At 49.7% G+C, this 55340-nt stretch carries 45 protein-coding genes and 4 pseudogenes (1 of these 49 only partly in view); 12 read left to right on the top strand and 37 right to left on the bottom strand.

Annotation, left to right across the window (positions count from 1 at the left end; genetic code table 11):
* Positions 1 to 406: 406 nt before the first annotated feature.
* Both BLS62_RS32795 and BLS62_RS32790 read left to right on the top strand, forming a co-directional pair.
* Entirely contained in the window at positions 407 to 901 is a 495-nt protein-coding gene (locus BLS62_RS32795; protein ID WP_200798469.1) for a DNA adenine methylase, read from the top strand.
* Complete coding sequence (locus BLS62_RS32790; RefSeq protein WP_348271862.1) at positions 898 to 1206, top strand: DNA adenine methylase; 309 nt, start codon at positions 898 to 900, stop codon at positions 1204 to 1206. Before BLS62_RS32795 ends, BLS62_RS32790 begins: the two co-directional genes overlap by 4 nt.
* Before the next feature lie 503 nt (positions 1207 to 1709).
* Here BLS62_RS32790 and BLS62_RS05065 read toward each other — a convergent pair.
* The 4 genes from BLS62_RS05065 to BLS62_RS05050 all read right to left on the bottom strand — a co-directional run bounded on the left by BLS62_RS05065 (position 1710) and on the right by BLS62_RS05050 (position 4143).
* On the bottom strand, positions 1710 to 2927 hold the full coding sequence (locus BLS62_RS05065) for a type II toxin-antitoxin system HipA family toxin (RefSeq protein WP_093189951.1): 1218 nt from the start codon (positions 2925 to 2927) through the stop codon (positions 1710 to 1712).
* A 3-nt stretch (positions 2928 to 2930) separates the two neighbouring features.
* On the bottom strand, positions 2931 to 3221 hold the full coding sequence (locus BLS62_RS31300; RefSeq protein WP_200798468.1) for a helix-turn-helix transcriptional regulator: 291 nt from the start codon (positions 3219 to 3221) through the stop codon (positions 2931 to 2933).
* A gap of 383 nt (positions 3222 to 3604) precedes the next feature.
* The gene (locus BLS62_RS05055; RefSeq protein ID WP_093177776.1) at positions 3605 to 3898 is read right to left on the bottom strand and encodes a helix-turn-helix domain-containing protein; all 294 of its coding nucleotides are present in this window, start codon (positions 3896 to 3898) and stop codon (positions 3605 to 3607) included.
* On the bottom strand, positions 3895 to 4143 hold the full coding sequence (locus tag BLS62_RS05050; protein ID WP_200798471.1) for a type II toxin-antitoxin system RelE/ParE family toxin: 249 nt from the start codon (positions 4141 to 4143) through the stop codon (positions 3895 to 3897). The genes BLS62_RS05055 and BLS62_RS05050 overlap by 4 nt, the downstream gene beginning before the upstream one ends.
* A 577-nt stretch (positions 4144 to 4720) precedes the next feature.
* Between BLS62_RS05050 and BLS62_RS05045 the strand changes: the two genes are divergently transcribed.
* From BLS62_RS05045 to BLS62_RS05020, 5 genes are all read left to right on the top strand, one after another.
* Positions 4721 to 5476, top strand: a complete 756-nt coding sequence (locus tag BLS62_RS05045) for an SWIM zinc finger family protein (protein WP_159436501.1) — start codon at positions 4721 to 4723, stop codon at positions 5474 to 5476.
* Positions 5443 to 5883: a hypothetical protein gene (locus tag BLS62_RS05040; RefSeq protein ID WP_093177772.1), complete on the top strand. Its 441-nt coding sequence runs from the start codon at positions 5443 to 5445 to the stop codon at positions 5881 to 5883. Before BLS62_RS05045 ends, BLS62_RS05040 begins: the two co-directional genes overlap by 34 nt.
* Positions 5850 to 7196 carry a DEAD/DEAH box helicase gene (locus tag BLS62_RS05035; protein ID WP_143521521.1) on the top strand — a complete coding sequence of 449 codons (1347 nt, stop codon included), beginning with the start codon at positions 5850 to 5852 and terminating at the stop codon, positions 7194 to 7196. The genes BLS62_RS05040 and BLS62_RS05035 overlap by 34 nt, the downstream gene beginning before the upstream one ends.
* A 333-nt stretch (positions 7197 to 7529) precedes the next feature.
* Positions 7530 to 7778, top strand: coding sequence for a C-terminal helicase domain-containing protein (locus BLS62_RS05025; protein WP_348271863.1), 249 nt, complete (start codon positions 7530 to 7532; stop codon positions 7776 to 7778).
* 10 nt (positions 7779 to 7788) lie between these two features.
* Positions 7789 to 7989, top strand: a complete 201-nt coding sequence (locus tag BLS62_RS05020; protein ID WP_093177765.1) for a DEAD/DEAH box helicase — start codon at positions 7789 to 7791, stop codon at positions 7987 to 7989.
* 429 nt (positions 7990 to 8418) lie between these two features.
* On the opposite strand, the gene BLS62_RS32115 is transcribed toward BLS62_RS05020, so the two are convergent.
* The 10 genes and pseudogenes from BLS62_RS32115 to BLS62_RS04980 form a co-directional block, all read right to left on the bottom strand.
* A complete protein-coding gene (locus BLS62_RS32115; protein WP_244283516.1) occupies positions 8419 to 8604 on the bottom strand; it encodes a helix-turn-helix domain-containing protein in 186 nt (61 codons plus the stop codon).
* 59 nt (positions 8605 to 8663) lie between these two features.
* Positions 8664 to 8837, bottom strand: a complete 174-nt coding sequence (locus tag BLS62_RS32550; protein WP_280141826.1) for a recombinase family protein — start codon at positions 8835 to 8837, stop codon at positions 8664 to 8666.
* Positions 8779 to 9078, bottom strand: coding sequence for a recombinase family protein (locus tag BLS62_RS32110; RefSeq protein WP_280141825.1), 300 nt, complete (start codon positions 9076 to 9078; stop codon positions 8779 to 8781). Before BLS62_RS32110 ends, BLS62_RS32550 begins: the two co-directional genes overlap by 59 nt.
* Positions 9079 to 9453: 375 nt before the next feature.
* A complete protein-coding gene (locus BLS62_RS05010) occupies positions 9454 to 10560 on the bottom strand; it encodes an HlyD family type I secretion periplasmic adaptor subunit (protein ID WP_208990687.1) in 1107 nt (368 codons plus the stop codon).
* A 42-nt stretch (positions 10561 to 10602) separates the two neighbouring features.
* A pseudogene (locus tag BLS62_RS05005) lies at positions 10603 to 12346 on the bottom strand (type I secretion system permease/ATPase).
* A gap of 8 nt (positions 12347 to 12354) precedes the next feature.
* Positions 12355 to 12897 (bottom strand): calcium-binding protein, encoded by a 543-nt coding sequence (locus tag BLS62_RS05000; protein WP_093177762.1) that lies wholly within the window; start codon positions 12895 to 12897, stop codon positions 12355 to 12357.
* A gap of 168 nt (positions 12898 to 13065) precedes the next feature.
* Entirely contained in the window at positions 13066 to 14034 is a 969-nt protein-coding gene (locus BLS62_RS04995; RefSeq protein ID WP_244283515.1) for a putative Ig domain-containing protein, read from the bottom strand.
* A gap of 212 nt (positions 14035 to 14246) precedes the next feature.
* Positions 14247 to 16052: pseudogene (locus BLS62_RS04990) on the bottom strand (cadherin-like domain-containing protein); the annotation flags it as partial.
* Between the two features lie 188 nt (positions 16053 to 16240).
* Positions 16241 to 21205 carry a calcium-binding protein gene (locus BLS62_RS04985; protein WP_093177753.1) on the bottom strand — a complete coding sequence of 1655 codons (4965 nt, stop codon included), beginning with the start codon at positions 21203 to 21205 and terminating at the stop codon, positions 16241 to 16243.
* Positions 21202 to 21945, bottom strand: coding sequence for a hypothetical protein (locus BLS62_RS04980; protein WP_093177583.1), 744 nt, complete (start codon positions 21943 to 21945; stop codon positions 21202 to 21204). The genes BLS62_RS04985 and BLS62_RS04980 overlap by 4 nt, the downstream gene beginning before the upstream one ends.
* Before the next feature lie 427 nt (positions 21946 to 22372).
* Between BLS62_RS04980 and BLS62_RS32105 the strand changes: the two are divergent.
* Positions 22373 to 22489 (top strand): annotated as a pseudogene (locus BLS62_RS32105) (IS5/IS1182 family transposase); the annotation flags it as partial.
* 65 nt (positions 22490 to 22554) lie between these two features.
* Here BLS62_RS32105 and BLS62_RS04975 read toward each other — a convergent pair.
* The 5 genes and pseudogenes from BLS62_RS04975 to BLS62_RS04955 form a co-directional block, all read right to left on the bottom strand.
* Positions 22555 to 22701 (bottom strand): annotated as a pseudogene (locus BLS62_RS04975) (integrase core domain-containing protein); the annotation flags it as partial.
* Between the two features lie 55 nt (positions 22702 to 22756).
* On the bottom strand, positions 22757 to 23506 hold the full coding sequence (locus tag BLS62_RS04970) for an IS5 family transposase (protein ID WP_280141824.1): 750 nt from the start codon (positions 23504 to 23506) through the stop codon (positions 22757 to 22759).
* 15 nt (positions 23507 to 23521) lie between these two features.
* A complete protein-coding gene (locus tag BLS62_RS04965; protein WP_093177749.1) occupies positions 23522 to 24907 on the bottom strand; it encodes an ISKra4 family transposase in 1386 nt (461 codons plus the stop codon).
* Positions 24908 to 24922: 15 nt separating this feature from the next.
* Entirely contained in the window at positions 24923 to 25501 is a 579-nt protein-coding gene (locus BLS62_RS04960; protein WP_093177747.1) for a recombinase family protein, read from the bottom strand.
* 121 nt (positions 25502 to 25622) lie between these two features.
* Positions 25623 to 26285, bottom strand: coding sequence for a plasmid pRiA4b ORF-3 family protein (locus BLS62_RS04955; RefSeq protein ID WP_093177576.1), 663 nt, complete (start codon positions 26283 to 26285; stop codon positions 25623 to 25625).
* 62 nt (positions 26286 to 26347) lie between these two features.
* Between BLS62_RS04955 and istA the strand changes: the two genes are divergently transcribed.
* The gene (istA, locus tag BLS62_RS04950) at positions 26348 to 27181 is read left to right on the top strand and encodes an IS21 family transposase (protein ID WP_159436500.1); all 834 of its coding nucleotides are present in this window, start codon (positions 26348 to 26350) and stop codon (positions 27179 to 27181) included.
* Between the two features lie 421 nt (positions 27182 to 27602).
* On the opposite strand, the gene BLS62_RS04945 is transcribed toward istA, so the two are convergent.
* Entirely contained in the window at positions 27603 to 28382 is a 780-nt protein-coding gene (locus BLS62_RS04945; protein ID WP_093177742.1) for a transporter substrate-binding domain-containing protein, read from the bottom strand.
* A gap of 613 nt (positions 28383 to 28995) precedes the next feature.
* Here BLS62_RS04945 and BLS62_RS04940 point away from each other — a divergent pair.
* A complete protein-coding gene (locus BLS62_RS04940) occupies positions 28996 to 29646 on the top strand; it encodes a hypothetical protein (RefSeq protein WP_093177739.1) in 651 nt (216 codons plus the stop codon).
* A gap of 1015 nt (positions 29647 to 30661) precedes the next feature.
* Here BLS62_RS04940 and BLS62_RS04935 read toward each other — a convergent pair.
* Entirely contained in the window at positions 30662 to 32863 is a 2202-nt protein-coding gene (locus BLS62_RS04935; protein ID WP_093177737.1) for a TonB-dependent receptor domain-containing protein, read from the bottom strand.
* 187 nt (positions 32864 to 33050) lie between these two features.
* Between BLS62_RS04935 and BLS62_RS04930 the strand changes: the two genes are divergently transcribed.
* The gene (locus tag BLS62_RS04930) at positions 33051 to 33761 is read left to right on the top strand and encodes an IS6 family transposase (protein WP_093177734.1); all 711 of its coding nucleotides are present in this window, start codon (positions 33051 to 33053) and stop codon (positions 33759 to 33761) included.
* Between the two features lie 2059 nt (positions 33762 to 35820).
* Here BLS62_RS04930 and repC (BLS62_RS04915) read toward each other — a convergent pair.
* From repC (BLS62_RS04915) to repC (BLS62_RS04880), 8 genes are all read right to left on the bottom strand, one after another.
* Entirely contained in the window at positions 35821 to 37104 is a 1284-nt protein-coding gene (gene repC / locus BLS62_RS04915) for a plasmid replication protein RepC (RefSeq protein WP_093177725.1), read from the bottom strand.
* A gap of 266 nt (positions 37105 to 37370) precedes the next feature.
* Positions 37371 to 38366, bottom strand: a complete 996-nt coding sequence (gene repB, locus BLS62_RS04910) for a plasmid partitioning protein RepB (protein ID WP_143521517.1) — start codon at positions 38364 to 38366, stop codon at positions 37371 to 37373.
* On the bottom strand, positions 38363 to 39718 hold the full coding sequence (locus tag BLS62_RS04905; protein ID WP_093177719.1) for an AAA family ATPase: 1356 nt from the start codon (positions 39716 to 39718) through the stop codon (positions 38363 to 38365). Before BLS62_RS04905 ends, repB begins: the two co-directional genes overlap by 4 nt.
* 320 nt (positions 39719 to 40038) lie before the next feature.
* Positions 40039 to 40428 carry a helix-turn-helix domain-containing protein gene (locus BLS62_RS04900; protein ID WP_093177716.1) on the bottom strand — a complete coding sequence of 130 codons (390 nt, stop codon included), beginning with the start codon at positions 40426 to 40428 and terminating at the stop codon, positions 40039 to 40041.
* A gap of 28 nt (positions 40429 to 40456) precedes the next feature.
* On the bottom strand, positions 40457 to 41032 hold the full coding sequence (locus BLS62_RS04895) for a hypothetical protein (RefSeq protein WP_093177714.1): 576 nt from the start codon (positions 41030 to 41032) through the stop codon (positions 40457 to 40459).
* Positions 41033 to 41073: 41 nt separating this feature from the next.
* The gene (locus BLS62_RS04890; RefSeq protein WP_093177711.1) at positions 41074 to 41502 is read right to left on the bottom strand and encodes a putative periplasmic lipoprotein; all 429 of its coding nucleotides are present in this window, start codon (positions 41500 to 41502) and stop codon (positions 41074 to 41076) included.
* A 4-nt stretch (positions 41503 to 41506) separates the two neighbouring features.
* Positions 41507 to 41839, bottom strand: coding sequence for a hypothetical protein (locus BLS62_RS04885; RefSeq protein ID WP_143521516.1), 333 nt, complete (start codon positions 41837 to 41839; stop codon positions 41507 to 41509).
* 170 nt (positions 41840 to 42009) lie between these two features.
* Positions 42010 to 43449, bottom strand: a complete 1440-nt coding sequence (repC, locus tag BLS62_RS04880) for a plasmid replication protein RepC (RefSeq protein WP_159436499.1) — start codon at positions 43447 to 43449, stop codon at positions 42010 to 42012.
* Positions 43450 to 44070: 621 nt separating this feature from the next.
* Here repC (BLS62_RS04880) and BLS62_RS04875 point away from each other — a divergent pair.
* The gene (locus tag BLS62_RS04875) at positions 44071 to 44997 is read left to right on the top strand and encodes a M48 family metalloprotease (RefSeq protein WP_093177702.1); all 927 of its coding nucleotides are present in this window, start codon (positions 44071 to 44073) and stop codon (positions 44995 to 44997) included.
* Positions 44998 to 45322: 325 nt separating this feature from the next.
* Here the strand turns inward: BLS62_RS04875 and traI are convergent, their stop codons facing one another.
* The 8 genes from traI to BLS62_RS04835 form a co-directional block, all read right to left on the bottom strand.
* The gene (traI, locus tag BLS62_RS04870) at positions 45323 to 46435 is read right to left on the bottom strand and encodes a TraI/MobA(P) family conjugative relaxase (RefSeq protein WP_093177699.1); all 1113 of its coding nucleotides are present in this window, start codon (positions 46433 to 46435) and stop codon (positions 45323 to 45325) included.
* A gap of 3 nt (positions 46436 to 46438) precedes the next feature.
* Positions 46439 to 46801 (bottom strand): hypothetical protein, encoded by a 363-nt coding sequence (locus tag BLS62_RS04865; protein ID WP_093177696.1) that lies wholly within the window; start codon positions 46799 to 46801, stop codon positions 46439 to 46441.
* Positions 46801 to 48447 (bottom strand): DUF5710 domain-containing protein, encoded by a 1647-nt coding sequence (locus BLS62_RS04860; RefSeq protein WP_093177693.1) that lies wholly within the window; start codon positions 48445 to 48447, stop codon positions 46801 to 46803. The genes BLS62_RS04865 and BLS62_RS04860 overlap by 1 nt, the downstream gene beginning before the upstream one ends.
* Before the next feature lie 93 nt (positions 48448 to 48540).
* Positions 48541 to 50388 (bottom strand): type IV secretory system conjugative DNA transfer family protein, encoded by a 1848-nt coding sequence (locus BLS62_RS04855; RefSeq protein WP_093177690.1) that lies wholly within the window; start codon positions 50386 to 50388, stop codon positions 48541 to 48543.
* Positions 50388 to 51323, bottom strand: a complete 936-nt coding sequence (locus BLS62_RS04850; RefSeq protein WP_093177687.1) for a CpaF/VirB11 family protein — start codon at positions 51321 to 51323, stop codon at positions 50388 to 50390. Before BLS62_RS04850 ends, BLS62_RS04855 begins: the two co-directional genes overlap by 1 nt.
* A 122-nt stretch (positions 51324 to 51445) precedes the next feature.
* Positions 51446 to 53677: a hypothetical protein gene (locus BLS62_RS04845; RefSeq protein WP_093177684.1), complete on the bottom strand. Its 2232-nt coding sequence runs from the start codon at positions 53675 to 53677 to the stop codon at positions 51446 to 51448.
* Between the two features lie 50 nt (positions 53678 to 53727).
* Positions 53728 to 54870 carry a TraB/TrbI/VirB10 family type IV secretion system protein gene (locus tag BLS62_RS04840; RefSeq protein WP_093177681.1) on the bottom strand — a complete coding sequence of 381 codons (1143 nt, stop codon included), beginning with the start codon at positions 54868 to 54870 and terminating at the stop codon, positions 53728 to 53730.
* Between the two features lies 1 nt (position 54871).
* On the bottom strand, positions 54872 to 55340 hold the 3' end of the coding sequence (locus BLS62_RS04835) for a TrbG/VirB9 family P-type conjugative transfer protein (RefSeq protein WP_093177679.1). Its footprint extends 518 nt past the window's final position; the window shows 469 of its 987 coding nt (coding positions 519–987); its start codon lies off the right edge, out of view — the gene reads right to left on this strand; the stop codon is at positions 54872 to 54874.

Genomic DNA, 55340 nt, shown 5'->3' with positions numbered 1-55340 from the left:
GGGATGTCCCTTTATAGGTGCTGTATCCCATGACGGGGACATTTTCCCTTGGGCATCTGCAACAGTGGCCTTGCAAGGTATCAGGACAAGATCACTCTCAATTGTGATCGATGGGACTGCTGGAAGTAGCTACAGACTGACCAATCGTATTAGAACGTCCGAGGGCCGAACTTATGACCAATCAGTCATTTTAAATTGCTACGATTGTTAGAGACGTTTAGGTACTTTTATATCTCTCTGCTGCAGGGAGATAGGCGTGTTAGCTCCACGTCCATCCACGGTCTGTCTGGTTAATCAGTCCGTGAGAGCTTGCAGTTCAGCAAAACGGCTCCTCCCTAATTGACATTATACACCCGTTGTAAATTATGGTTGGGAAATTTGCCAAAGCCTGAAAGCTATCCTCAAAATGAATTTGTTTGGAGAAGTCGCTCCGGTTAAAGCTGAACCGGTGGCACCGTATCTTGGTGGCAAAAGCCAGCTTGCTGGCCGTATCGTTGGCCAGATCAATCAAGTCTCTCACCTGAGTTATGTGGATGTGTTCTGCGGGATGGGTGGGGTGTTTTTTAAGCGAAGCTCTGTGGCTAAATGCGAAGTCATTAATGACATCAACAGTGAGCTTGTCACCTTCTTTCGTGTCTTGCGATCCCACAAGCCTGAGTTTTTGCGAAGCTTGGAATATATGTTTGCATCCCGTGAGGAGTTTGAAGCCTTACACAATGCAGATCTTGACCACCTGACGGATATTCAAAGGGCGGTTCGGTTTTACTATCTGCAACGCCTCGCCTTCGGGGGAAGGCCACGGGGCAGTCTTTCGGGACTGCGGTCGAGCGTCCGTCCCGCTTCAATGTCAAGCGTGTGCTCAACAATATCGAGCTGGTATCTGACAGACTGTCTGCTGTGACGATTGAGAACCTCGACTGGCGAGCCTGCCTTGAGCGCTATGATGCGAGTGCAACTCTGTTTTATCTGGATCCGCCTTACTGGGGCGGGGAAAAGGATTATGGCAAAGGGGTATTTGAACGCTCAGACTTTGCAGAGATGGCAGAACAGCTTTCCAAGATCGCAGGTCGGTTTATCCTCTCGCTCAATAATACAGATGAGACGCGAAAGACCTTTGAGGACTTCCGGCAGGATGAGGTTAACCTGAACTATTCCATCGCGAAGGGGACAGGCAGGCGCGTCAGTGAACTGATTATCTCAAATTGAATTCGGAGTAAGGCAGCGGTCTGCCATTTGGATTTTGCATAGGCGCTCGCAATTGTTGATTGCGGGCGTCAAGTCGTTTGCAGCTTCTTTTGTGTGTTGCTTAGGACTTATCTCCATACACAATCTAATGGTTGCCAATTTCAAGGGAAATCGGATGAATGCATCTTGGGTCTATCCCCGCAAAGGGACAGAATGCGACATGGGTTTAGCTTGTTTGTCCAAAAACATTAATATTGATAAGATTCGACAATAGAAATTGAGATTAACCCACTGTATTTTCTAAATATATTTAGGTTTAAGCATGTACAAAAGTAGACGTACAAAAATAAAAAAATGAATTACTTTTGTACATTCGCAAAAATCAGGCCCAAATACTCTGTATTTTCAAAGCACCATATCCCGTTATGGACACGTACAATAACGGTGGTTAAAAGACACCTTACTGACAATAAAGATAAATTGCTTAGCGTACGCCTACGAGCAAAACTTGTTCTGGTCCCTGATTACCAGACCAAATCCGTTTCCTCATGCTCGAAAGCTGACACCATCTCCTTGATTTCCCGCTCCGGTGCGCCCAAAGCATGGGCGACTTCCTTCCAAGTCTTCGTGGCCTTGGCCACTTCCGAAATGATGTGATCGGCATCTTTAGCCTCGAGGAGGTAATTCTCGTGCTGAGAGCGGTGCAGTTCGATGCTAGCATCCGGATTGTCGTCGTTCACGAAGCTCTTGAGCACGCGCGGTTGGTTCGGGATCGGGTTGATGTCGTACGCAGGTGAGAGGTGCCAGCCGCCCTTCCCGCGAAGAAATCCGTGATTGCGCATGTGGTCATCGAGGTTCGTCACGAGGATGGAAAAGGCGACCCGCCTGTAGAGTTCCTCGCGATCCATGTCCGGGGCTACGCTTTCCGAGGTGATCACGTCTGCTAGGTCTAGGTAGCTGTAGCTTTCCCCGTCCCGCCCGTTAAGCATGGCCATCGCCGAGATGAACGGGATCCTGCCCTCTTCGTTCCGATCAAACCGGTGGGACAAAAAGACAGGTTTGTCGTCAGCCATTTCGAGGGTGTGATCCGCAACCGTAATCCCGGCTCGCCGGGCTATCACCATCGTTATAGCTTCCCAACGCTCGACGCAGTAGTTGTCCGTTTCCTTCGGGAATTTCGCTACAGAAAGGCGTCCGTGCTGATCCAAGATGCTGGCCTTCGGCCGTGCACCGCCCAGAGAGCTTCCTGGAACAAAGAGCATTTTGAGGTCTTCGGCGGTCTCTTCCCCACGAAGAACACGCTGAGAGGCTTGGAGCAGATCCCCGAGACTGAGCAACGCAGGCACACCTATCCCTTCGTGCGCTTGGAACTCGTCATCAACCTTGTACCGTAGCGCGCCCAATCGGGTCTCGTCGTTTACGCCCAACAGATAGTCGGTTTCTTGCAGCGTCCTCGGACGTCGTTCCTCGGCTTCGGCCATCCGCCCCTCATAGCGCCGCATGACGGTTCGACCCCATGTGTCTGGGGAGGAGTCCCCGAGCGGTGCGAGCATGTCCTGCCCTGCTTGTGGCACGAACTGCCCCGGACCCAGCGGCATGTCCGGGGACAAGTCAAAAGCATTTTCGTAAGCGAGCCAGCCCTCATGATAAGTGAAGGACACCCGCTCCCTGCCCCGCCCCGCTGTCCGGTGTAGCGTGCCGACTCGGTGCAAACCCTTCCAATCGATCCAAACCTCAACCATTCTTCAACCTCGCCCGCTGGGAAGCCCATCGAGAGACATCTGATCACCAACTAGGTCGTCGAGTTGCCCCCACCCTTTCAGGAGACCAAGCGCCTGTAACACTGCCGCATAGGTGCCTATCTTGACCGCAGGATCCCCGTCCTCGACCTTGGCCACGGTCTGCCGGGTTGTTCCGGCGCGCTGCGCGATGATCTCGGCCGTCAGCTTTCGACGCAGGCGCGCGACACGAATGTTCTCCCCGAGGGTCATGAGCTCTTTGCGCGCTGCCCGGGGGGTTTTGACTGCAGTAGCCATAATGTTACCTCTAAAGAACGTAAGTCATCATAATGTTATCTTGGAATAACCTTATGGTCAATTCGTCACCTTTGGCGGTATCGAATCTGGCCCCATTGGCGTCATTGCAAGGTCTGTGCGCAGAAAACGCTAAGGGGAACATTTAGTAAACCTTTTCATCTTCATAAGTTTACGCCCACCTTCTCGCATTGCTGAGGTGGCGTTCATTAGAACGCTCTGCTGCGCCAGAATCCCAGACATAATCACCCGTGAGGCTGATATGAACCCAACCCAAGGGTGATACGTGTTTCAGAAGGTTTGGATCTGGCAGATGGCTCTGTCCGTGTATCATCTCCAACTCACTTACAGCGCGTCAGGAGTAACAGCTATTCTATCTAAGACAGCTACTTATCCGTAAGAAGATCCTGAACAACCGTAGGCTTACGAGCAATAAGAGCCAATAGGATTTGCGCTGGACCACTTGGATGTCGTCTACCTTGTTCCCAATTTACAAGCGTACCCTTAGCAACCCCAATGCTCTTGGCAAAATCGCTCTGAGAAAGCCCTGTAGACTTTCTTATCCCGCAAACGTCAACGGCCGGAACTTCCACTTGATGCAGCGTAGCGTTAATGTCTTTGCCCTCTGCATAGGCTAAGGCTTCATTCAATCCCTGTGAGACACTGGAAAATGCGCTCATTTTTTATCTCCATACATTGCGCCAATCTTCTTGGATAAATCAACGGCCGCTGCCTGCTCTGTTTTTGTCAGATTACTTTTTTCATTCTTGCCAAAGACAGTTACAAGAAACAACGGCATGTGACTTCCTCCAAATACAAACATCGTCCGGTAATCTCCACTTTTGCCGCCACCCCTACGCGGGATACGAACCTTTCTAAGTCCCCCACCTAACGGGACACCAGACTCAGGATGTGATTGATTAATGCCTCAAGTTCGGTGTTTGACATTATGGCTTTTGCTCGTCGGACAAATTCAGGCAGCTCTACTACAGTTTGAAGACGTGTCATAAGCCCAGATTATGCGCCAATGACCTATATGTCAATGGCGCACTTATTGATAAAAATGGTGGCCGCTATCACTTACTCGCTGCAGAAGAACTGCGCTAAGAGCTATAATCTTTGTGCAACAAAACATGCAAGGAGCTCCTTCATAAGGACGCAGGCCCTTGCTAGCGGAGCATGTTGCTTTTGAAGTGAGTGTATTTTACACGTATCCTCAACAGACCCCAATTTGGAGCTATAACTGAATCTGGTGTATGAGGCTTTTGAGATGGCGACAACAACCTCAGCCTGATAAAAACTGCTTAAGTAAAAGCTCATGCCCCAGAATTGACAGTAACTCCAATTTTAAGATACCCATCCAAGCCTGTTGTTGCCTCGGTTGGTTTTTTCTTTGCGCATGTATAACCTTCGATTTCGCGGGTACAGGATTTTTTGAGGCGAACCCTATGAATTTTCTGAAGCAATTTGACAGCAGGACTCTAGAAAGAGCTCGTTCATATGTGAACAAGGGCTATGTCGGAGAGCTGATTGGTTCGCCACAAAACAATCTTCTTTCGGAGGTGCGCAATGAGTCCGGAGTTGTTTATCGCCAACGCATACAAGCAGCATCCGGGGACACGATAGACGGGGATTGCACCTGTCCTGTGGCATACAACTGCAAACATGTGGCTGCAGCGTTGATCTCCTGGGCGGGGATGAACGGGTCTGTCTTGCGTGATAAACCCCAAATCTCTCACCGGATGCTAACCTGGATAGCGCGTACCAATGAACTGGCCTTGGATGGAGATCAGACAAACGCAAAGTCAGATGAGGAACGACCAGAGGACTATCCGCCGAAAACCAAAGAACGGCTGCTTTATGTTCTGGAGCGTAGCGGGGGTGGGCTCTCAGTTTCAATCTGGAAGGGGCGGGTAAACGCGCAAGGCACCGGGCTGAATGTATCAATGCAGCGCTACAATATCCTGCAAAACTTACGATCATCCATTCCCAAGTTTATTCGGCCTATTGACCTCGTCCTTGTTTCAGAGCTGGCTCAGGCCAAGTTGATTGTTGGCCAGTACAGTTATGGAAGTTATACGGATATCCCCGAAGTGCTGCGCCATTCACCCACTGTTGGTACGGATTTGATTGAGCGGATCTGCAAAACGGAGCGTTGTTTTTCAAATAATGATATCAGCAGCAAACTGGTTTGGTCCGAGGAAAACCGTCCAGTAGATCTAACATGGAACGTTGGGGCATCGGATCACAGCGCCTAGGTTTTGCTGCGGGCGAAGTTGTGCAGGTCGGGGCTGATATGATCTGGATCGACGCAAATGCTGGTAAGCTAGGATGTTTTGAAGGGCAGGTATCACCCGAAATCGTCCGGTTGGTTGAGCAAAGCCCTGAGCTCAATCCGGATGATCTACCGGTGATCGTCGAGGCGCTCCCCACACATCTTGGAGTATTGCCGTTACCAAAACCAGTTCAAGTTAAACAGGTCACGCGAGCACCTCAAACCCGCGTTGCAAAACTGAAACTTGATGTGGCCAAAACCTGCTCGGCAGGATGGTATCGCAAACCTGTGTCAACTTTGCCAACGCTGACTTTGCTGTTTGATTATGAAGGAATTGACGTTGCTTTTGGCGATTTTTGTCACCCCAGTTTGTCAGCGGCGATGAGGTAATCACATTAAAACGCGATAACGAATGGGAGGAGAATTGTTATCTACGACTGGTAGATACCGGTGCTATTCCTCCTTTTGAAGGAGATTTTACACCCAGCGACAAGATGCTTGATGCAGATCTGGTATTTCCTGCGGCCCCTTCACACGATGCAATGCGCTTTACCTTCGATATCTTGCCACAACTGCGCTCCGAGGGCTGGCAGATTACAGAAAATTCCAAATGGCCATACCGTTTATCCGCCGCTAAAGCGCAGTTGTCCGTGTCGACCCAAGCCGAGCCCGGTGAGGGGTTTCAGGGGCATGATTGGTTTTCTTTTGGCTTTCAGGTCAAAATAAGCGCAAAAAATCACGACATTGCTCCTATGATCGCCGCGTTTTTGGAGCAGATCGCGGTCAATTACGACCCGCAAGCACTACCGGATCTGGATTCATTCACCAAGGATATGGACCGGCATCCGGTTTATGTTGATCTGGGCAAAGAAGGCTATACGCAGGTGTCACTCGCCCCCATTGCGGGTGTTTTACATTTGTTCTTGCGCCAGGAGGCTGAAAGGCATCGCTTGCATCCAACCGACGCGCCTCTCGTTGCCGCGGTACATGACGCGCTGAATGGAAGCGACGTGTGCTTTGCTGATGAAGCCGGGATTTTGCCGCTCGCCAGAGCGCTTCAGGCTCTCAGTGCTCAGGACGACTATACACCGCCTGAAGGTCTCAAAGCCAAACTCAGACCCTATCAGGCCTTTGGTGCCGATTGGATGGAACGGATCACCGAGGCCGGATTTGGCGGCGTGTTGGCCGATGACATGGGGCTAGGGAAAACACTTCAGACCCTAACCACTTTACAAGCGCGCCAAGGCCGTGGACCGTCACTTTTGGTGGCACCTACAAGCCTGCTGCATAACTGGCAAAATCAGGCTGCACAATTCACACCTGAATTGCGTTTGCTGACACTGCACGGACTGAAGCGACGGGAATTGGCTGGACAAATCCCCGATGCGGACCTCGTGATAACTACCTATCCCCTATTGTCACGTGATCAGGATATCCTGTCTGCGCAAAATTGGGACCTCATCATCGTGGATGAGGCGCAGACGTTAAAAAACCCGGCATCGCAAATGGCCAAAGCCCTGCGTTTAATTCCCGGCTCTGGCCGATTGGCGCTGACCGGCACACCGGTTGAGAACTCTTTGCAAGACCTCTGGACGCTCTTTGACTGGGTGGTCCCGGGGTTGCTGGGCAATCGCAAAACTTTTGTGTCTGTGTTTCGCACGCCGATCGAAAAGCACGCAGATGCCCAGCACAGGCACGGCTGAATCGGCGGATCCGACCCTTCTTGTTGCGACGCACCAAAGAAGAGGTCGCATCCGAATTACCGCCTCGCACTGAAATCACTCATTATATCGAATTGCCTAAACCACAGCAGGCGCTTTATGAGACCGTACGTGCATCAATGGATGAGAGGGTTCGTGAAGCGGTTCAAGCTCGCGGACTGAACGGGGCACAAATTACCATTCTTGATGCGCTTTTGAAACTGCGCCAGGTCTGCTGCGATCCCGGCTTGGTCAAATCCGAAGCCGCGCGCTCGGTCACCGACAGCGCCAAACGCGCTCGGCTACTGGAACTTCTGATCGAAACTACCGCGGAACATCGACGCGTTTCTGGTCTTCTCGCAGTTTACGACCATGCTAGATCTGATCGCCACAGATCTCGACGAATTAGGTATCCCCTATGTCATGTTAACAGGCCAAACCAAAGACCGTGGCGCAGTATTGAATGCATTTCAAAGCGGGACAGTTCCTGTCTTTCTGCTAAGCCTCAAAGCAGGTGGTGTTGGCCTGACGCTGACCGAGGCGGATACGGTTTCCTATATGACCCTTGTGGAATCCGGCTGTTGAGCGACAGGCAATGGATCGCGCGCACCGCATCGGACAAGACAAACCCGTTTTTGTGCACCGCCTTGTCGTCAAAGGAACAGTCGAGGAAAAATTATGGCACTACAAGCGAAAAAACAAGCTCTCGCCGAGCACTTCTATCCAGTCCCGAAATATCCACAACACCCTGTTTGACGAGCAAACCCTGAAAGACCTCTTCGCCCCGCTTTGTTGAACAGAGAAAAACTCCGTACTGGCAATCGAAAAACTATGCGAGTTCACCCAGACAAAAATACGAGGAAGTACAAATTTTAAATCCTGCGGGACCCCGCGTACCTTTATGCTGACGGACCCAACATGGAGGCGATCTAACCAGAACCTCCTTAAAAGTTCGCGACAGAGCATAAGCATGGAACGGAAGAAAGAACGCACCCAAAGTCAGAGGGCCATAATGGTTCTAAGTAACCTGTCCGCTAATTAACTGTAGGTACGTGCGTATTACCATCAAGGCCACGGCCGCGCGCCGATAAACAGGTCGGATACATAGTAGCGACTTCAAGGTTCCAAGTTAAAACTCTCTTGCAAAATGCAGGCGGTCCATACATATGGCCCACCAAGTCAGCCCATTGATCATCACTTCGAGATTTTCCATATTCGGTCAAATTCAGTCTCTCAGCATCCAAGCTTGTGGCGTTTTGGTGCTGATGCAAAGATTTTCAGCGTAGACCAATTTTCTTGCTTCAGAGCTTTCAAGAGACTTGGTTCTCGCCAATGTGCGGTACACTGTCGGTCGGGAGACGGTAAACATTTCCGCTAGATCGGAAATGGAGTACTCGCCGGTATCGTACATCCGGCGTAGCTCTTTATGTTGCAGCTCCGAGAGTTTGGGTTTCTTGCCGCGCAGTTTACCTAGCGCTCTTGCCGCTTCATGCCTTCGCGGGTTCGTAGTCTAATGAGGTCGGCTTCAAACTCGGCAAAAGTGGCAAGAATGTTGAAGAACATCTTCCCCATAGGATCAACCGGATCATAAACGCTGGCGCCCAGCTGCAGCTTCACGCCGCGCTCTGTGAGCTGTTCGGCAATCCATCTGGCGTCTGGTACAGATCTGGCAAGCCGATCCAGTTAGCAACAACCAAAGTGTCCCCCTCGCGCACGGCTGCCAATGCTGATCGAGCCCCGGTCGGGTGCGGTTGGTGCCGGTTAATCCGTGATCGCTATAAATTCGGCTGGCATCAACGCCAAGATCCGCGAGCGACGATTTTTGGATTTCAAGGTCCTGCTTGTCGGTCGAGCAGCGGGCGTAGCCAATCAAGATGTTTTTCATAGCCAAAATGTACGTTAGTCACCCCTTCACTGCAAATTATTTCGTACTATCTATTTGATAATATCAAATCCGCGGATTCTGCCAAACAGAGCGACGTGAAACAACGAGGTAAAGGCGTACGCATACCGGCCCTCTTACGGACGCTTATGGGCAGTCGCATTGGTCACACTCCCTGACAAATGGGTGACCCGACAATCTGCAAAGCCTACGACACACCAAATCCCTACTTCTCTTTGAGAGCATGAGCGATCTGATCGCGGGGGTTTGATGAAGTAGGAGAGGACTGTGCGTTCTCGGTTTGGATGAAGCCTTCGACTGGCATACCGGGGACGAGGGTCTGTCCGCCAAGCTTTGGTAGTTCGCTTTCCAGGATCCTCAACCGGGCCAGATAGAACTGTTCGCCAGTGACTGATCGCGTGTCAGGTCTGGCGCGATGTTAAGAACTATCGCTCCCAGTTCCGGTGTGGTGCGCTGGTCAAAGGCAGCAAGGCGCACATAGGCGCTTTGCCCCGGCAACAATTGATCCACATCGGTTGGAACCACTCGGGTTTCCACGATGAGTTTGCCGTTTTCTGGCACCACCAGCATGAGAATGTCACCGGGTGCAATTACGCCGCCAACCGTATGCACGTTAAGTTGATGCACATAGCCCGATTGCGGGCTGCGGATATCAATGCGCTTCAGTCTATCTTCTGCGGTGATTTCTTGTTCTTCTAGCTCGGCAATCTGAGCGCGTATCTCCTGAAGATCAGAGAGTACCTTTTCGAGGAACTCTTCATCCAACTGTAGAACCTGAATGCGCTTCTCGCTAATGGCTTCCTTGGTCTGGGCAACCTGCGAGATTAACCCACCGCGCTGTCCCACAAGCTCAGCTCGTTCACGTTTGATGGCCGTGACTTGCGAGGCGTTGATCAAGCGCTTTTCCAGTAGGATGGAGAAGTCCGAGAGCTGTTGGGTAACCAGATCAATGCTTTCCGCCTTCGCGTCGCGCTGCACCGTTAGCCCGACAATCTGCTGCTCCAGCTGAGAAACCTGTTCGCCAAGCTGCATCTTGCGCCCTTTGATACCTTGGCGGGCGGCAAACAGAGCCTGCTCTCCTTCAAGGGTGGCAGATGTGATGGCATCAGTTTTAGCAAGGATCGTAAGCTTGTTCGGGAAGGTGACTTTGAGTTTACTGCGCCATTCAGCAGATAGCCGCGCTTCCTGCGCCTGCATCTGGTAAAGCCGTTTGCGGGTGATTGACAGATTGGCTTTGACCACCGTCTCATCCAGACGGAATAGGACATCGCCAGCTTTGACCCTATCGCCATCCTTAACGAGGATCTCACCGATGATGCCGCCTTCCTGATGCTGAACCTTTTTTGCCTGCCCTTCGACCACGATGGAGCCGGAGGTGATAATCGCGCTGTTAATTTGCGCAACAGAGGCCCAGCCTCCAAGGCCAACCACCAAAACACCCACAAGGCCAATGCCCCAGCCCATATGTTTACGGCGTGACTTTTGAATGCTGGAAAGTGTTGTTGCTCAGACATGTGGCACCACGCTTAACGGTCCGGATTTGGCAGTAGCGGCAGCTGGCGCACTGATCTTGGGCAAGACTTCTTCTTTCGGGCCAAAGGCGGCTTGTTGACCATCCTTGACCACAAGCAACAGATCCACCGCAGATATGGCACTTGGACGGTGGGCGACCACAATCACGATACTACCGGTTTCGCGCATCAGTTTGATAGCACTGGTGAGCGCTGCTTCCCCTTCTGAATCCAGATTGGAGTTTGGTTCATCCAGCACGATCAGGAACGGGCTGTTGTAAAGTGCACGGGCGAGGCCAATACGTTGGCGCTGTCCGGCAGAAAGCAGCGTACCGCCTTCACCGACTGTGTGTCATAGCCATTTGGCAGGCTGGTCACCAGCTGATGTACATCGGCAAGCTGTGCGGCTTCCAATACCTTGTCGTCACTGCGCTCTGGTGCAAAACGGGAGATGTTTTCCGCATTGGTGCCGTCAAACAATTCAACATCTTGCGGCAGATAACCAACAGTTGTGCCGAGGCGATCCTCGGACCACTGGTTAGGCTCTGCGCCATCCAGAACGCATAGATCCGCGTAGGATTGGCCAGACGCCAACAAGGGCACGGACCAGACTGGTTTTACCTGATCCGGATGGCCCGATGATACCCAAACCATCGCCAGCGTTGAGCGCAAAGTTAACGCCTGTCAACGTCACCGCGCGGGCTCCCGGAGGGGCTGTTGCAATCTGCTGCACATTCAGGGTCTTGGTTGGCAGGGGCAATTCCGTTTCAGTGCTGTCTCGTTCAGACCTTCCAGTGCTTTCTCAAGACGGGCACGAGATTGGCGGGCTGCGATAAAGATACGCCACTGACCGACAGCCTGCTCCACCGGGGACAAAGCTCGCGAGGTGATGATGGAGGCTGCAATCATAACGCCCGGAGAGACTTCCTGGCGGATCGCCAGCCATGCACCCACAGCCAGAACCGCAGAGCCAAGTATGAAACGGAAGGCTTTGATGGCTGTTGCAAACAAGAAGCACGATCGCCAGCCTTGGTTTGTGCATCATAGAACTTGGCGTTGCTCTCATCCCACTTGGCGGTCATCGTGGAGCTCATGCCAAGAGCGCGTACAACTTCTGCATTACGGCGGGCACCGGAGCGGGTGTTGCTGCGCTGCGCATTTTGCATCGACAGCTCGCGTGCTGGTGCACGGCTCATAAACTCATTGGCCAGCACAAGAGCGAGGATAATCACAGCTCCGCCCAAAGCCAGCATGCCTAGCCAGAAATGAAGCACAAACACCAGACCCAGATAGATCGGCATCCACGGAATATCAAAGAGCGCAGCTGGACCCTGACCACCCCAGAACTGGCGCATAGTCTCCAGATCGCGGATTGGGTCCACGTTCTTGCCTGCATTGCCCATGCGCAACGGCACGCGCAGATTGGCAAGGAACGCGGTGCGCGACAGCCGTGCGTCGATCTCCTGCGAGATACGCGAAAGCCCACGGGCGCGGATGCCTTCAAGCAAAGCAAAGAACAGGTACAGGATACCGGCAAAACTGGCGATGATCACCAGCGTCGGCACACTGTGGCTCGCCAACACCCGGTCATAGATCTGCAGCATGAACATTGGGCCGGTCAGCATCAACAGGTTGATGACCAGACTCAAGACCCCGACACCTGCATACCCGGACCGGGACGCAGCAAAAGCCTCGGCGACCAATGGCCGCCGAGGTGTATTATTAGAAATGGATGTCATGTAATTACTCAAACAAACTGGAAGTCATCAACATGAAGATCGGATTTCTGTACGCCGTACAGCGTGATGGAATTGTCATCATCGAGGGTGATATAGGTGGTGCTACCGCCCCAATCCTCTGCCTTGCTCATGACATCGGCAAAATCAGCGAACACATCGCTGTCTAAGATAAATTTATCTTTCGATCCAGCGCCTGCTGTGAAATCATCAACGGAATCATGACCAAAGACACTTCCTTCTATCCGGATAGTATCGTCACCTACTCCGCTGACGATGTAATCGTTGCCGCTATCTCCGTAAAAGGTGTTATTCCCTGCCCCACCATGGAGTTCATCGTTCCCTGCACCGCCGTGGAATTCTTCGTCGGCATCCCCACCCCAAAGGGCATCGTTCCCAGCGCCGGAGAAGACAACTTCGAAGTGCCCTTGATCGAGTGAGTACTCAAAATCGCCAGTTCCCACATACTTTATGGTGTCAGTTCCCACACCGCCTGAATACCAAGTGTCATCTTGGTCCACATGAACGATGTCATCGCCTTCGCCACCAATCATGTAATCTGCTCCGCGCCACCGATTAAGGTATCATTACCACATAACCATGGAGACCATCATCTCCTGCACCTCCGATAAGGATATTGTCCGTTGCACTACTACCCCAGAAAGTATCATTCCCGGCACCCCCAGTCGCATTCTCAAAACCGTTTTGAGCCACGGCATAGCTTACATCACTGGATTGAGTAAAGATGATCGTGTCAGTACCTGCACCACCAGAATAAGAGATGTCATCAGCATCAACATAGAGCGTATCATTGCCTTCACCACCGATAGAGTATCAGCCCCAGCATCTCCATAAATCGTGTCGTCTCCTTCATCTCCGTAAAGATAATCATCACCGGCACCGCCATTGATTTGATCTGCACCACCAAGGCCAGAAATAACATCAACATTGGTAGTTCCGGTCAGGATGTCATCACCCGCTGTCGCTAGTGATTGAGCGGCTATCACCGTGAGTGCAAACTCATCAGAGGCAGTTACCGAGCCATCAGATGCTGTGACCTTGAGGGCAAGCGCGCCGTTGAAGTCCTGCGGCGGTGTACCAGAGAACGTCTGGGTGCTGGCATCAAAGCTGATCCACGCTGGGAGCGCCGATCCATTGGCTAGAGAGGCAGACATGGTCAAAGAATCCCCGTCCACATCGCTAAAAGTTCCAGTCGAAACCGTATAGGTCCAAGTCGTATTTTCAGCAACAGACTGGTCTGCCTGAGCGACTGTCACAACTGGCGCATCGTTGGTGGCTGTTACTGTGAGCACGAACTCGTCGGAGACAGTTATCGCGCCATCAGATGCGGTGACCTTGAGGGTAAGTGCGCCGTTGAAGTCCTGCGGCGGCGTACCGGAGAAAGTCTGGGTGCTAGCATCAAAGCTCAGCCAGAATGGTAAGGCCGAGCCATCAGCTTGCATTGCACTATAAGACAGGACATCTCCATCAGGATCGGTGAAAGTGCTACCCGGTATTGTGTAGGACCAGGCGGTGTCTTCAGAAACAGACTGGTCCTGCTGAGCAACAGCAACTGCCGGAGCATCGTTGGTTGCAGTGATGGATAGTTGGAAAATATCTGCGACTTCAGAGGCCCCGTCTGACGCCGTAAGTTTAATATCAAGTGTTCCGGTGAAGTCTTGTGGCGGCAAACCTGAGAAGGTCTGAGTGGTTGCAAAAAGAGAAGCCAATCTGGTAGGTCTGATCCATCTGCCAATGTTGCAGTTAGCGTCAGGGTATCATCATTCTCATCTGTGAAAGCACCAGTCGGTATCGTGTATGTCCACTCAGTGTCTTCTGCAATACTTTTGTCCTGTTGAGCTACTGCGACCACAGGCGCATCATTGGTCGCTGCGACAGTCAGCTCAAAGGTATCAGAGACTTCCGCCGTTCCATCAGATGCCGTTATTTGGATATCTAGAGTTCCGACAAAATCCTGCGGTGGTGTGCCGAAGAGTGTTTGTGTAACGGCATCAAAGGTGAGCCACGTCGGCAATGGAGTTCCATCCTCCAAAGAGGCTGCCAGTACCAGGCTATCCCCATCTATGTCTGAGAATGTTTCAGCAGGTACTGTATAATTCCACGCTACAGATTCTGGAGTACTTTGATCGACCAACACGGATGCCACCACCGGTTGGTCATTCACAGCTGAGATTGTGAGCTGTACAGAGCCGGTTGCTTCAAGTCCACCTGCATCCCTGATCGTATACTCAAACTGAGCTGTTCCGTAGAAATCTTGCAGTGGCACAAACTTCACAACCCCCGCGTCAATCACAACGCTACCGTTGACTGCATTACTGACAGACACCAATTCGGGGTTTGCTCCATCTGGATCATTAACGTAACTCAGTAAGTCACTGACAAACAAAACGAGATTATGGTCTTCAAGACTTGTGAACTGAGCTGTCGTCGCTTCTGGGGCGATGTTTGCCACAAGAACTGACACTTCCTCGTTGCCGTCATTATCAACGAACACAAGCTTTTCTACATTGATAAGTTTTTTTGTTCCGCTCGGTCCGTCAACAACCGTGTAGGTGCCATCTTGGGTAACCGTATATTCTGCCTTTTTTCCTTTTAGAATAACGGTATCGGTGCCAGCTCCTCCATCAACGGTATCGTTACCTCTGCGAGCTTCAATCTCATCATCGCCATTGCGGGCTTCAATATGGTCATCTCCATTAAACGCAACAATAGTGTCAGCGGTGTCTGTGATTGATTGAGACAGAAGGATGGTTTCGATGTCTTTGTTCGTGAAATAAGTTCCGTTTGCTAACTTAAATAGCTCAACTTCTTTCCCGTTATCTGCAAGCTGGTCTTTGATAAGCATCGAGTTGCGCGCAACACCGGCAAGTTCTATGAGCAGATCGTTGCCGTCATCTCCCGAACGCGAGAAAACGATCTCACCGAAGGATACATCGCCATTAAACTCGATGGTGTCCCAGCCTCCATCGTCGGAAACAACATCGTTGTCATAGCCTTCTCCGAATTTGATGATATCGTTTCCAGTTCCCCCTTCAAGGACGTCCTCCCCGGCACCGCCATCCAGAGTACCCCCGTTTTCGTCCGTAAAAATGAAGCCCTCGGAAGTTTGTTCCGTATATCCCACTTTTGTTGCAAATTCTTGGCGGGTGTACTCGGTACCATCAGCAAAGATAAATCGCTCAATCCCGCTGGAAAAGAGAGCTTCCACACCAAAGCTGCTTGCAAGATTTTTCATCCAGTAAGCTTTTGAGATCTCACCATTCGGGCCAAGTTCATCGGCATTTATGGCGTCGATGTTCACTTCAGATAGACGGCCCCAATTTTCCTGAGGGTTCAACTGGTCTTTAATAGTGATACTGTCAGAGCTGTTCTTAATGTAAATTTTCAGGTCGGTGCTATTCTCACCAACAACCTCAAATTCCAAATCCTCAAAAGATATGTCCGCACCAAACTCCAGCTTGTCAATTTCCCTGTAGGTATCGACAGGAAGCTCTCCAAATTCCACATGACTTGTTTGGTAACGAAGGTTTGCTGAGTTTTCGAGAATGAGATCTTCACCAGCGCCACTATTGAAGTGATAGGTATCATCGCCATGCAAGCCCTGCAGCACATCATTGCCAGCACTTGCTGCAAAGGTATCTGCACCTCCAGAACCGATAAGTGTATCATCGCCATAGCCCGACACCATTAAGTCCGCCTCAACCTCACTTAAGTCGAGCTTAGTTCCATCCGAGAATTTTATCGTGGAGGCATAGCTCTCAGATTGAACTCCGACAAAGTTTGCAATGACCGCATATTGATTGACAATAGTTACAGAGTCAGTCGCGCTATAGGTGATCGTAAGGTTTTGATACTGTTCGCCAGATCTAGAAAAACTCAAATCCGAAGCGGTAATACCATCTCCGAAGGAGATGGTTCCACGACCAGATAAGCCGTAAGTTTCGTTAACTGACACGTCAATAGTGTCGTGTCCATCCCCAGCGTCGAACTTGAATGTATCGGAACCTCCGCCCCCTGCCAGGACATCGTTACCCTTACCGCTAGAAATCTCATCACTACGGAATGACCCACGATGACCTGATCTTCATCGGACGAATTGCGCAACTCCTCAATGATGTCGCGGAAGTAGATCTCATCCGCGCCACTGGCGTTTGAAAAGTTGACAGCTGCAAATACACTGAAGCTATCAAAGCTATCAAGGGCAAAGGTCATGCTCCCTGAACCAGCAACTTCAATCTTCATAGCCCAGTTCGTATCAATAAAACTGTACTTGCCTTTGTACGCAGTACTATCGAACGCGACGAACGAAAATGTAAGATCTTCCGGAAGAATGTTGTCGCCAAGATGTACCGAAACTGAGAAAGTTTGAACCCAGCGTTCCTGGAGAATTACATCATCTCCGTCGCCAATATCGTAGAAGAAGGATGGACGTTTGTCAGAAATAATAATCAGGTCATTCCCCTCACCGCCATCAAAATCACTGACGCCACCATCTCCAATGAGGGTGTCATCACCACTTCCACCGTCAAGGGTGTCAGTCCCTTCTCCGCCATAAAGAATATCATCGCCGTCGCCGCCGTAGATATTATCATTCCCTAGGAGCCCGAATATAATGTCGTCACCAGTGGTACCATTGAGCGTTTCGCTCTCATCACTGCCAACAATAGCGCCACTGTCAAAGCCTGTCGTATCTAACATTCGAAGAAGGTCTTTGAGGTTGTAGTCCGCTCCGTTGTCTGAAAATCTGAAGTAGTCTATGCCGGAGTATTGCTTTTGAACTGCAAGCTTTCCAGAGGTGTCTTTGATGCTGAAATAGTAATAATCATCATCTTGGGTTACTTCTATTTGACTCCGTGGAGAGTCGAAAACAATGCGATCGACAGTGCCAGAATATAACTCCTCAGTAATTGAGTGAGTAGCTTCGCCCGCATAGTACTTGTAGGTATCCGCGCCATCTCCGCCCAGATACAGCGTATCCTCAGTGGCGTTCATGTGAAAAGTGTCATTTCCGCCGGTTCCGACAATTTGACCGTCTTCAGTATGGAGCAGGTTTACAATGTCCAGATACGTCAGAACTGTGCCATTGCTAAATTCGAACCTGTCGACAATAGGGTATTGCCCCTTCATCTGACGAATGATTGTCAGGCTGTCATCCGTACCTGAGATCTTGATTTGAAGGTCGTTGTGAACTCCTGCTCTCAAATAGCTAAATTCAAGGTCATCCAGGGTTACATTCGTGCCGAACTTTACCGTATTTATGACGCCTGCTGCCGCTCTGTCGAATATAGTGTCATGACCATACCCAAGATCAAACTTGTAGGTTGAACTCTCATCAGAACCAACCAACTGGTCGTCCCCTCCAAGACCGTCAAGCTCCTCGCTCTTCGCTTGAATTAAGAAGTCTTCTCCTTCAGTCACCGTTTTATTTTCGGCGATGATATCAACAATATTCTTTGTGAAATTAGCGTCGAATTCGAATAGAAAATTCATTTTGGCGACGTTAAGCGAGTCGCTTACGATCGTCAGAGTTTCTCCTGTTGCAGATATTTTTATGGTCAGACGGAAACCACCGCCATCTGCATTTAGAATAAACTCACATTCATCAAAGCCAACCTCAGGAAGTATAACTTTATGTTTGTCCCAGCCATTTCCAATGAGAATGGTGTCATTGCCCTGATTTTTACCCCAGTATACTGAATTTACACCAGAATCTGAATGATAATCTTGACCGCTGCCAAGCTTGATTTTGTCATCACCTTTCCCACCAATCGCGATTGAGTTTTCACTACCGAACTGGTTTCCAGGTGTTGTAATCATCAATATATTGTCGTCTCCATTCCCCCCGATATTGGAAACCATGAAGTCGTCGTATTGAACGTCAAGGCCGATTGAGGACAAGATGTCTTCGACCTTCTGTTTGTAAGCGCTCTTCCCGTTATCAAGCTGCTTTATATCGAAAAACGACAGAAAGACGGTGTCGAACAATTGCAAGCCAGCATGGTAGAAGGCCATTTTCTCGGCCCAACCCGCCGGCGCATTGTCGGCGAGGCGTTGCAATGCAACATCGCTTGAAACCTCTGCTTCCAAAATCAGAAAATGCGGAGGTCTTAGCTGAAGTTCAGGCAGTAACTCACTACCTAAATCGGTTTGAACCATCAATCGGGCCAGCATATTGCGGTGGATCATCGCATACTGGTCTGTCAGTACAGCACCCGCCTTGGGGAGAGGGCTTTTGCTGTCATGCTGCCTAAACTCCGTATCTGCAAAGGCCTCAATTACTGAGATTTTCCGCGCATCCGCGAAAACGCCACGATGAGTGCCGCGGGAACTCGGCTCTAGATCAACTGAGGTGCCTGCCCAACGATACAAAATTTGGTCAACAAGATCACTTACTTGATCAACGCCATCAATACTTAAGTTGGCAAAACGTTCGACAAGCTCAAGGAGAACTGGATCCTCCGAGCAAGTCGTTTGCAAATCGCGAACACGGCCTCCTCCAGATAGGTTGGGAAGTGCAAGTATTGCGGGGCCGACGTTATTTATCGCCTCGTATTTGATGTCGTATTGGTTGAACTTGAACCAAACATCGAGAAGTTCCTGTTCGCCATTTACGCCAGAGTATGTTCCCTTGTCTGTTACAAGATTCTCTTGATTCTTTTCGTTCGCCGGACTTGAGTTCAAAGACAGGCTGGTAACTCCCGCCTCAGCGAGAGATTTCAACTCTTCTGTGTCGGAAACGCCGTCGCCGTTTGCATCTTGCCAGATCTGTAATTGAGAAAATATGTCATCATTTTTATCAATCTTGCCATCATTGTTTGAGTCATAATAGGCTAGAGCATCAAAACCGTTGCCATACCGTATGTTAAGACCACCAGGACCAGAAAACGTATCATCGTCGCCAGAAGAAAAAGTTTCCCCATATCCGAACAGCTCGTTGGAGTCATCGATGACTCCATTCCCATTTTTATCCAGAGCTAAGAGAGCATCATCTGCTGCAACCCAACCGGTTCTTTCTCTGATACCATCACTATCAATGTCAAAAAATGAAACTGAATCAGAAAGCGAAATCAGTTCGACGCCGTCTCCGTCCATATCAAGAACCAACGGAGATCCATAATGATCTGGTGATGGATCGCAGGAGTCGCCACCTTCAGGACCTTCCGGGTCGAAGGAAATTCCTAGATCACCGTTAGACCTCCAGCTCTTAATGGTGAGCTTTTGGCCATTGTACTCGACGGTAAGGCCACTATTGCTGCGATGATAGATTTCTCCTTTGCGACCTTCGATCGTGTCTTCATCGTCGCTCTTATTTTTTTCATCGTCGTCATCGCAGGAGTCTTTCTTTATCTCCCCACCGTTTAGCAATATGCCATTAAAGAAGACTTTTCCGCTATTATCGGAGTCATCAATGATATCATTACTATAAGCGTAATAGGTGTCGCTTCCATCTCCCCCCATCAGGCGGTCAATATCGGTGTCATCTCCTCCATCCAGTGTGTCTCTGGAATCACCGCCATAAAGATTATCTTTCCCTTCATGGCCATAAAGGACGTCATGGTCATCATTACCGTAAATATCCTCACCATCAGAGGAGCCATGAATGTTGTCGTAGCCTGCCCCTCCGGTTATGACCATACGGTTACCATCTGTATCGGTTACTTCAATTTTGTCATCGCCATCGCCCCCATCAACCTGATCAACATTTTTGCCAACCTTAATGGTATCGTTGCCCCCATCTCCAAAAACATGAGTTTGCCCGCTTTCGGCACCTTCTACTGTAATTTTGTCATCACCCGCTCCGCCATGGAAGTCACCGCTGGATTCCTCGCCAACGAGCACGTCATTGCCCTCTCCACCAAAGACTAAATGATCACCGACACCTACCGTAATCTTATCATCACCGACCATCCCATAAATTTCATCGCTATCGGATTCTGTTGGATCAGAGTAATTTGAACCTCCTTCACCAGAGATGACATCATCCCCTTCTCCGCCGTAGATCACATCTGACCCACTTCCTCCATAGATGGTATCAGTTCCATTCCCACCCAAGATCTCATCATCATGATCGCCCCCATAGATGGTATCGTTCCCGGTGCCGCCGTACAGCACATCATTCCCGCGCTGACCATAAATCGTATCGTTACCGCTTCCACCGTCGATATTGTCTGCACCGTACTCTTGGCTATTTTGGTCAGAGCCATGAATGGTATCGTTACCGCTTCCTGCAGCAACCATCGGTGCTTTGCGGCCGCCATTCACATGGATTGTGTTGCCTTCGCGAACATCAACAAAATGACCATAGCCAGCATGTATCGCGTACATCTCGGGAATTTTTTCCTGAGCAAAGAACTCAAGGTCAAACGAGTTCTCTATAGAATCGAGAATGAAAACGGCAGCGTTGTCGGTGACAAAGCTAGCGACAATTCCAGATACAATCCCGACACCTGCTCCAAAAGGGCCTCCGACGGAAAAACCTGCCGCCCCTCCAACCAATGCCGCGGTACCAGCAGCGGTTCCCCAGCCTATGAGCGCTCTGACAGCAACCCTGATGGTGCTCCATTCTACGCTACGGTCAGTCTGATCAAGAACAAATTCATCAACAGCAGAGAAAATTACACCGAAGGCAGCACCAGCTTTGCTAGCATACTTTTGCATTTCAACTAGTTCACCAATAACCTTTTCACTAGTTGCATTTTGAATTGCACTCTCAAGCAAAATATCGATCTTGCTCCAATAAGCATTCAAAGATAGGCCGACTGCAGTCCAAGCATTCTTCTTGTCTTCGGTGGTTAGACCTTCATATTCTTCATTTGAAATAGGATTTGCGGTAACAGTCACTTTTCACTCCATGTCGCGGCAATCACCGCAATTGAGATAAAACAAAAAAAGATAATATTGATCATTGATACGAATAATAAGTTTGTAAGGAAGAAGAAGTCTCCAAGCTTGTAAGCATAGCAAAAGTCAACAACTACGTGCAGTGAAGATCGTTGAGGGGTAATGCAGTCAGACACCATCCATATTAGGGAGGACAATAAAGATATCATAATAACAATACATGTTATTAATGCCTTTTTAGGGTTTGTTACATTGGCGTAAAACAGCAAAGTGCGATAGAATGACTGCGCATGTCTGATCGTATAAAAAGACATCAAAGATGCAGAAGAATACCCAAAAAATAAAAGATAAATCATGTCTTGTGCTTGGTTTACACTTCCTAGGTATTCTGAGTTTGCCTTTAATAACTTATCAAGATCAGTACTATTTTCAGCAATATTCATGACTTGTACTGTACTTATTAGTACATCGACAACGCGAATTATTAAGCCATTATCTAAAGCTAAAAGTAGAATCGGAAGAAGCGGACTTGCGAATATCAATAATGAGGTTTTGAGCTCCGTAGCGTTAATGCTCTCTGGCTTGTCGTTTTTGATAATAGGTAATATGGGAGCGATACAACAGACTGTATATACGAACGGGATACAAACAATGCCCCATGGGAACACGGTCCAGCATGCCAGCGTGCCGAGTATGCAGGCGGTATACAATCCGATTTGCTGTACCATAGTAATTTTCATTGAAAACTAATCCCCAAACTTTATACGTGTAATTAATATATACGCAATTATAACGGCCCTGTTGCAAATAATATTCGGATGCCTGATGTTTGGGTAAAGCAAGAGGTATTCCAGTGAGGGTTGTGTCGCAAAGTTTTCCGATGGTTAAGATTGGCTTACCTTTGGACACAGCTATTCTGCAAGGCTCGTGATAACCTGGAAAACTGATTGACCCGGCCTTGTTGCACGGGTCGTGAATAGCTTAAAGCACGCCCAAACCCGTAAATTCAGGTCATGGGGTTGCTTCGAACGCGGGCCTGCCGAGTTTGGTTATTGTGTTGAGAATGCTAACGCCAATCTTTGTTTCGGCCCTCTGATTGGCGCTGTTGCATAAATACGCTTCAGGCGTATATTCCGGCTGATATTTCCTTCAATGAAGATTCACTTCATGCCGTTTAAAGCCAATGCTGATCGCCGACATAAGTTTGCCAAAGCCAAATACAAAGTGACGAACTGGTCGAAGTATAATGAAAGCTTGCGTCGTCGCGGCGATGTCACGGTTTGGATTGAAGAGAGGTGGTCCCGTTTGTTTGGACAGTTGATCGTGTTTTATAAGTAGATCGGCTCCGATTACGCCGCAGCTTGAGTTATGCCTTGCGGGTGGTTGAAGTAAGCCTGATCCGGGGTATTCCAGTCAAGCGATGAATGTGGGCGTTTCTGATTATAAAAGGCGATGAATTTACCGATGGCCTTTCTAGCTTCTGGCACACTGGCGTGGCGCTGTTGCACAATTCGAAATTAGCTTGCAGCTTGCCCAATCCCATGCATCTGATCATGCAGAAACCTTCTCGAACGTGGCGCGTCCGAGGGCGGTCATTGTGTTGAGAACGGCGACGCCAAGTTTTGCCTCTGTCCTCTGATTGTTCAACTTTCGTGACCGGAGCGTGGTCCCGATCACCTGCTTAAAGCGACCCATCAAAGTTTCGCCTCGAGACCTTCGGCCATATCCGGTTTGCTTTTGCCAAGACATCCTGCCGTTCTTTTGAATGGCAAGAATATCCCGGTTGCGAGCAGTGGGAGTGGTCGTAGCCTGTGAGCCGGGGATAGCTGTTTTGGGAGGTGGAATGATGACCTCGATACCTTCAAAACGGTCTGCTAATTCTTGCCTCACAGGCGCCCCATCATAAGCGCCATCACCAAGGAACGTGGCAACTGTATCTTCGATCTGATCCAACAGATCCGGCACAACGGTTGGATCACCAACATTGTCTTCGGTCAGTTCAGAACATACGATTTCGCCGGTATTCAGATCAAGGCCAAGGTGAAGTTTGCGCCAAGTTCTGCGCTTTATCCTGGTTCCATGCTTGGTTTCCTGCCATTCTCCGGCACCAAAGATCTTAACGCCTGTACTATCGATTACCAGCTCTACTGGCTCTGAGTTCGTTCGCGGTTTGGGATTTGAAAGTTTCAAGCCATCTGCGCGGCGCGACAGGATTGAAAAGTCAGGAACCGGTAAAACCAACTCCATCAAATGGAACACAGACCTCACAAACCCTTGAGTCTGCCTCAAAGGAGAGTACAACAAAGCGTGGGGCAATTAGGCTGCCATTTTTGCTTCCCCGTCTGGCTTCATGCCCGGATACCATTGCCGGAACTTTGTGCGCAGTGTGCCGTCCAGCGTGCGTGTCCGGGTTTGCAGCATGAGATGAGCACCGGTTTTTGACCAGCGCATCTGCTGGCGTTTGCAAAACCGCTTACCGACAACGGTATTGACAGTGCTTTCGACAAAGCCGGTAGAAACACGTTCGCCGTAACGTCGTCGTTCTGCATAGTTCGGGATCATCCAGGCGGTGTTGGCTATGTAAGTCTGGAATTCGGCTGCTGCTTTTCGTAGGGCCTTAATGCTGGCGTATTCCGTTTCGATTTCGTCAAGGTCCATGACCAAATCATCTATGGCCGCCTGCCCATCATGCAGATTGCCATTCCATAGATACCCTTTGATCTGACGAAGCGCACTGGCCATCTCCCCGGCCTCATTCGAGTTCAGATGGGCAAGGCCTTTGACATATTGCCCCATCACGGTGATGCGCATCGTGACATGGAACCAGTCCAGAAGATGTTCACACGCAGGGGCCATATTACGGGCAATATTGATGACAGTTTCGCCGCCATCGGTCATAAATGTGACTTGCTGATTTTCTTGCCAACCCTGTTCTTTCAGGACTTCATGCAATCGCCGTTTTGGTTTTTCATCATGGCTTTGCACAAGGCCAAGGTAACGATCTGGTTGGTCTGTGGGGATGGATTTGCCAACCATGACCTCAAAATGAGATTGGCCCTTTTCGCGCGATCGCACATATCCGCCATCGATGCCAACCGTGATCGGGCCTTCCGGGTTTGGCAGGTGTTCCCGATCAAAGGCACAGGTTTCGATAAAACTGTACCGCTCGTCGGCCAACTCAGCCTCCATGCGGCTTGCAACACGCCCTAAATGCCTGCGTACGGTTTCTGCATTCAGACGCTTCCCGATTGGCAGTACGTCTTTAAGCAAATCTACTGTGATGCCATATGAGACCAGCGAGGCCCATTTTGTTTCCAGCCAGAGCATTTCCGGCGCGACATGATCGGGCAGTAGTTCTGTCAGTGGGCTGAAGGTCTGGGCAGACCCTGGCTGGCATCCGCAATGATTGAGGCGTGGGCTGTTTATGGTGATATCGCCAAAGACGGTTCGATATTGAATACGCTTGCTGCCTTTTCGCCTAAGTCTAGCTGCACAACTTGGGCAAGTTGAACGTGCAGCGCAAAACGCCGCTGTTTGGGCCGCAACAATTTCCCGTTGCAGTTTCACCAAAAGCTCCTTGCTTTCCTCAATGGTTAGTCCGATCTCGGCGGCGTCTACATGCCCCTTTTCAAAAGCGGCAATGTTAAATTCATGTATCTCCCCATCTGGAGCGGTGATCGCTATCTTTACCTGAATGTCCATCTCTACTAGCCCTTCTTACCCGGCAGCATCCCGAGCTCTCATGACAGTTTGCCGGCTGGTCTTTATGTCCCGTGCGATAGCAGAGATGCTCTCGCCATTGGCCAGCCTTTGGCGTACGATGTCTTGTTGTTCACCAGACAGAGCGGGTGGGCGTCCCAGGGTCTTCCCTTCTGATTTTGCGCGCGCCAAACCAGCCTGTGTCCGCTCGATCAAAAGGTCGCGCTCAAACTGGGCGACTACGTTGATCACACCCATGGTGAGCTTTCCGGCGGAACTCGTCAGATCCACTCCACCCAGAGCAAGGCAGTGAACGCGAATGCCAAGCTGCTCAAGCCGTGCCACAGTGCTGGACACATCAATGGCATCGCGACCAAGCCGATCAAGCTTGGTGACAATAAGCACATCCCCCTGTTCCAGCTTCTCCAGCAAACTGGCGAAACCTTTGCGTAGCGCAATGGATACAGACCCGGAGATAGTTTCTGTAACAATGCGGTGTGGTTCGACCTTGAACCCAGCCGCTTCAATCTCCGCGACTTGGTTTTGTGTTTCTTGGTCGGAGGTCGACACCCTAGCGTAGGCAAATATTCTGGACATATCGGCTCAGTGCACTGTAAAGAAATAGGTGTCCGTAATGTTACCTGTGTCCTATACCCCGTCAAGCTAAGTTTTGAACAGAGCCCCGCGACCTGTTCAAAATCGCTCGATTCTGGACAGGTCAGATCAACTGCTGGTGCATCAACTCCCGATGTCGTCCCTCCCGAAAATAAGCATTCAACTGTTTGCGTGAAAAACGCCAGGATGTGAAAGGCTCTCGGCCGTTCACTCGGTCTACGGCAAACTGCAGTTCCTCCAAGTCCAGGTCACTCAGACTTCGTTCCGTGTCACGACAGTCCAGAAGGTCTTTCGCAAAGCCAGATAAGAGGTCCAAGTCTCGCCACGCGTCATAGTCATTGGCCTCATCCCGGCGCACTAGAAACCCGCTCGCTCCTCCACAATCCTCCGGTGGGCAAGCGCATGTTCCACCGGTGCAAATTGGATAGAACTTCTTGGGATCAGTATCCAATAAGCTTTCAACACGGACTTCGTGTCGCCAGTAACTTCCCATATCGTAATTGTAGAAAAACCGATCATTACGGCGAAATCCGAAATCGCACAGCGAATTATCCGGGCGCGCCATATGTAGTTCCCAAGAACCATAGTCGACGGCCCGAATATCAAACTGAAACAGATGAATGCCATCCCACCCCATCACCACCTGTAAAATCCCGTGCAACTCGTGCAGGGTGGTCGATGATGAAACAAGGATCCGGCGCCAGATCATCGGGCTGATCCCTAAAAGGCGGATTTTGAGCTGGATAATTTCCCCGAGTGAAGCCATCCTAACACCGTCGCATCAATGGCCCAAAACAGCAAATACCCCACGCTTTGTGGTGCTCTCTGTTGCTTTGGGAAGAGTACCGGGCGGTTCATCCTGACGGCTTTGGCTATAGCCGGTACTGTGAACTTTACACCCGTTGGTCAGGTAAGCTGTCGCCGGTGATGCGCCAGTGTCATCCTGCGGGCGAGCGTCTGTTTCTCGATTATGCGGGTCAGACCGTGGATGTGGTTTGCCCAAAGTCCGGCAAGGTGCGCACGGCACAAATTTTTGTCGCCACCTTGGGGGCCTCCAGTTACACTTATGTTGAAGCCAGTTGGACGCAGAGCCTGCCTGATTGGATATCCAGTAATGTCAGGGCGTTTGAGTTCTTCGGCGGCGTGGCCGCACAACTGGTACCGGACAATCTTAAGGCGGGTGTAACCAAGGCCTGTTTTTATGATCCGGCGATCAACCGCACCTATGGCGATATGGCCAACCATTACGATACGGCGATTGTTCCAGCCCGTCCGCGTAAACCCAAAGATAAGGCGAAGGTGGAAGGCGCAGTTCTGATAGCTGAGCGCTGGATTTTGGCGCGGCTGCGCAATCAGCGGTTCTTTGGCCTTGATGAGGTGAACGCTGCGATTCGCCCACTTCTGGATCAGCTCAACGGCAAGGTCAGTCGTCATCTAGGTGCCAGCCGCCGTGATTTGTTCGAACGCCTGGATCGGTCAGCTCTGAAGCCGTTGCCGATTGAACCATACGTATATGCCGAATGGAAGCAGTGCCGCGCAGGTTTTGATTACCATGTTGATATTGGCCGTCACTATTACTCGGTACCCCATCAATTGCTAAAACAAAAGCTATGGGCACGGATCACCGCACGGGTTCTGTCGCAAACTTTGGATCAGGCCTAAAAAGTTAGAAAATATTTCTATCACTTTGGCTTGCTGCTCCGTTTTAGAGCGTGAAGCGTCTATTTCCCCTCCAAACTGGTAGCTCAGACGCGAAATACGTGATTATAAACTTTGAGGTATAGAATAATATTCTACGCCAAAAATCTTTGCGACAGAGCCGATCGGTCATCCTGTTGAATCTAGAGATCAACCATTTAGACAACGGATGTTGTCGTTGGGAAGAATTTTAAGAAACAACAAAACCCCTATGGGTTGGATGACAAGAGCCGGATGATGCGAGAGTATCACGTCCGGTTCTGTGAGAGGCTGAGGGTGAAATCCCCTCGGCCTACTCGACCAAAATACCTCGGGTAGTAAAAACCACCCGAGGGTACAAATAGCGAGTCACTTTCAGTCGTATAAGCTGGAAGCTTAATGCCTCTTATTCGCTACCGTAAACGTCGAACTTGAAGTACTTGTCGTTTATTTCTTTGTACTTGCCGTTTTGACGCAGAGCGGAGATGCCCTTGGTGAACATCGCTGCAAGCTCTTCGTTACCCTTACGAACGCCAATGCCTGCGCCTTTGCCGTGGATCGCTTCTACTGGCTCCATGGTGCCGAGGATCTTACAGCAAGAACCCTGATCAGAACTGACCCACTGATCAAGAACCATCACATCATCAACAACAGCGTCTACACGGCCATTTTCAAGGTCAAGCTTGTATTCTTCAGAAGTAGGGTAAAGAGCAACGTCAGAGCCGCTCAGGACTTCTTCAGCGAACTGAGAATGAGTGGTGCTGCCCTGAGCGCCAAGGCGTACACCTTTGAGGCCTTCTGCAGTGGCAGAAGCCAACTCGGAGCCTTTGCGAATAGCGATTGCTGGTGGGGTGTTGTAGTACTTCGCAGAGAAGGCGATCTTTTCCATCCGCTCTGGGGTAATGGACATGGATGCAATGATTGTGTCGTACTTACCAGCTATGAGACCAGGGATGATGCCATCCCAATCCTGAGTAACCCATGTACACTCAAGCTTGAGCTCGTCACAAAGAGCATTACCAATTTCTACGTCAAAGCCGGTAAGAGTCCCGTCAGCCGTTGTGAAGTTGAATGGAGGGTAGGCGCCTTCGGTGCCCATACGAACCTTTGTCCAATCTTTCGCTTCCGCGCCAGAAACTGCTGCCAACGCAATTGCTGCTACAGCTGCCAAACCCATAATACGCATATGATGTCCCCGAATTAAATATCTTGACAGGGCTTCTTAATGTAGGCGCCTGCGTAACCGAGGCATATGTTTCACTAAAAATATCCGTAGATCAACCTAGTTGGCGATAACAACGGATATGACAGCTGTAGGTAACAAGCAATATGCCCGGTGTCATCTTTATTTATTGATCAGGCCTCTGGCTCTGTCGCAAAGATTTTTGGCGTAGAATATTATTCTATACCTCAAAGTTTATAATCACGTATTTCGCGTCTGAGTTAGTAAGCGTCCCATACGTGGATAAATTTTGCAGACTATGAATCATAAGCTCTAGTATCTTGGAAACCGGTCAATCTTACACTGTTTCCACGGTCAAATAGCTTATTTTATTGCGTGTAATACTAAGCTGGACCACAAATTGGTATATTCCGAGTACGGTGTTCTGTATTAGTTCTCGGATATAGAACACTAATCCACAATTGTGACGCTTACTGAGATGAAGATGGGTTCCGGCGGGTCTTTTTCGAGAAGAAGTTGGGATAAGAATCTAAAGGCCGCACTGCCCTCCGTGCCAATAAGCGTGAGACATTCCACTGGCCAACGCTTGCACTTGATGTCGTAGGAGACCGAACCCATGATTATGCCTTCACAGACACCGCTTTCACCCGATATTGGACCTGATGATATTGTGGCCACGCCACCGCCAACCCGCATGGTGACAGCGCCAGTGCAGCCTGCAGTCGAGCTGACCGCTATCCCTAAGCGGAGAAGTTTCACAGCCAAATACAAACAGTGCATTCTGGACGAGGCGGACCAAGCAGCAGACACAGGTGGTGTTACAGCCATTCTACGGCGCGAAGGGCTTTATTCTTCTGCGCTAACGGATTGGCGTCGGGCGCGCGCTGCAGGCTCATTGGGAGCATTGCAGCCGCGTCAACGTGGCCCACAAAAAGCACCCGCCAACCCATTACAGGCCGAACTGGCCAAGGCTAACCGTGAAGTTTTAGCACTACGGCGGCGTCTGGACCAGGCGGAAGCCATCCTTGCAATCCAAAAAAAAAGTGGCGACATTGTTGGACGAGATGGAGCAGACGCCAGAGCGCAGCGGCAAGTCATGATGGCCGTTGCGGTTGCTTTGCCCTCAGGCAGCGGCCTGACCTCAGCCGTTTGCTCCGCGCTCTCTTTGTCGCGGGCAAGCGTTTTTCGCCATCGCGCTACATTGGCTGCTCCGCCACGCGCGGTAAAGCCACGTCCCCCCTCAAGCGCGTGCATTTCCGGAAAATGAACGGACTCGGGACTTTTTGTCCAGCACATGTGGGGAAATTTGCCTCAGCATTGACATTTGTCGCGTTTGGGCTCTTAGCCGAGCCAGCTTCTACCGGCACACGGGTCCAACACCGGAGGCGGTAACCCAGTGTAAGCGCCGAGGCCCTGTTGGAGCCATGCCGGAATTTTTAGCAGGGCACGTCCAATTTACGGCTCTATTAATACTCACTTCACAGCCCCACACATAGCCACTAATATCCCGATGATGTTTCAATTAAAACGTTGATTTTGTCCGTTAGTCGCTTACCCCCATCTCTTTCAGAATATATCTTGATGGAGCCGTGGACTGACGTACTACTCCGGCCAAAGGTATGGGCTAGTAAGCGTCACAATTGTGGATTAGTGTTCTATATCCGAGAACTAATACAGAACACCGTACTAGGAACATACCAATTTGTGGTCCAGCTTAGTATTACACGCAATAAAATTAGCTATTTGACCGTGGAAACAGTGTAAGATTAACCGGTTTCCAAGATATTATTGCTCATGCATCAAAGTCTGCGAATTTTATCCACGTATGGGACGCTTACGATACACATCCCGGTCGAAAATCGAGCGTTGCCTAATCGTGCGTACCGGGGCTGTTCCATTGGGTTTTGTCGCGGGTTTTCCGCACTTATGGCAGGCGCTGTGCTCATTCTTGCTCACCACCTCAAGAGTAATATTGCCATCATTATCAATAGCTTGCGATACTACTTCTAGGGAATCTATATCGAGTGGGATGTTAATTTCGGCCATAAGAAACGTGACAATCTCAAAAGTGCGAATTCCAATTTTCCCTTATAATACAAGGGTTAGACCTCCTACACAATGGCAGTAGAGCCAGATCAATCCCAATGATGCTAACTTCTTCCATGGATGCTGCTCCCTTTGTTCGTGAGACCAAGTCTTTCTATCTTGGCACAATATGATGCCGTCGGGGTGGGGCATCCAACCCATCAACGCCGCTTCATGGTTGAAGCTGCCTGCATTTTCTAGAATTTGTAGCTTAAAGATGCTTTGTAATTGCGGCTTTTACCGTATGTGTCGCTAAAGTGGTTTCTGTATTTTCGATCAAGAAGGTTCCCAACGGATGCTCTTGCTTCTAAATCCTCAAACCGTCCTTCCGTTGGGGTCCAGCTTACGAAAATATCAAATAAGCTGTAGCCTTTGGTGGCGGAATACTTATTGTCCGCTGAACGAGTAATCCTATCCTGACCTGAATAAAAGCTGCCTTTCCAACCGAATGTAACATCCTGATCTGGAATTTTATAGCCAAGCGTGGCTATCAGTTTAGTTGGTGCTATTTCAGAAACATACTGATCGGTTTCAAAATTAACGTTTCTAGCGGTACCGTTAAATTTCCCCTCTCCTGCAGAAAAAGCAAGGCTACCGATGAAATTGTCGCTGTCGTAATAAATCTCAGCTTCAATGCCTTGGGTATAGTATCCTTTCAGGTTCGCGTAGGTCGGGTAATCGTCTGATGGCACGAGCCATCTGTTATCTTTATATAGGCGGTGGATGTTGTTGCTTACATCATTTCTAAAGATAGAAAAGCGTGTTTTGATTGTATCTTCAGGTTGGATCACGCTGCTGTGTGACGTCGTAAAACCAAGCCGCTTGGAATTCACGCGCTCTACAGTAAGCTGATCTGAAGTCGCTCTGCGCGTACCAGTGTCATAAATTTCATCAATCAATGGCGCTCTCAGCTTATACGCCCAATCACCAAACACACGAAAATTATTGCTCAACGGTAGCAGAACGTTAAAACTTGGTGAGAGTCCGGAGTGTTCCACACTACTGTAATCATGGCCTACAGTTGGATTGTTGTATCGTGAACCGAGATTGGGATCACCCTCTGTTAATATATAATCAAATCGAAGACCTGGTCTGAGTTGTAAACCATTTCCAAAATTCATTGTTAGCGCGGACCATGCGGAATAAATGGTCTGCTTTCCACCCGGTTGAGTTGGAGCTTGTAACCAACCATGATTGTAATCTTCTTGATCTTTGTATTTGGGAGCATGCACCATGACATCTCTCATGTGATTTGAGAATTGCAACCCCGTTTCCAACTTTGCTTCAAGTCTAAATAGATCAAACTCGGCGGCGTTTTTAAAGGATGCTTTGTAATTTGTATAATCCAACCAGCTTTCCTTGCCGCCAAGTAAAAGATCGTATGTTCTGTTTATATTAGTCCTAAGATCGTGCTGATTGGTATTGGAATAGTTCGATTCAAACGTGGTGTTAATCAACTCATTGTCTGGGTTAAACTCATATTTGAACGCCAAGGAGCGGTCCTTAAGTTCTCTTTTTGTAGATTTACGAGAAATGGCCTCTTCATAGCTTTTTCGATCAGGGTATGTATCGCTGAGTACTTTATACGTGCCTTTTGCGGCCCACGGCTGAAGGTCGTTGCTATAGTAGGCAGCTCCTGTGATTTCGAAAAAATGACTGCCTCGCTCTAAACTTCCTTTGAAGAAACCAGTTGGTTGCGTGATGGCTGAAAGGGGTAGTTCTCTGTCGTCACTGAGCTGATAATTGTCGTTTTTTCGATGGGTGGCAGAGACAATGAGTTCCGCACCGTACTTTTCCGACCGTCCATAGGCTGCAACAGTCTTCGCGAATTCATTTCCATTAGAAGCGAAGCCAAGTTTGGAAAAGAAACCGATATTTTGCCCGGATTTGAGCAAATCGCTCGCCGTCTTGGTCGTCATATTGACTGTACCGCCGAATGCTCCGAAGCTTTCTGCAGAATAGGACCCTTTTTCAAGACTGATAGTTTTAAGCAGCTGAGGTTCGATGAAAACAGTGCCTTGCCGATATTTCTCGAATTCCTTCTGGGCTCCATCAAGCAGGAACTTGACGTCCTCTTGATCTGCAAAACCCCAAATATTTACAGATTGCCCCTGCGCACGTGCTGTCCCTGCCAAATCAGTTCCAGGGATCCCGTCCAAAATTTCAGGAACAGTCGTTGCTTGAAGGCGATCAAGTAGTTCCTCATCGACTTCCGAAGTTGCAACTGTTTCAACATCGTCGCTCTCACCCAGGACGATGATGGGATCCAACAGGACTTCCTCTTCCACCAATTTTCTAGTTCCAGCAGCATTGGCATGCAAGGAAAAAGAAACAAAAAGTGCGGATAGGAAAAAGGCACAAAAAGCCTTATCCTTGCTCCGTCGTGTTACACGCAACATGGCATTCTCATATTATGATTTCGGGATATGGCTTTTGGCTGCGTATTACATATTTAACATGAATAGAAAACTCAAGTTAAATCTTTTTTCGTTTTGAAATGGCTCTCCTGCCATTGTGTAGGGGCTTTAGTCCTTGAAACGGTATTGCCAAGTTGTTTGAAATTGGATTTTACGCTATTAAGTTCCTATGAAGATACCGAGCACATTTGCCCATTTGAAGGGTTTTCGTTTCCCCCGTGAGGTTATCGCTTATGCCGTGTGGGCCTACCACAGATTTGCAATGAGTACTGCTGATGTGGAAGATCTTCTGGCCGAACGTGGTGTTATTGTCAGCCGGGAAACTGTTCGGCTTTGGGTTAACCGCTTTGGCTGTCATTTTGCAGATTGCATCCGCAGGGATAGACCGAAACCGAATAACAAATGGCACATGGATGAGGTGGTCATCACCATCTGCGGCGTGAAATACTGGCTCTGGCGGGCTATTGACGGCGATGGTGACGTGCTCGACATTTTGGTTCAATCACACAGGAACGCCAAGGCAGCCAAGCGTTTCTTCAAAAGACTTGTCAAGCAATTCGGCGAACCGCGGGTCGTAGTGACGGATAAACTGCGCAGCTATATCAAGCCCATCCAAACCCTGGCTCCAAATGCAGACCATCGGGCCCACAAGGGGTTGAACAACAGGATAGAAAACTCTCATCGCCCGACAAGAAAGCGAGAGAAGATTATGGGGCGTTTCAAATCCCCACGACAAGCGCAAAGGTTCTTGTCGGCCCATGATCAGATCAATATCATTTTCCGTCCACGCCGCTACAAACTTTCCGCTCATTCTTACCGCCATGCAAGGGTCGATGCTTTCGCCCTATGGGCGGACTATACTGTCGAAATGACGGCTTGAAATATGCTCTCACAGGGCTTTTGCAACTCATCCCAAACAACTTGGCAATACCGTCTGGCTTGGTAAGCGCTGTAAGCGCGTGGATCAGGCGTGGTCTGCCTTTGGGCAGATGTGCCCCTGCCCTTTTCCCTCATTTGTACCAAAATCCGGTCCATCTCTTCATCAGAGGGTAAATTTAAGATTTCATATTGATCAGGACCATTCATCTTATGATCCATCAATTCAGCTGGGACTTTCAAGATTTCAACTTATTGATCTGGAACACAACGATACTCCCGGCCCATCAGCTTCTCTAACAGCAACAACACGGTTGAATGTGGCTATTCAGGAAATCATCTTAACTTATTGAAATATTGAACGATTTAGTTATTATGGTGAGCATTATGCACTTTCTCATTTGGCTCTTTACGGCCCTGAATACAAACCAAATCCTCAAGATCTATTTGCTTCAGAACATTAGCAAAGAGGTCTACAAATTCATGTGGCCTTTCAAAACCCAGGAATTGTTCCTGTGAACTTAAGATCCCCTAAAACGCTGACACATAAGGAAGCTCGTCTGGATCTGTTTGATGCCTGTTCCTGCTGATTGCATACATGTGCGCTTTATTGACGAAGACGCATTTATTATTCAGGGTTTGAACCAAAAAGACCTGGCTTGGATTTTCAAAAGGCCTGCCTCGATATTCAATGTCCATTCACAAGAGACCTGCAGTGCTTTGGCCTGACTTAGGAGTTATTTGTTTTCCAAAGCAACGATCCGAAATGGGTCTCGGGCCCCAGTCCTCCAAGTTTCTCGGCACGCACGTCCAACATTCTTGCGTTTGAGTAAAGCGCATTTGGCGGCACTTCCAAGGCTCGGTGACCTTGGAGGCTTCCCCAGATCCATCGTATCTGAGCCTTTTCACGATATATCTCGTAGAGAGGATAGGCAGATTTCTGGCCTAATTCGGTCTGCCTGCCCTGCTCGCTTTGCGAATATCATTCAAAGGCATTCTGCACTCCCTGCAACGAGGAGCCGTTGCACATCACATGCGCACATTACGCATTACCAAAGCGGGTGCGCAGCACCCCTCTTGCAAGCCCAGGAAAACATGCCGAAGGCGTGTTTTGTGTAGCGAGCAGCAACAAAGCGTGGGATGGAAGGTGAGCGACAAGGGATTGCGCAGCAAGACCGCCGTGCCGAACCTGTAATCACACTCCGGTCACTCTCACGGCGTCCCCTGCCCGATCAGATAGCTACTCCTTAAATGAAACAGTAGAAGCCAACGCTCTCCCTCTTACATAGCTGGGAGCATTTTATTGCAGCCCCAAGTCATTCCAAAAGAAGGTATTACTGCCCTTGAGGAAGATGTAGATGCGTGACACCTGCCACTATTTTCAAAAAAGCTATTATATAACAACACATTAGAGTTTCATCGAAAGGTAAACAAGTCACAGATCAATTCATTCTGTGCGTAGTTACGTACCTTTGTTGGAAATCCCGTCCTTCAGATTGGGGATGATGTTAAGCATTAGCCCTTTCTATATGAGCAGTCATCTTTATCAGATTAGCCTTCTTCTCACCAATGCTTTCACAATACCGCGAGATCGCGGCCCTCACAGCGGGCGCACCTCTGCCGGTAACCCGCCCTATACGGGCAGCGCTCCATCCGTGTCGGGTTTTAAGGATGTAAAAAAAACAACCGCGCGCGCGCGCCTCTTGGTGTGAGCGTCCCACCGTTGTGAACAAGACAACAACAGGTACGTTGAATTTTTCGGCAACCCTCAAGACCACGCTTTGGATATCCTGCGGAAATGCATCCCAATGCTTGACGGCTGTACTGGTCACACCACCTCGACCACGCAGAGCAGGGGCTATAAACCTATTTACTGCGTTGGCTCTCTGCATGCAGTCAACCACATCTTCCACATCATGGGTGGTACATCCGTATATTTCACTAATCCGGCGTAGCGACATGCCAGCTTTGTAGCGTGCAAAAATAGACGATTTTCTTTCCTGCAAATAAGTCAAGGTTACGCTCCTCGCTCAATTTCTTCATATGGTTTGCATTGATCATCTCTAGATTGATGTTCGATTTTCTGCTTTCAATCCGTAAAGGGAATTGCTGAGCGCTAATTTGCCATCTCTGGCGCGGTCCACACAGGCGCGAAAATATCCAGCCGGACTTGAGATAGCATCAGGATTACGCAGGGTCTTCTCCACGGTAACGACCAGAACGGCAGCGGCCATTTTCGTGCCAAGCGCTGCAACAGCTTGTTTCCAGCCATCGACAGACAGGCCGATTGCCAGCCTGAGCTGGTCGCTTTGGTCCACCAGATCATCCCAGCACTCAAAACCATCGCCTAAAAGTTCCCTGGTGTTCGGTGTTGCAGCATCTATCAAGCCGATTGAAACCAAGGCGAGGGGGTTTTCAGCCTCTTTTGGCGCTCTCAACAAGCTCTTGTGTGCCGGGTTGGCTTGAGCCTTGCGCTGCTGGACTTCTTCAAAAGCCAAACTAATCCCGACTTGTTCGGGATCAGATAAATCAAAGTGATTGGCTCTAGCCAATCCCTGCATATTATTACCTCTTTTAAGTGTTTGAGGGTTTGTATGATTATAAGGGGCGTCGCTCATGTCACCCGCGCATGACATACTATCTTCATTTAAAGACACTTCAAACAAGGCTGTTGCAACTTCAAAGATGGACTGTAAAACCTCGGCCCTGTCCTCAATTGCGATAGCCTTACCATCCATAGCCGCTACAGATTTCTCAATGCTTTGAAAACAAAGCCCCTCATTGGCGGCCAGCTCTGCCATATCCCGGATGGACCGTAACAGCCGGTTCACTGTGCGCTTTGCCTCTTTTTGGGTGTTTAAACGCGCAGTGAACGCAGTTCCAATGGCTTTCAGCTCATGGACACGCTGACGGGCAGGGGAGAAGTCAAAGCCATAGCCGCGCTGGATCTCACCGTACTTGCCGTTTGTGAACTCGTTACGGTGGATATAACGGCGACCGGTCGGACTGTCACGATATGCAATAATACCTGCTTCAACCAGGCGCTTAATGCTTCTGCTCACGGTGCGCTGCGACCGGCAGACGTATTCCGCCAGCTTCTCATTTGAGATGGCAACCAGCGGGCGGCGGTTGGGCAGCCAATCATCAGCAGCCGACAAGCCAATTAGAATATCCAGAAGATGATAGGCGGTTCCATCGATGCCGAGAGCAGGGGCAGCCTTTTTAATCGCTATTGAGACTTCGGCTTTGGTGGTTTCAACAATATCATTTGCCATAGCCAAATTCTGACTGGCGATGATGGCAGGCGTCAGTTTGCGAAATGACGCAACCGCTTGTGATTTTTGCATAGCAAAGTCCTTAACAGTCTCTAGGAGACTGAATGCATTGCAGGATTGGGTATATCATCCCCATTCCCGTCTCAAAAAAGACTGGCTAGAAAGGCTTCAGATATAAAAAGGACGCCCAACCGGATAAATCGGGTTGATTTGGAGCGCGTCTCAAAGTAACATTTAAATAGGTATGTGGTTACTTCATGCTGAAGCTTATGTAGCCTATGGAATATGAACTCTCAGCAGATTGCAGTCTGCGGGGGTTCATTTTTTAAAGCCCTAAGTCATGATGAGCTGCCCTTTTTGCTCTCTTCGTACTGGTGCATCAACAGATCCATCTGCCGAGAAATCCAATCTACGAAAACCTTTCCTTCTTTACCCTTTGAGACAATCTTGGTTCCGGACGCCGAATTTACAATCTCAGCGACATTATTCTCACCTGAATCTTTTACCTGTATTTTAAGCGTGGAGATTGATTTTTCTTCGCGAACAGCAGCTTCAAGAACAATATCAAACCGCTTATCAGAATCGATCTGAGGCCAAGTGCCGCTAAGGGTATTAATCTTCAAACGAACGCGTTTTTCTGCCCGTGGATTCTCAAATCCTTTTGCCAATCGCTCCCATTTGGTTCTACCGATTTTCGGCGCGTGACCAATTTTCGCGATAAACTCATAAGGAATGGCGTGGATGATTTTTTTGAGTTTGGAAATTGTTGTCAGGTCACCGCCGCCCGCTGCATCAGCAATCACCTTCCGGGTAAGACCCTTTTTATCAAGCGAAGCGACCCAAAGAGCGCGTTGAATAAAACTGGTGTTCTTTCGCTCCTGATTTTCTTTGCCTTGTGCAATGGCGAGCTCTTCGTCATTTAAATTTTTGACGATGGCGCGAACCGCAAAACCCAGTTCTTTACAAGCTTTGACACGCCGATGGCCGTATGCAATTTGATACTGGCCATCTTCTGTCGGATGCGGTCGGACTAGGATTGGCACCAACTGCCCCTGGCTTTTGATGCTTTGTACCAGATTGTTCAATTCTTCATCGAAATCTTCCAGCTGGCGATCATTCGCAAACGATGGTTCGCAAGCGCTAGCTGGAATCGCTTTTACAGCCATTGAGCCTGCGCCAGAGGGCGAAGTTGAACTTGCAAGAGATTTCATCAATCCGATAGGAGATATCGGCGACACCTCTTCGGTAGCTCTTGAAACAGGTTTTACGACCGGAACATTTGAGTCCGATAATATCGCTGCCATTCTGGCCTTCTTCTCATTTCTCTTGTTCACAAACGCCCCCAGCCCTTCAGTACGATTTGTTCAATCTCCTGATTAACCGCATTGAGAGCTTCGATAGCCCGGTCAAATGTTTTCGGATTGAATTCGCTGCGCTCTGACTCGTAGAGCGTTTTCATATTAAGGCGCGCTTCCTCAACAGCTGCGGAATTAAGCATCATGTTTTGCAGAACACCACGCCCTAGCTGCCCTTTCAGCATAGTAGCGGTGTCATGCTGAGATGCAGTGCCGCCAAACCTAGTAATCAAGTAGTTGAGAGTTTTGTTAGTAACAAGCTCAGGCCCAAGGAAGTTCTTAATCGCGGCCTTGTATTGGTACTGGTGGTTTATGGTTGTGCTGAGATACTGGACCATAGACTCGCAGTCCAGCATCTGTGGCTGAACCGTGACCAGAAGATGATTTGCAGCTGTAATCGCAGCATTACTCAGGTAGCCAAGATTTGGCGGCGTATCGCAAACCACGATATCATAATCATCCTGAACATCTGCTAGGGCCAGCTGTAAGCGAAGAAAGAAAAAACGCTGCAAGGTACATTGGGTAATTTCATTTTCCAGATGCGCCGCGCTCCGCGTCAGTTTATCTAGTTCGCTTTCTTGAAGCCAGTCATCGCCAAGCTGTTCTGTAACTGCGTTGTAATCACTACGCAATCCCTGCTCATGTATTTTCAGCTCTGTCGCTACCCTTGGCGCGTCAAATTCCCAATCTGAAACCCAGCGCCCAGAAGGGCATAGATCGAGGTTTGGGAAGTAGGTTTTTCGAATGACTTGAGATAGTGGCAGAGTATCTTCATACCGAAGGGCTGCATAAAGACTGTCATCTTCTTTCAGTCGCACAGGCTCGCAACCGAACATATCGGATAGTGATCCTTGCGGATCTAAATCGATAGCTAACACCCGGTAGCCGCGCAGGGCCATATATTGGGCAAAGTGAACGCTAGTGGTTGATTTGGCGGAGCCTCCCTTGAAATTAACAGCTGCAATAACTCTGAGATCTTCAGTGCCGCGCCGGCGTGGGTCATACCCCCGTGCTTTCTCAAGATCACCAGCTTTCTTGCCAAGGTACTGTCGGATCTGATTAATATCAGACAGTGTATAAAACCGCTGATTACGGCCACCGACGATTTCAACCTGTAAATTAAGTTCCTCGGCAACCCTCACAACGTAAGATCTGGAGATATCAATCAAATTAGCCACTTCAGTCTGAGAGAACAGACGGAGGCGCTTCACGCTATCAGGTCGGTTATTCTCAGCTGATAGCCGCGAAATTGTGGTAGTTAGAGCCTGGTAATCCCGTTGCATCTGATCCAGGTCTTCATAGGTCTCTGTATCTGACTCGGTCGCGAGCATGTACTCAGTTCCAGTGTTGATTTGATCCGCTATTTGTCAATAAAACCCACACTATTTGAATAGTGCAAGCTATTTTTGGTAAACAAAAATTAACTAATACGGTATGAAACTATTATTGGTATGGACGAAATTGTTTTAAGTATTTGATATTGCTACATTTTTTGAAAAGTTAAATTTCATAATCGGAGGCGGATTTTCAGTACAATATCAGTGTTACTAATAGGGATAACCCAGCGCAGGCAGAGAATTAGACCAACATAGATTCGTGCCCTTAGTTTAAGCACGCTCCTAACACTAAGGGCGAGCAACTCATGGATACGTTAACCGAGATGGTTATTCCCGATGTTCAACACCTCTTCAATTTCTGCTTCCAGATTCTCCCGACGGGTCGTTCCAGCGTAGGTTCTATAACTTGCAAAATAGGTTTGCGGTTCATTCTCAAGCCGTTCAATTCTGACGTACTCTTCTAAGTTCTCAGCGCCAGTGAAAAACACTTCGACTGGAACCCCAAGACAACAGGCTACCTGATAGAGGCGACCAGCAGAAATTCGATTTGTTCCGTTCTCATATTTCTGAAGTTGCTGATAAGAAAGAGTAATGGCCTCACCCAGCGTCACAAGACTTACGCCTTTTTTCTTCCGAACCACCCTCAAGTTATGCCCGACAAGCAAATCAAAGCCTTCCGCACAATTTTCTTTCGACTTTGTCATAGTTCTAGCACTCCAATTCCTGCCCCCTTTAAGCCGAGGTCAATACCAGCGGATCTTCATTCACATTAACGTATTCGGGATTATCTCTGCACACCCAATTCAAATGAACACTTGGCGGTTCTGGTGATCGCAGAAATGCTCGAACACCCCTCTCATAGGCTAACTCGCTAGTTGTTGCTGATTTCATCACAGGTAAGTTTTCGCGAAGACCCGCAAGATCTATTTCACCAAGATTGGACCGAAATACGGAAACACTATTATCTGAGCTGACAATGAGAAAGAAATAGTCCTTCCGCTCTAGCATTACTTCAAGAACATGCCGCACCATTAGGTTGGCCGGATTAACCAGAGTTGAGTACTGGCCAAAGCCGTAAATATTGAAAACAAACTGGCACAACGTGTGGTCCTGTATTTCCGATAACCTGTGACCAAATCCAATCCCGTCAGCAAGGGCCGCTGGTGGGATTACTCTGTCTGGGCGCATGGCTAGAAAACCTGTTCTGCGGCCTTCTACTTCAACAAAGCCAAGAGCAAAACAAGGGGCAGGGGCTTTTGTAAAATCGCCAATAAAACTGCGGTTGAGAACGAGTGATGGCAATGTCATAAAAGCTCCCCCTTTTCTGTTTCAAATGTGTATATAAAAATCTACCGTGCCGCCTTATTGAGCAAGCCCTGCAATCGCTGACCATCTGCTGACGATACCACGGAAAAATCATGCTGCTTCGCGGTTCCCGGGTTCATGAGTATTCCAGTCCAACCTATGACCTCAACTCCGTCTTTTGTCTTCGCGAACTCCACTTTCAGCTTATGATGGGGAAGCCCGGCTGAGCGATCCGCATAGTATCTCTGCCCCTCGGTTTTTGGATCCATCACTTTGGTTGCAATTAACTTTTTGCTGGATTGAGTTTTAATCTCATAACCCTGCTCACAGAACTCCTTGGCAAGATAAGCCGAGACTTGCTGAGCACTTTTTTGAGTGGTTGCCCTTGGTGGGTTTTCATCGGTGACAGGGGCTGTGGTTTGGCAGGCCACAAGCAGCATTGAGGCTGCGATAAGAGAGACGTATTTCTTCATTGGTTCAATCCTTTGCCTTATGCGGGAAACACTTTTTGCGATGACGTTTTATTGCGGGATTGGTCAGGAACATATCGACTAATTGGATCATCTCAACGGTATCTTCCCTGGGCGTGGAAGGGTAATTCGCGTAACAGGCCAGTACCATTGCCTCGCAACCTTCCGCCGTGATCGCGGCCCCTAACGATTGGGCTCTGCTTTCGATCCTGTTTCGATGCCCAAGCATCGCATTTGCCGGAAATAAGAGCTTTCCGTCCTGCGCCATAGCTCTTGTGAATTCCTGTTCTAATTGCCGAATTCTGTCATCACTGAGTATGTGCTGAGTGGTGCCAGTCATTTCTTTTTCCCCTTCTCGTCTCAATTTGCCGCGTCCTTGCTTTGTGAACTCTGTGCTGTGCCTGCCCACGCCAATTTTACGCACGAAGCAGTAAAATCAGTGGTTTGATGAGCTTCTGATCCCTTGTCGTTAACAGCGACCAGCGGCAACACAGCCGATTTCTGACAGGGTTATTCATCAAGGTTTCCCTTGCTGAGCAGTCCGAAAACAGATTTGTGTAGATGCAGATCGCCAGCCTGAGCTTTGGCCACACAGCCGCGAACAAACCCACCATATGAGTTGATCGTTGTCTTCGGATCGGTGCTTCTGCGCTCGGCAATCACAACAATTGTTGCGGCCGCACTTGCTCCCAACCTGTCGCGGGCGTCCTGCCAGGCCGGTGCGGAGATCCCCAGATAACCCGCCGCCAGTTTTGCCGCCTCGACGACAGCAGACCAGTCGGCTCCACCCGTTTTTGAGGCATTGCGGATCATATCGCGCAGCATGGGGCTGGCGCAGGCCATAACCTGTTTGAGGGTAATATGCTCGATGCCCGAACCGAAGAAAGGCGTTGGTAGCGAGGGCTGTTCAAGTTGGGGCAGGGGAGGTTGATCGGACCTGTCCGCAAATGCATTCAGGTGTTGACGAGTATGAGCCTTGCTTTCACGCTTATATTTCTCAAGAGCCATTACCGCTTTAGCGGACGGGGGTTTCTTCAAGTCATTGCCGGTTGGCAATGTCCGCCTATTACTTCTTTCGTTAGAAAGTGTTGGTTTTGTATTATTTGTATTTATGTGTCGGAAATATAGTTCCGACCTGCCGGAAGTATTCTTCCGGCCAATGTTGTTTTGCGTGTCTTTGTGATGCTCTGTTTCAAGCGGCTCAAACTGAGCTACTCCGCCTATTAGTGGTCCAGTTTCGCCTTCGTCTTGAGAGTTCTCTTCAAACGCCTCGATTAGATCATTCATCTGCTGGCTCCACTGAACCAGTTGCGTGATTGTCACCCGAGCTTCAACGCGCCTTGGAAGCGAGGCCAGCAGGCCCATAGCCTGATCAGCACTTGCATGGCCGGGGGTCAACGTGAGCTGTTCGCGCAAAACACGCTTGCAAAGCAGCACCGCTGCCTTTTCCTGCTTCCAGACCCGCGCCCGTTGCTCCTGCTCTTCAACCAAGCCTAGAAGACGGTCATAGAGGGCGGCCAGCGGCGCCAGATTCACACCATAGGCTTCCTTCAGCTCACCGGTCTTAGATCGGTGGCCGTAGCGACGTTGGTTGCCGCTGTCATGCCAGCACACCAAACCAACCCGGTTCAAGGCGCGTTCTATATTTAAAACCTGTCGCTCTGAGATGCCGCGCTTGTTGGCGGTCGCACTGACGGTCAGGTAGACAATCGGATTACTGCCATAGCTCCAATCCTGATCGCGGGTGTAGCCCACCAGAAACTCAAGGTGTGCAACATGCGTGGCAGTTAGGCCCAGCTCGCTTTGCAAGCGCTTTACAAGAGACAGAGGCTCCCAGCGGCTCACGCCCTCCCGCAATCCGTTAAAGGTTTTTGCTGCCGCTTCAGCACATTCATTTTGCTGGCGCGATGTGTTGCCAATCCCGAACAGTCTTGCTGGTTGTTCAGGCATAAAAGTATCAATCTGCATTCCAAAAATTCCGTCTAAAACGGAAGCTTTGGGCCAAATTCAGAGTGAACAATCCCGTTCGCAAAAAATAATGCGGTCTTCACTCTTGCAATTTTGGGGAGGACAACATAGAAATTCAGGTGCTGATCTTGAATTCTATGTTGTTCTCCCCTGGTGGCCTCTGGCTTCCAGGGTTTTCTTTTTTAAGGGGCAGTGCCCCGATTGCTCTCATCCTTGATAGAAACATCTGGCCGCTCGGGTGATCTTTAGATCACGCTAGAGGGCTGTTTCAGCTGATTTAAATTTCATTCAAATAGTACAAATCTCCCTGCCATTCCAAAAGTAGAAACCTAATCACTTTGTATGTTACGCACATGTTAGCGCCGTAATCCGGTCATTTAGTCATGGCTCTTTTGTAAAATCCCATGAGGTTCCTAAGGGGTTGTTTTCGTGTCACGACGAATACTTCAAGCTCTTCATCTCTCACATTATTGATAATCGTAACTCTTACTTATCTGCATTAACTATACTTGAGTTAGCTGTGAACAAAGTAAGAACACGGGCGAAGTTAATTGAGTACAACCTCAGGTTTTTGTAGAATAGAGCCAATGGAGGGTGGTTCAAATGCGCAGTATTTTCAGACACATAGCTATCGATTTGAGTTGGTTTATCTCGTGGACCGTTATTTTCGCGCCTGCCTTCTTCATATTGTTCTATGCGATGATCCCCGTTACTTCCGCCATCAATACTTATGCCTTGCTCCCGTTCCCTGTTCCCCACGTAAACGAGCTGTTCGTTCTTTGCGTTCAGATCACGCTCGTTCTGATCCTGTTTTTGATACCGGGGGTCTCTGAGTTTTTCAGCGATATCAAGCTGGGCGCACGCCGTGCCTCGCAGCGCGAACTGGACCAGATTGAAGCTGCCTTTGCGTACCTTCAACACAGCGCTGATGCCAAGAACATCAAACTGCCGCGCATTGTCTGGCGTGTGGTTGACGACAAGGGCTACAATGCCACTGCTTATGGCCGCAACCGGATTGCCATCCATAGAGGCGCTCTTTACGACACCAAATTCCGCAAGCGCGGACTGGAAGAACTGGCGGGCCTGATTGCTCACGAGATCGCACATTTGCGGTATTGGGATACAAAACACGCGATAATCTCTTCTGCAATCTTCACGCCGTTCAATGTGCTTTTGTTTTTTGCAAATCTGTTTATCCGCGTTCCTATCCTCAATCTGGCCGTGATGTTCTTCTTCTATCCTTGCAGCCTGATTATTGGTCTGGGGAACCGCATCCCGGACCTGACGTCTCGCATGGCTGAATACCGCGCCGATGAGTTCTCTCAAAAGCTGCTTGGCAAAGAGTGTATGTGTCAGGTCTTTGGCAGCATTGGTGATGAACGAGAGGGAACCAACATCATGGCCCATTACATGGCCTCCCATCCGCCCACAGAACTGCGCCATAACAATTTGCAATTGCGTTCCGATTATCGCCCTCAATTCAATGGTCCTCCCTCAATCGATCTCATTGCCCGCTTCCGTAAACACTAAGACGCGGTGTCCTGAACGTCCGCTCTGCGCCCTGTTTGTCTTGCTGCTAGCACCACCAGCAAGACGGGCAGGGCGCTTTTCTGCCTATCTGTCCCGGCCTGTGGTCTTGCTCTTTTGCAATTGCGCTCTGACTATCGTCCGCACTTCAATACCCTCCCTCAATCGATCTCATTCGAGTTTTCGTTACTACGAAAATGATGGTTTCCACTGGCCGCAAAAGCGATTATGTTCCCACCGTTGTACTTATGACTCTCGCCTTGTCAGTCTTGCTTTTTCCTCCACGCCACGAGGACCAACCAGCAAAACGGGCAGGGCGCTTTTCTGCCTATCTGTCCCGGCCTGTGGCCTTGCTCTTTTGTGTTGTTTTGTCTCGTTGCCCCTGACGTTTCAAACGCTCCTTCAACTGCTTTGGTTGTCGTCTTGACCCAAGTCCCATCAGGGACAGCATGGCCTCCTCTCCCTTGAGCATTTCAACGGCTGCATGGTTGAGTTGCACATGGGCGTTCAGGAAAGAGCGCCAGCTGTGTTTGCCCTTCTTCTTGCCCAGTTGCTTCTTGTAACTGCCCCACAACTCTGTGTTTTTGTGACGCTCTTTCAGCGGTCTGCGCTCATAACGATCTTTGCGCTTGGATGGATCAAGCTCTTTGGTTGGGGCCTGATAAGGACCAAACTTGTCTTCCATAGACTTCTTAGAAAAGTCGCGATGAACAGTGCTGGCTTTTTCCATACGCGGCCCGTCCAGTTCCTTGAACACAAAGCCGTTGCCCCGCTTTTTGAGCTCAAGCGAATAGGCTGCAATGCCCTCATGGAATTCGGGCCACGTCTTGGAAGTCTCCCGGATCTTCAACAGCTCGTCCTTGTAATCCTTCACATAGGTGGAGAAGGACACCTCATACGTGTTGGCCTCATAGTCCCGCGCTTTGGGGTTTGCTTTGTCCAGCACTTCGCCCTTGGCGTTGGTCCGGGTCAGTCCGTATTTCAGCTCCATCTCAAGCCGGGTTTTCTCCAGCGCATCAAAATCATAATAAGGCGTATGAACTTTGTAGGTTTCCGGGTGGATCCGGTTGATCGCCACGTGCATGTGGTAATTGTCCGTGTTGGTATGGGTGCCGATAATGCGCTCATGCTCTTCAAACCCAAGCGCCTTGGCAAAGGACTTTTCAATGTCCCTCAATACCTCCAGCTCGGGCACTTCCCCTTCAGCAAACGAGATCACCAGATGATAGGAGCGGTCGCCCTTTACGCGGGTGTTATGCCCTTGCGTATTTTCAATCTCGACAATGGCAAGGTCCAGATCTTCCTTGGTGCTTGCCAGCTCACAATTTTCAATCCAAAGATCCCCTAGCTTTTCATTGTCTTCGCGCGCGCCTGCCACATAACGCGCCAGAGCCTTGAATGAATTTGCGCCGGACTTGCGGCCTACCTTGTGTGCAATCATGGGTCAGAGCGCTCGTACTTTTGCTTTCAAAGCGGCCTGCGTATCGCGAATATCCCGCAGCAGCTTTTCCATCTCCTCATGATTGGCTTTTGTCGCAGCATCAGCCAACCCGGAGTTCAACAGGTTCCCAAGCCGCGCCTGGTCGTGATTGATCTTTTTCAGCTCATCAATGGCGGTCATTTTTGAGGGATCTGGATGAGAGACGTTTTCATAAACGTAGGCCACGTAGTGGCCGTATCTCCACTTCATTTTGTCGGCTCGCTCCTTGATATCTGCAATCACAGACTTCGGCAGGTAGATGTTAAACGCAGCCGTGCTCTCTCTGTTTCCTCTGCCGATCTCAATTTTTTTCTTGCCAGTCTTCATTACGCCATCTCCATTTCTTGTTCTTTTTTTGGAGATTTTGTCGCCTCATTTTGAAGCTCACGCTCATTGTTTTTGCTCAGCGCCGCCCGCGCCTGTGTGATGAACTGGTAAGTTGTCTTGTCCTGGCCGCGCTCCTGACACAGATCATTCCAGTCCGTCAGACCTTTGGTTTTTTCAGCTTTGGTAAAGGGAGGGGCAACCACATAGCCGCCAACAGCTCTTGCTGCTTCAACCGCCTTTTCCATCCCCTTGTTGGGCAAAGGGGTTTCGCGCTTCGGCAAGTGATGATCATCATCAGCTGCAAACAACATGGTCACATCAGGGAACTTCTCGCGCATGGCCTTGGCAACCTTGACCAGATTGTCACCATCGAAGGTCACAATGATTGGCTTACCCACCAGCTTGTGAACCGACCCGCCGGTCGCATAGCCCTCTGTGAAGACAAGCGTGTCTTCCTTCGTGGGCTGGCGCTCGTCATTGAGGTAGCGCTTTGGGTCAATTGCATGGAACAGGCCTTCTTTGCGGCCATGTTTGAGGTAGTGTTTTTCCTCGCCCACAAACTGCAGGGAGTGGATCTTGAAATCTGTATCGCGCAGCGGCACGACCATGCGGCCGTCTTTGTCGAGTTTGACCCCATAGCCAAGGACGTTTTTTCGTTTCAAGTACTCGCAGTTTGACGGCTTGGCCCAGTCTTTTAGATTGGACCAGATCCCATAGGCTCTTTTCGCGGTGGCCTGCTGTTCAAGCTTAAGATCTTCAGCCCGGTCCTTTTTAGCTTTTTGTCCAGCTTCAATAGCGCGGGCGACCTCATCCTTTGAAAGCTGCTGTCCGGTAAAAACCCACTTATCCTGCTCACCCTTAAAATTGTTGAGCATCCCGTTTGGAACGCCGCCCTCAAGGAAGCCGCGATAGGAGGCGTTCTTTTCCCTCTCTCCAACAATAGCAATACGGTGCCATTTACCGTCCATGGTTGCCAAACCCTTCAGGTCCATCCCCCTGGCCTTGACCCAATCGCTGAATTCCTGCTGCGGCTCCCGGCTCTGCTCTGCTTTGGGGGCTTTACCTTCCACCGACCATTTTCTGGTGGCCTGCACGACTTTAGCGCTCGGGGCAAACCAGCTCTTGGTTTTGCGGTCCCACTTGGCTCCAAGCTCTTTGGCCTGATCTCGCTCAGCGTAAGGAACGGCCAGATAAGTGCGTTCACGGCTTTTTCTGCGTGCCGCCTTATCATAAACGAGAGTATCACCCTTAGACAGACCAACACCTACTGCCACTTCGCTCTGCTGTTCAATGAGATTGAAGCTGACAGAATGGCGCTCCATCACCGCTGGGTTGTCTCCCTTGCTGTACTCAACAAGAGCATCTTCTTTTGCGTTGTAGTAGAGCTTGTCTCCAGCATTAACGAACCAGCTTTTATCAATGGGACGAGACCGGTAGTCCTTAGCATCGGGCGCGCTATAATGCGCCCAGACCTGCTCATCATCGGGATGTGCATCAATGGAAACGCTGTGGCCTGGCTTCTGGGGGATATCAAAGTCTACGAAAAACTCCCGATTATCACTGATAGGGTCACTGAAAATGCCTGAGGTCGGCAAGGGTGCTTCTTTTGTAGGCTGCACCTCATGTTCATTTTCTAAGTTTTGCATGGCAGGTTCTCCCTGTTTTAAATGGCGAAGAAATGGAATTTAAAGTGTGACCCGGTCTGTGTCTGAGCGCAGTCAGCCGGAGTCATAAGCCGGTCAAGATTTTGCTGCCGCTGGCTCCCTCAAGCTGCCTCCAGCTTTGACATTTCCCGATGGTTTCATTTTGGAGCGGGCGTTCAGCTCTTCATCTTGAAAATACAAAAACTGCTGGCCGTAGATGGTCGGCTTGCCTGCGGCAAAAATCAGCATTTTGCCCGGACCGGTAACTTTGCCGTCCTCGTCATATTCAAGCCCCGGCAAAAGCATGCACTCATCTGGTGTCATCAAAGGGCGAGCAACTTCCGACAGGCTCTCTGAGACACTGGTGGAAGAACGATCAAGGTTCTTGGACACGGAGCGTTTGCGTTGCACGACCGTTGTTTTGCCCGCCATGTCAGAAAGAACCTTAGCGGTCTCAATCTTGTTGGGAGCGTAGGCAATGCGAATATGGCAGTTGGAAATAATGCTTTCTTCGCGGGTGTACGCGCTTTGAAGCTGCGTAATATCCTGCGCGATCAAAAAGGCTTTGAGACCATAACCGGCCATGAAGGCCAGCGAGCTTTCAAAGATATCCAGCTTGCCAAGCTGGGGGAACTCATCGAGCATCAAAAGCATGCGGTGCTTGTAAAGGGTCTCGCCCTCAACATGAGACATTTTGGAGGTCAGGCGCGTCAGCATCTGGTTTAAAATGATGCGAATAAGCGCTTTCATGCGGCCGATTTCGGCAGGCGATAAGACCATATAGATATTGGTCGGTTGATCTGCATTCATCAGATCATCAATGGTAAAATCACAAGCGGACGTGTTCCTGGCAATGATCGGGTCTGCAAAAATGGCAAGCTGTGCGGTTGCCGTTGACGACACACCAGAGCGCTCGTTGGTTGAGCGTTTGCGCATCCGTGATGCGCCGCGCCGCACTTCCGTGTTCGCGCCCTCATTGTTGTGCTCGTAACTTTCCATATCGAGCAACAGCTTTTCAAAACCATCGTCATCACCCTTCTTGCCCTTGGCCCTTGCCTTCACCAGTTCATCGAGCTTTACGGCAGGATCGGCTGAGGGATCGTCATCTCCTACGGAGAGAAACTGAAGAACATCTCCCAGACTGGCCGTGCGTTTTTCCTCATTGCGGATCCGGTAAAGCACATGCAAGATTGCGGTAGACAGCCACGAGAACCCTTCTTGTTCCCAAAAGTCTTTGAGGCCTTTGCCGGAGGTGTCCACGATCATCTTGGCAACGTTCATGCAATCGCCAACCTGATGATCGCTCTCACAGCGGATCTCTTCTAAGGGATTATAGCGGGCCGAGCCCTCGACCGCGGTCGGCTCGAAGTAAAATACGTTCTGACCTTGCGAGGCGCGCCAACCTGAGGTTTTCGCGTAGTTCTCGCCCTTGATATCGAGCACAATGGTGCTTCCGGGCCAGGTCAGAAGCGTTGGAACAACAACCCCGACACCCTTACCAGAACGGGTCGGAGCAAAGGCAAACACATGCTCCGGGCCGTTATGGCGCAGCACCGATGTAGAGCCGTTTTTCTCCTCAAACCCGCCAACGATAACCCCTTTGCCGCGCAACAGGCCCATTTTCTCGACCTCCTTACGCTCCGCAAACCGGGCCGTGCCGTGCAGCGACTTTGAATCTCGATTTCCAGAGATGGTTGAACTGGTGGCCTTTTCCATGACGATCCGGCCAGCGATCATGACTAAAATCATGGCGATGAACCCGCCACCAAACGGGATCAGGATGGTGTTTGGGAGTTCATTGGTTTGTTGGAAGTAGGCATAAAGCCATTTCCACCACTCCATGTTGGTGGGGTCAAATTCCAGCGTGTAATACCAACCGGCAAGCGTGACGGCTATAAAGGCAAAAATGGAAATAAGCGCGACAATTCGGGGAAAGACATGCATCACTGAAGTTTCCCGTCTTTGAGGATGAAGCGGTCGTTTTTGACCTCATAAATGTCGGTGATATGGCGCACGCCGCGCTCAAAGCGGGTGATGTGAAAAATCACATCCACCAACGAATTGAAGTAGCCGCGTATGGGGGTTGTTACCCCGCCAGACAAATCGATATTGGACTGAAACCGGTCCACGACCTTCTGTGCGCTATCGGCATGAATGGTGCACATCCAGCCCTTGGCTCCGGTGTTGAGCACGTTCAAAGCAGAGTAGGCATTTTGAACGGAGATCTCGGAGAAGATGATGCGGTCTGGTGAGATACGCATCTTGTGATCAAAGAGCTGAGGCCATGTTTGAAGGCCAGCCCCTTGCGAGGAATCACGTGCTGCAAACAGGGCTGATCCATTCCAGAAGCGCTCAATCTCAAGCTCTGGCGTATCCTCGCAAGACACCACACGCTCATGGGCGGGCAGCATACCAAGCAGTTTGTTCAAAAGGGTGGTTTTGCCTGTGTTGGTGGAGCCGGATATCGCGATATTCCAGCGCTTGCTCATGGCCTCACTGATGTAATCGATCATCTTTTGGCGAAGCCCCATGTCCTCGAATTTGACCTCATAGGGATGCTTGCAGCGCACTGCCATGGACAGGCCGGTGAGCGTGCTTGGTCCAACCAGACATTCAAAGCGGTGGCGTTCAGGTAATGTCACAGAAAGCTTGGGATGCTTGTCTTCGGAAAACTTCAATCCGTTGTAGTTGGCAAGCGCCTGACACACACGCCGGATCTGATTGAACCCAATACCTGGCGCATCAAGTTGCAGCAGATCCGACTTGCGATGCTCCAGCACAAGCTTATCAGGCCGCATCTGGCGTAGCTCCACCACGTCAGGATCAGAGTAGATCTGAGATAAAGGTTCCATAAGCTTCATTATGAGTACATTAGACATAGCTTACCCGTTTGCTCAGACGGGGTACGGTCTGAACACCTATCAACTGTTTGATTTGTCGTTATTTTACGAATTCACGAAGCACTGACGCAGCTCCCCGCGCCAGCTTTTGTCAAATATATTCAACAACCAAAGTATGAATTCATCACCGATTTAGAAGATTGTTTCGATCTTTTATCCAGATTAACCCATTCTGTGTAAGTAACTGTCTTGTCTGGATTTGTAATAGTCATCCGTTGTACTATCTCAGTTTTATTTAGAACTGTGATGATCGCTTTTTCGCAATAAGTATTTCTATTGGCGTGCTTTACGCTCGCAGCGGCATATGGACCATTTTCATGGTATGAATCGTACCCATCTCCTCCTGGATAATTAATGACCTTCCCATTCGCATCTTCCACGGATGATCGTGCCGTATTATCGTTACGTGTAACGAGCGCCTCGTACCATCGCTCAATGGTTTCCGTTTCACGGACACATTGATCACCTTCATCAATCGGCGTGCCTGCACCGATTGCAACGGCATGACGTGTTCCATCCGGGCGCTCAAAGACTTTACTACGTTTTGTCGGAATAAATGCGTTGCAGCCCTCATAGTAACGTCCTGCAAGATCCTGAGTTTCTTCAATGTCTTCCTCACTGTAGGCTACCTCCGGGGCACCGGGCAAAAGCATATTGGTGGCAATCGGATAGGTCTGCCCAGACACATTGATAGTGACGCTCGACAAAGGCTGCGCCTTCAGCTCCTCATCATTGTACTTCCATGAGGACACATCCACATTGTGAACGTAGCTTGTGCCGCCCTGCTGGCAGGCACTTACATAGACCCGGCTTGGGTTTTCATAGTAAAACCGCTCAAGTCCGTACGAGACACCCGCTGTGATATCGTGATTAAACTCTGCTGGATTGAGACACCCCTCACTCGTGGATTTGATATCAATGGACGCGGATGAATCTGGTGTACATTGATCAATGTACTGCGATGAACCATTGACGGTGATTTGCGTCCGGTATTGCGGGATTGCCCTGCGCCCACTCAGATCCACCATGATCTGGCACACTTCAACGCCGTTCTGCTTAAACACCTGCTCATGCGGATAAGTGTTTTCTGTCGTGCTGCACGGCGAGGCCTGGAAGTACTGACCCTCCCGCTCATAAGTCCACATAGCCATTTCAGTTGAAAGGGAATTTGCAAAATCATGACGGATGGAACACCCGTCCGCGACCTGGCTCATCGGAATAGGATCAGCCTCAGCTGAGCGCTCACAAGTGCGCACGACCTGAAGATTGTTGTTACCGTCCGTGTAAACCAGTGACGTTTCAACGTAGGCTTCCCCTTTATCCAGATCGATATCTAGCGGGCAGCTGTCTTGTTCGAAAATTGAGAACGTGGTTTCAGGATCTGGCTGACATTCGGATAGCTGGATGCGTTCCACTTTGTCATTGATGTAGTACTCAACAAATTGAGGTTTGGCGATTTTTGCACTCAGATCTATCTTGTCGTCGCAAGAAGCCGAGCTGTGCTGAATTGCAAAATTAACCCCGTTGTTGGAACAGGCGCTTTCTTCAACCACCACTCCCTTTTTGAGAGTTTGGGTTTTGGACTGCATCAGGATCAGATTCTGATTGCGGTCGATGACCGGCGTGCATCCTTCCCCTGTAAGACGAACCTCTTCGGGCACGTCTTCAGGTGCATCCTTGTCATCAATCTCGCGACGTTCTGGAGTTTCATAACCATTTGTCTCGGGCTTATCACCGCCCCCAGAGGGGCCAGAACCATTTCCAGATCCACCGTTTTCATCACGCTCGGCGTCCTCGGTCTTCTCTCGCTCGCCTTCTTTATCTTTGTCTTTGTCCTCGCCTGCCTCTTCATCTGAATTGAGCTTCTTTAAAGCTGCAATCAGCTCTTCCTCATTTCCCGATACATCCAGCGTTTCTTCTGGATTAATGGCTTCATCATTGACATCAAACTGGGAAGAAAAATTCTCCGCATTGAGTTCAACAAAGCGCTCGCCCTTTGTCAGGCGTGTGAGCACAGCTTGCCCGATCTTCTTCCCATCATGCATGACATATTGGGAGAAACCCTCTGCGCTCACACCAGCTACAGACACCTCGTTTTTGTTCACCGCAGTGGTGAACTCAGGTGCTTTTTTGATCCTTAAGGCAAGCTCAACGGCCTTACCTTCAAAGATTGGCGTTTTCTGCTTCACAGAAACGGCAAACAGTTTTTCTTTGAGCGCCGCGGTGGCCTGCGCCGCGCTCGTGTTCTGTTTGCCAGCTTGTGCAGCTTGCTGTGTGGGTGTTGGTGGCGGGGCTGTTTGGGAAAACCCTGCTGCTGTACTTGTCAGCAACATGGCCCCAACCACACTAAGTCTTAAAATATTCCGCATCTAAAAAACCCTTATTACTGCTGGGTAGGTGGTGCCAGGTACCAGTCGTTTTCAGGTCTGATCTGAACTCTGGTGCCCTGGGATATTCGGATGACAGGGCGCAAATTCACCGTGTCCTCCAAAAATTTAGCCGACAGTTCGCCCACATTTTCTGAAATGCCCGAAAGCGCAGAAGAGACTGTGTCGGAATTCTTTGAACCATAGGAAGAGGAAAGCGTGACTGCCGATTCAACAGCAGCACCAATGGCAACGGTGGTAATGGCCGTGCCATATTTTTCCCACCACCGGTTATCGACATGCCCGGACATGCCGCCATACCCTTGTGCATCGCCCACTTTGGACTTGAGCTGATAGATCTCGGCGCGGCTTTCAGCCAGCAAGATACGCTCGCACGTAAAACTAATCCGGGTCTGACCAACCTTCTTGGCGCTCTCATAACGACAGATCATCCGGCTGCCCTTTGGAACTAAAATATTGGAGCCGTGATACCCGAACACGTCCCGGCTCACCTGAATGACAACCGAACCTTCATCAGCAAGCTGGCTGTTAATGCCCGTTTCCATGATGCCGGTGATGTAGCGATCGGCAGCAACAATCCGGCTGTTATCAACGGCACTGGTAGAGATGCGCCCCGACGCCCGGTAGGTGCTGTTTTCTGGATCAATTCCCTCTGGCGCTTTGAGGGACCCAGCAACATCAGCCCCGGCTGAAGCCACATTCATGCCCGCTGTCTTTGCAAGACCACCAGCAAGACCTGGAACATTGGCACCAGCCCCATTGGCTTTAACACCGCCCGCACCTATGAACCCTTGCGAGCCAAACCGTGCAGCACGAGCAGCCTGTAACTCCAGCTCGAACGGGTCAGGATCTTTCAGGTCTTGCGGTTCGGCAATCCTCTCAATCGTCACATATTTATTTTTGATAATCGTCCTTGGTGGTGCGTCCCTACTGACTTCTTTTTCTATAATGATTGGCGGGGCCATAATGATGCGTGGCAGCAGTGGCGCAGGAGGTGCAACCGGTTTAGGTGCCGGGGGACGTTTGTACTCAAACACCGCAGGATCAGTTGGTGGCAACCCGCGCGATTGCGCAGGCACAGCTTCACAAGCCCCGCCAAAGCTGATCGACATTGCAAGAAAAAACTCACATACACTCATGTCAGCTCCCCTTGTATTCAATGCACATGAAGGACTGGCCGGACTTTAAAGTCACAAGTTTATTCGTGCTCTCAACGATGTAAGTGGAGCCTGACCGGCGCGTATTGACCAGTTCATCAATGCCATCAACCACCACGTAGGCTGTTGGGAGCTCCAAAGAATTGAACTTGTCGCCATAAAAAATGTAGGTAAAATGATCATCGCGAAGCACCATTTCGGGCTTCAAACTGTCATCAGATCCCCAAAGCTTGTAGTCGCCCCAGCCGCGCAGTTTGGAGGGATCAATATTGGCCTTTTTAACGTAATCGCCTGGCACTGGCTCGGTAGCCGGGACTTGCGCAGGATAGGTCATGTTCATCAGTGGGCTTGGAGCCCCGCCAGCTGCAACACCAATCAGAGCAGACCGGGTGTAATGCGGCTTTTCGATTTTAAAACGCAAGTCTGGAATATGCTTTGAATTCACCGTCTCG

Source organism: Pseudovibrio sp. Tun.PSC04-5.I4 (genome assembly GCF_900104145.1).
Taxonomy (GTDB): domain Bacteria; phylum Pseudomonadota; class Alphaproteobacteria; order Rhizobiales; family Stappiaceae; genus Pseudovibrio.
The sequence above is the reverse complement of the archived record's forward strand: the minus strand, read 5'-3'. Positions and strand labels throughout refer to the sequence as shown.

Coding starts and splice junctions, on each gene's coding strand:
- BLS62_RS04855 (WP_093177690.1), bottom strand. CDS start 50,388: ATGCATGTCTTTCCCCGAATTGTCGCGCTTATTTCCATTTTTGCCTTT.
- BLS62_RS32115 (WP_244283516.1), bottom strand. CDS start 8,604: ATGTACGATACCGGCGAGTACTCCATTTCCGATCTAGCGGAAATGTTT.
- BLS62_RS04860 (WP_093177693.1), bottom strand. CDS start 48,447: ATGCAAAACTTAGAAAATGAACATGAGGTGCAGCCTACAAAAGAAGCA.
- BLS62_RS04935 (WP_093177737.1), bottom strand. CDS start 32,863: ATGTTGCGTGTAACACGACGGAGCAAGGATAAGGCTTTTTGTGCCTTT.
- BLS62_RS05055 (WP_093177776.1), bottom strand. CDS start 3,898: ATGAGCGCATTTTCCAGTGTCTCACAGGGATTGAATGAAGCCTTAGCC.
- BLS62_RS04865 (WP_093177696.1), bottom strand. CDS start 46,801: ATGAAGACTGGCAAGAAAAAAATTGAGATCGGCAGAGGAAACAGAGAG.
- BLS62_RS04845 (WP_093177684.1), bottom strand. CDS start 53,677: ATGTTGCTGACAAGTACAGCAGCAGGGTTTTCCCAAACAGCCCCGCCA.
- BLS62_RS04980 (WP_093177583.1), bottom strand. CDS start 21,945: ATGAAAATTACTATGGTACAGCAAATCGGATTGTATACCGCCTGCATA.
- BLS62_RS05065 (WP_093189951.1), bottom strand. CDS start 2,927: ATGGTTGAGGTTTGGATCGATTGGAAGGGTTTGCACCGAGTCGGCACG.
- BLS62_RS04895 (WP_093177714.1), bottom strand. CDS start 41,032: ATGACATTGCCATCACTCGTTCTCAACCGCAGTTTTATTGGCGATTTT.
- BLS62_RS05040 (WP_093177772.1), top strand. CDS start 5,443: ATGGAACGTTGGGGCATCGGATCACAGCGCCTAGGTTTTGCTGCGGGC.
- repC (WP_159436499.1), bottom strand. CDS start 43,449: ATGCCTGAACAACCAGCAAGACTGTTCGGGATTGGCAACACATCGCGC.
- BLS62_RS04965 (WP_093177749.1), bottom strand. CDS start 24,907: ATGGACATTCAGGTAAAGATAGCGATCACCGCTCCAGATGGGGAGATA.
- BLS62_RS04940 (WP_093177739.1), top strand. CDS start 28,996: ATGATTATGCCTTCACAGACACCGCTTTCACCCGATATTGGACCTGAT.
- BLS62_RS04945 (WP_093177742.1), bottom strand. CDS start 28,382: ATGCGTATTATGGGTTTGGCAGCTGTAGCAGCAATTGCGTTGGCAGCA.
- BLS62_RS04905 (WP_093177719.1), bottom strand. CDS start 39,718: ATGCTCGCGACCGAGTCAGATACAGAGACCTATGAAGACCTGGATCAG.
- BLS62_RS04885 (WP_143521516.1), bottom strand. CDS start 41,839: ATGACTGGCACCACTCAGCACATACTCAGTGATGACAGAATTCGGCAA.
- BLS62_RS04850 (WP_093177687.1), bottom strand. CDS start 51,323: ATGTCTAATGTACTCATAATGAAGCTTATGGAACCTTTATCTCAGATC.
- BLS62_RS04875 (WP_093177702.1), top strand. CDS start 44,071: ATGCGCAGTATTTTCAGACACATAGCTATCGATTTGAGTTGGTTTATC.
- BLS62_RS05020 (WP_093177765.1), top strand. CDS start 7,789: ATGGATCGCGCGCACCGCATCGGACAAGACAAACCCGTTTTTGTGCAC.
- BLS62_RS31300 (WP_200798468.1), bottom strand. CDS start 3,221: ATGGCTACTGCAGTCAAAACCCCCCGGGCAGCGCGCAAAGAGCTCATG.
- BLS62_RS04890 (WP_093177711.1), bottom strand. CDS start 41,502: ATGAAGAAATACGTCTCTCTTATCGCAGCCTCAATGCTGCTTGTGGCC.
- BLS62_RS32110 (WP_280141825.1), bottom strand. CDS start 9,078: ATGAAAAACATCTTGATTGGCTACGCCCGCTGCTCGACCGACAAGCAG.
- BLS62_RS32795 (WP_200798469.1), top strand. CDS start 407: ATGAATTTGTTTGGAGAAGTCGCTCCGGTTAAAGCTGAACCGGTGGCA.
- BLS62_RS04955 (WP_093177576.1), bottom strand. CDS start 26,285: ATGGCTTCACTCGGGGAAATTATCCAGCTCAAAATCCGCCTTTTAGGG.
- BLS62_RS04930 (WP_093177734.1), top strand. CDS start 33,051: ATGAAGATACCGAGCACATTTGCCCATTTGAAGGGTTTTCGTTTCCCC.
- BLS62_RS04840 (WP_093177681.1), bottom strand. CDS start 54,870: ATGAGTGTATGTGAGTTTTTTCTTGCAATGTCGATCAGCTTTGGCGGG.
- repC (WP_093177725.1), bottom strand. CDS start 37,104: ATGCAAAAATCACAAGCGGTTGCGTCATTTCGCAAACTGACGCCTGCC.
- BLS62_RS04900 (WP_093177716.1), bottom strand. CDS start 40,428: ATGACAAAGTCGAAAGAAAATTGTGCGGAAGGCTTTGATTTGCTTGTC.
- BLS62_RS05010 (WP_208990687.1), bottom strand. CDS start 10,560: ATGGGCTGGGGCATTGGCCTTGTGGGTGTTTTGGTGGTTGGCCTTGGA.
- BLS62_RS04960 (WP_093177747.1), bottom strand. CDS start 25,501: ATGTCCAGAATATTTGCCTACGCTAGGGTGTCGACCTCCGACCAAGAA.
- traI (WP_093177699.1), bottom strand. CDS start 46,435: ATGATTGCACACAAGGTAGGCCGCAAGTCCGGCGCAAATTCATTCAAG.
- BLS62_RS05000 (WP_093177762.1), bottom strand. CDS start 12,897: ATGATTGGTGGCGAAGGCGATGACATCGTTCATGTGGACCAAGATGAC.